54 protein-coding genes and 3 pseudogenes (2 of these 57 only partly in view) are annotated in these 54451 nt (G+C 68.0%); 32 read left to right on the top strand and 25 right to left on the bottom strand.

Annotation, left to right across the window (positions count from 1 at the left end):
- Nucleotides 1–442 carry the 5' portion of a Rossmann-fold NAD(P)-binding domain-containing protein gene (locus BMY35_RS07545; RefSeq protein WP_093196499.1) on the bottom strand. Its footprint begins 62 nt before the window's first position, so only the first 442 of its 504 coding nucleotides appear in the window; its start codon is at nt 440–442; the stop codon falls past the left edge of the window.
- Between the two features lie 235 nt (nt 443–677).
- Here BMY35_RS07545 and BMY35_RS07540 point away from each other — a divergent pair, with 235 nt between their 5' ends.
- The gene (locus tag BMY35_RS07540; protein ID WP_093196497.1) at nt 678–1448 is read left to right on the top strand and encodes a Crp/Fnr family transcriptional regulator; all 771 of its coding nucleotides are present in this window, start codon (nt 678–680) and stop codon (nt 1446–1448) included.
- Nucleotides 1449–1466: 18 nt separating this feature from the next.
- Here the strand turns inward: BMY35_RS07540 and BMY35_RS07535 are convergent, their stop codons facing one another.
- Nucleotides 1467–3590, bottom strand: coding sequence for a PAS domain S-box protein (locus BMY35_RS07535; protein ID WP_093196495.1), 2124 nt, complete (start codon nt 3588–3590; stop codon nt 1467–1469).
- Nucleotides 3583–4314, bottom strand: coding sequence for a winged helix-turn-helix domain-containing protein (locus tag BMY35_RS07530; protein WP_093196493.1), 732 nt, complete (start codon nt 4312–4314; stop codon nt 3583–3585). The genes BMY35_RS07535 and BMY35_RS07530 overlap by 8 nt, the downstream gene beginning before the upstream one ends.
- 314 nt (nt 4315–4628) lie before the next feature.
- Between BMY35_RS07530 and BMY35_RS07525 the strand changes: the two genes are divergently transcribed.
- Genes BMY35_RS07525 through BMY35_RS07515 form a run of 3 tightly spaced genes read left to right on the top strand, consistent with a single transcriptional unit; the run spans nt 4629 to nt 7212 of the window.
- A complete protein-coding gene (locus BMY35_RS07525; RefSeq protein ID WP_093196491.1) occupies nt 4629–5813 on the top strand; it encodes a DesA family fatty acid desaturase in 1185 nt (394 codons plus the stop codon).
- A gap of 25 nt (nt 5814–5838) precedes the next feature.
- Nucleotides 5839–6231, top strand: coding sequence for an RT0821/Lpp0805 family surface protein (locus tag BMY35_RS07520; RefSeq protein WP_093196489.1), 393 nt, complete (start codon nt 5839–5841; stop codon nt 6229–6231).
- A gap of 24 nt (nt 6232–6255) precedes the next feature.
- Nucleotides 6256–7212 carry a hypothetical protein gene (locus BMY35_RS07515; RefSeq protein ID WP_093196487.1) on the top strand — a complete coding sequence of 319 codons (957 nt, stop codon included), beginning with the start codon at nt 6256–6258 and terminating at the stop codon, nt 7210–7212.
- Between the two features lie 14 nt (nt 7213–7226).
- Here the strand turns inward: BMY35_RS07515 and BMY35_RS07510 are convergent, their stop codons facing one another.
- Entirely contained in the window at nt 7227–8489 is a 1263-nt protein-coding gene (locus BMY35_RS07510) for a DUF4010 domain-containing protein (protein WP_093197206.1), read from the bottom strand.
- A gap of 102 nt (nt 8490–8591) precedes the next feature.
- Between BMY35_RS07510 and BMY35_RS07505 the strand changes: the two genes are divergently transcribed.
- The 4 genes from BMY35_RS07505 (at nt 8592) to BMY35_RS07490 (ending at nt 12478) form a co-directional block, all read left to right on the top strand.
- Entirely contained in the window at nt 8592–9629 is a 1038-nt protein-coding gene (locus tag BMY35_RS07505) for a zinc-dependent alcohol dehydrogenase family protein (RefSeq protein ID WP_093196485.1), read from the top strand.
- 64 nt (nt 9630–9693) lie between these two features.
- Nucleotides 9694–9924, top strand: coding sequence for a hypothetical protein (locus BMY35_RS07500; RefSeq protein ID WP_093196483.1), 231 nt, complete (start codon nt 9694–9696; stop codon nt 9922–9924).
- A 90-nt stretch (nt 9925–10014) separates the two neighbouring features.
- Nucleotides 10015–10854, top strand: coding sequence for a universal stress protein (locus tag BMY35_RS07495; protein WP_093196481.1), 840 nt, complete (start codon nt 10015–10017; stop codon nt 10852–10854).
- Nucleotides 10855–10918: 64 nt separating this feature from the next.
- Nucleotides 10919–12478: a bifunctional aminoglycoside phosphotransferase/ATP-binding protein gene (locus BMY35_RS07490; protein ID WP_093196479.1), complete on the top strand. Its 1560-nt coding sequence runs from the start codon at nt 10919–10921 to the stop codon at nt 12476–12478.
- 7 nt (nt 12479–12485) lie between these two features.
- On the opposite strand, the gene BMY35_RS07485 is transcribed toward BMY35_RS07490, so the two are convergent.
- The gene (locus tag BMY35_RS07485; protein ID WP_093196477.1) at nt 12486–12992 is read right to left on the bottom strand and encodes a universal stress protein; all 507 of its coding nucleotides are present in this window, start codon (nt 12990–12992) and stop codon (nt 12486–12488) included.
- A 165-nt stretch (nt 12993–13157) separates the two neighbouring features.
- On the opposite strand from BMY35_RS07485, the gene BMY35_RS07480 reads away from it, so the two are divergent.
- Nucleotides 13158–13742: a hemerythrin domain-containing protein gene (locus BMY35_RS07480; RefSeq protein ID WP_093196475.1), complete on the top strand. Its 585-nt coding sequence runs from the start codon at nt 13158–13160 to the stop codon at nt 13740–13742.
- A 41-nt stretch (nt 13743–13783) separates the two neighbouring features.
- Here the strand turns inward: BMY35_RS07480 and BMY35_RS07475 are convergent, their stop codons facing one another.
- From BMY35_RS07475 to BMY35_RS07465, 3 genes are read right to left on the bottom strand one after another with little or no spacing between them, the layout of a single operon-like run.
- The gene (locus BMY35_RS07475; protein ID WP_093196473.1) at nt 13784–14158 is read right to left on the bottom strand and encodes a TraR/DksA family transcriptional regulator; all 375 of its coding nucleotides are present in this window, start codon (nt 14156–14158) and stop codon (nt 13784–13786) included.
- A gap of 56 nt (nt 14159–14214) precedes the next feature.
- Nucleotides 14215–15678 (bottom strand): trypsin-like peptidase domain-containing protein, encoded by a 1464-nt coding sequence (locus BMY35_RS07470; protein ID WP_093196471.1) that lies wholly within the window; start codon nt 15676–15678, stop codon nt 14215–14217.
- Nucleotides 15679–15730: 52 nt separating this feature from the next.
- A complete protein-coding gene (locus BMY35_RS07465; protein WP_093196469.1) occupies nt 15731–16258 on the bottom strand; it encodes a flavodoxin family protein in 528 nt (175 codons plus the stop codon).
- 190 nt (nt 16259–16448) lie between these two features.
- Here BMY35_RS07465 and BMY35_RS07460 point away from each other — a divergent pair, with 190 nt between their 5' ends.
- From BMY35_RS07460 to BMY35_RS07445, 6 genes and pseudogenes are all read left to right on the top strand, one after another.
- Nucleotides 16449–16871, top strand: a complete 423-nt coding sequence (locus BMY35_RS07460) for a universal stress protein (protein ID WP_093196468.1) — start codon at nt 16449–16451, stop codon at nt 16869–16871.
- Nucleotides 16872–17522, top strand: a pseudogene (locus BMY35_RS38715) (S1C family serine protease); the annotation flags it as partial.
- A gap of 214 nt (nt 17523–17736) precedes the next feature.
- A pseudogene (locus tag BMY35_RS38710) lies at nt 17737–17865 on the top strand (PDZ domain-containing protein); the annotation flags it as partial.
- Nucleotides 17866–17979: 114 nt separating this feature from the next.
- Entirely contained in the window at nt 17980–18312 is a 333-nt protein-coding gene (locus BMY35_RS38705) for a PDZ domain-containing protein (protein WP_256228270.1), read from the top strand.
- A gap of 10 nt (nt 18313–18322) precedes the next feature.
- Nucleotides 18323–18859: an NUDIX hydrolase gene (locus BMY35_RS07450; protein ID WP_093196466.1), complete on the top strand. Its 537-nt coding sequence runs from the start codon at nt 18323–18325 to the stop codon at nt 18857–18859.
- 190 nt (nt 18860–19049) lie between these two features.
- Nucleotides 19050–19355 carry a high-potential iron-sulfur protein gene (locus BMY35_RS07445; RefSeq protein ID WP_176947386.1) on the top strand — a complete coding sequence of 102 codons (306 nt, stop codon included), beginning with the start codon at nt 19050–19052 and terminating at the stop codon, nt 19353–19355.
- 244 nt (nt 19356–19599) lie between these two features.
- On the opposite strand, the gene BMY35_RS07440 is transcribed toward BMY35_RS07445, so the two are convergent.
- From BMY35_RS07440 to BMY35_RS07420, 5 genes and pseudogenes are all read right to left on the bottom strand, one after another.
- Nucleotides 19600–20604, bottom strand: a complete 1005-nt coding sequence (locus BMY35_RS07440) for an alpha/beta hydrolase (protein ID WP_371287142.1) — start codon at nt 20602–20604, stop codon at nt 19600–19602.
- Between the two features lie 151 nt (nt 20605–20755).
- Nucleotides 20756–21832, bottom strand: a complete 1077-nt coding sequence (locus tag BMY35_RS07435; protein ID WP_176947387.1) for an alpha/beta hydrolase — start codon at nt 21830–21832, stop codon at nt 20756–20758.
- Nucleotides 21829–23031: a (R)-mandelonitrile lyase gene (locus BMY35_RS07430; RefSeq protein ID WP_218152976.1), complete on the bottom strand. Its 1203-nt coding sequence runs from the start codon at nt 23029–23031 to the stop codon at nt 21829–21831. Before BMY35_RS07430 ends, BMY35_RS07435 begins: the two co-directional genes overlap by 4 nt.
- Nucleotides 23028–24466 (bottom strand): annotated as a pseudogene (locus BMY35_RS07425) (MFS transporter). The gene BMY35_RS07430 and the pseudogene BMY35_RS07425 overlap by 4 nt, the downstream one beginning before the upstream one ends.
- Before the next feature lie 9 nt (nt 24467–24475).
- The gene (locus BMY35_RS07420) at nt 24476–25327 is read right to left on the bottom strand and encodes an aldo/keto reductase (protein WP_093196462.1); all 852 of its coding nucleotides are present in this window, start codon (nt 25325–25327) and stop codon (nt 24476–24478) included.
- Between the two features lie 125 nt (nt 25328–25452).
- Here BMY35_RS07420 and BMY35_RS07415 point away from each other — a divergent pair, with 125 nt between their 5' ends.
- Complete coding sequence (locus BMY35_RS07415; RefSeq protein ID WP_093196460.1) at nt 25453–26415, top strand: LysR family transcriptional regulator; 963 nt, start codon at nt 25453–25455, stop codon at nt 26413–26415.
- A gap of 18 nt (nt 26416–26433) precedes the next feature.
- Here BMY35_RS07415 and BMY35_RS07410 read toward each other — a convergent pair whose 3' ends face one another.
- The gene (locus BMY35_RS07410) at nt 26434–27333 is read right to left on the bottom strand and encodes a LysR family transcriptional regulator (protein WP_093196458.1); all 900 of its coding nucleotides are present in this window, start codon (nt 27331–27333) and stop codon (nt 26434–26436) included.
- Between the two features lie 126 nt (nt 27334–27459).
- Between BMY35_RS07410 and BMY35_RS07405 the strand changes: the two genes are divergently transcribed.
- Complete coding sequence (locus BMY35_RS07405; protein WP_093196457.1) at nt 27460–28329, top strand: NmrA/HSCARG family protein; 870 nt, start codon at nt 27460–27462, stop codon at nt 28327–28329.
- On the top strand, nt 28326–28577 hold the full coding sequence (locus BMY35_RS07400; protein WP_093196455.1) for a DUF2798 domain-containing protein: 252 nt from the start codon (nt 28326–28328) through the stop codon (nt 28575–28577). The genes BMY35_RS07405 and BMY35_RS07400 overlap by 4 nt, the downstream gene beginning before the upstream one ends.
- A gap of 57 nt (nt 28578–28634) precedes the next feature.
- On the opposite strand, the gene BMY35_RS07395 is transcribed toward BMY35_RS07400, so the two are convergent.
- The 4 genes from BMY35_RS07395 to BMY35_RS07380 are packed head-to-tail and all read right to left on the bottom strand — an operon-like array spanning nt 28635 to nt 31959.
- Nucleotides 28635–29861, bottom strand: a complete 1227-nt coding sequence (locus BMY35_RS07395) for an NAD(P)/FAD-dependent oxidoreductase (protein WP_093196454.1) — start codon at nt 29859–29861, stop codon at nt 28635–28637.
- A 17-nt stretch (nt 29862–29878) separates the two neighbouring features.
- The gene (locus tag BMY35_RS07390) at nt 29879–30205 is read right to left on the bottom strand and encodes a non-heme iron oxygenase ferredoxin subunit (protein WP_093196452.1); all 327 of its coding nucleotides are present in this window, start codon (nt 30203–30205) and stop codon (nt 29879–29881) included.
- A 16-nt stretch (nt 30206–30221) separates the two neighbouring features.
- On the bottom strand, nt 30222–30692 hold the full coding sequence (locus BMY35_RS07385; RefSeq protein WP_093196450.1) for an aromatic-ring-hydroxylating dioxygenase subunit beta: 471 nt from the start codon (nt 30690–30692) through the stop codon (nt 30222–30224).
- Nucleotide 30693: 1 nt separating this feature from the next.
- Nucleotides 30694–31959: an aromatic ring-hydroxylating dioxygenase subunit alpha gene (locus BMY35_RS07380; RefSeq protein ID WP_093196448.1), complete on the bottom strand. Its 1266-nt coding sequence runs from the start codon at nt 31957–31959 to the stop codon at nt 30694–30696.
- Nucleotides 31960–32090: 131 nt separating this feature from the next.
- On the opposite strand from BMY35_RS07380, the gene BMY35_RS07375 reads away from it, so the two are divergent.
- Complete coding sequence (locus BMY35_RS07375; RefSeq protein ID WP_093196446.1) at nt 32091–33011, top strand: LysR family transcriptional regulator; 921 nt, start codon at nt 32091–32093, stop codon at nt 33009–33011.
- Nucleotides 33012–33150: 139 nt separating this feature from the next.
- On the top strand, nt 33151–33681 hold the full coding sequence (locus BMY35_RS07370; RefSeq protein WP_093196444.1) for an RBBP9/YdeN family alpha/beta hydrolase: 531 nt from the start codon (nt 33151–33153) through the stop codon (nt 33679–33681).
- Nucleotides 33682–33693: 12 nt separating this feature from the next.
- On the opposite strand, the gene BMY35_RS07365 is transcribed toward BMY35_RS07370, so the two are convergent.
- Nucleotides 33694–35295, bottom strand: a complete 1602-nt coding sequence (locus tag BMY35_RS07365; RefSeq protein ID WP_093196443.1) for a phospholipase D family protein — start codon at nt 35293–35295, stop codon at nt 33694–33696.
- A 176-nt stretch (nt 35296–35471) separates the two neighbouring features.
- Here BMY35_RS07365 and BMY35_RS07360 point away from each other — a divergent pair, with 176 nt between their 5' ends.
- The 4 genes from BMY35_RS07360 to BMY35_RS07345 all read left to right on the top strand — a co-directional run bounded on the left by BMY35_RS07360 (nt 35472) and on the right by BMY35_RS07345 (nt 41220).
- On the top strand, nt 35472–37571 hold the full coding sequence (locus BMY35_RS07360) for a TonB-dependent siderophore receptor (protein WP_093196441.1): 2100 nt from the start codon (nt 35472–35474) through the stop codon (nt 37569–37571).
- Between the two features lie 30 nt (nt 37572–37601).
- A complete protein-coding gene (locus BMY35_RS07355; protein ID WP_093196440.1) occupies nt 37602–38804 on the top strand; it encodes a PepSY-associated TM helix domain-containing protein in 1203 nt (400 codons plus the stop codon).
- Nucleotides 38801–39010: a hypothetical protein gene (locus tag BMY35_RS07350; protein ID WP_093196438.1), complete on the top strand. Its 210-nt coding sequence runs from the start codon at nt 38801–38803 to the stop codon at nt 39008–39010. The genes BMY35_RS07355 and BMY35_RS07350 overlap by 4 nt, the downstream gene beginning before the upstream one ends.
- Nucleotides 39011–39093: 83 nt before the next feature.
- The gene (locus BMY35_RS07345; protein WP_093196436.1) at nt 39094–41220 is read left to right on the top strand and encodes a TonB-dependent receptor; all 2127 of its coding nucleotides are present in this window, start codon (nt 39094–39096) and stop codon (nt 41218–41220) included.
- 25 nt (nt 41221–41245) lie between these two features.
- On the opposite strand, the gene metK is transcribed toward BMY35_RS07345, so the two are convergent.
- Nucleotides 41246–42430 carry a methionine adenosyltransferase gene (metK, locus tag BMY35_RS07340; protein ID WP_093196434.1) on the bottom strand — a complete coding sequence of 395 codons (1185 nt, stop codon included), beginning with the start codon at nt 42428–42430 and terminating at the stop codon, nt 41246–41248.
- A 220-nt stretch (nt 42431–42650) separates the two neighbouring features.
- On the opposite strand from metK, the gene BMY35_RS07335 reads away from it, so the two are divergent.
- Both BMY35_RS07335 and BMY35_RS07330 read left to right on the top strand, forming a co-directional pair.
- Nucleotides 42651–43541 carry a lysophospholipid acyltransferase family protein gene (locus tag BMY35_RS07335; RefSeq protein WP_093196432.1) on the top strand — a complete coding sequence of 297 codons (891 nt, stop codon included), beginning with the start codon at nt 42651–42653 and terminating at the stop codon, nt 43539–43541.
- On the top strand, nt 43538–44422 hold the full coding sequence (locus tag BMY35_RS07330) for an LpxL/LpxP family acyltransferase (RefSeq protein ID WP_093196430.1): 885 nt from the start codon (nt 43538–43540) through the stop codon (nt 44420–44422). The genes BMY35_RS07335 and BMY35_RS07330 overlap by 4 nt, the downstream gene beginning before the upstream one ends.
- Before the next feature lie 21 nt (nt 44423–44443).
- On the opposite strand, the gene BMY35_RS07325 is transcribed toward BMY35_RS07330, so the two are convergent.
- Together BMY35_RS07325 and yihA are read right to left on the bottom strand one after the other, a co-directional pair.
- The gene (locus tag BMY35_RS07325) at nt 44444–45358 is read right to left on the bottom strand and encodes an alpha/beta fold hydrolase (RefSeq protein ID WP_093196428.1); all 915 of its coding nucleotides are present in this window, start codon (nt 45356–45358) and stop codon (nt 44444–44446) included.
- A gap of 88 nt (nt 45359–45446) precedes the next feature.
- Nucleotides 45447–46193 carry a ribosome biogenesis GTP-binding protein YihA/YsxC gene (gene yihA / locus BMY35_RS07320; RefSeq protein ID WP_093196426.1) on the bottom strand — a complete coding sequence of 249 codons (747 nt, stop codon included), beginning with the start codon at nt 46191–46193 and terminating at the stop codon, nt 45447–45449.
- A gap of 72 nt (nt 46194–46265) precedes the next feature.
- On the opposite strand from yihA, the gene BMY35_RS07315 reads away from it, so the two are divergent.
- From BMY35_RS07315 to BMY35_RS07295, 5 genes are all read left to right on the top strand, one after another.
- A complete protein-coding gene (locus tag BMY35_RS07315) occupies nt 46266–46946 on the top strand; it encodes a c-type cytochrome (protein WP_093196424.1) in 681 nt (226 codons plus the stop codon).
- Nucleotides 46947–47069: 123 nt separating this feature from the next.
- Entirely contained in the window at nt 47070–49250 is a 2181-nt protein-coding gene (locus BMY35_RS07310; RefSeq protein ID WP_093196422.1) for a cytochrome c biogenesis protein ResB, read from the top strand.
- Nucleotides 49247–50563 carry a c-type cytochrome biogenesis protein CcsB gene (gene ccsB, locus BMY35_RS07305; RefSeq protein ID WP_093196420.1) on the top strand — a complete coding sequence of 439 codons (1317 nt, stop codon included), beginning with the start codon at nt 49247–49249 and terminating at the stop codon, nt 50561–50563. The genes BMY35_RS07310 and ccsB overlap by 4 nt, the downstream gene beginning before the upstream one ends.
- A 118-nt stretch (nt 50564–50681) precedes the next feature.
- On the top strand, nt 50682–51707 hold the full coding sequence (msrP, locus tag BMY35_RS07300; RefSeq protein WP_093196418.1) for a protein-methionine-sulfoxide reductase catalytic subunit MsrP: 1026 nt from the start codon (nt 50682–50684) through the stop codon (nt 51705–51707).
- A gap of 28 nt (nt 51708–51735) precedes the next feature.
- The gene (locus BMY35_RS07295) at nt 51736–52395 is read left to right on the top strand and encodes a protein-methionine-sulfoxide reductase heme-binding subunit MsrQ (RefSeq protein ID WP_093196416.1); all 660 of its coding nucleotides are present in this window, start codon (nt 51736–51738) and stop codon (nt 52393–52395) included.
- A 10-nt stretch (nt 52396–52405) separates the two neighbouring features.
- Here BMY35_RS07295 and lysA read toward each other — a convergent pair whose 3' ends face one another.
- Both lysA and BMY35_RS07285 read right to left on the bottom strand, forming a co-directional pair.
- Nucleotides 52406–53686 (bottom strand): diaminopimelate decarboxylase, encoded by a 1281-nt coding sequence (lysA, locus tag BMY35_RS07290; protein WP_093196415.1) that lies wholly within the window; start codon nt 53684–53686, stop codon nt 52406–52408.
- Nucleotides 53683–53985, bottom strand: coding sequence for an LPS translocon maturation chaperone LptM (locus tag BMY35_RS07285; RefSeq protein ID WP_093196413.1), 303 nt, complete (start codon nt 53983–53985; stop codon nt 53683–53685). The genes lysA and BMY35_RS07285 overlap by 4 nt, the downstream gene beginning before the upstream one ends.
- 12 nt (nt 53986–53997) lie before the next feature.
- Here BMY35_RS07285 and cyaY point away from each other — a divergent pair, with 12 nt between their 5' ends.
- Complete coding sequence (gene cyaY / locus BMY35_RS07280) at nt 53998–54330, top strand: iron donor protein CyaY (RefSeq protein WP_093196411.1); 333 nt, start codon at nt 53998–54000, stop codon at nt 54328–54330.
- A gap of 30 nt (nt 54331–54360) precedes the next feature.
- On the opposite strand, the gene BMY35_RS07275 is transcribed toward cyaY, so the two are convergent.
- A protein-coding gene (locus BMY35_RS07275; RefSeq protein ID WP_093196409.1) for a penicillin-binding protein 1A crosses the window boundary here: on the bottom strand, nt 54361–54451 show its 3' portion. 2318 nt of this gene lie beyond the right edge of the window; only the last 91 of its 2409 coding nucleotides appear in the window; its start codon lies beyond the right edge, outside the window; the stop codon is at nt 54361–54363.

Raw genomic sequence — 54451 nt, 5'->3', positions numbered from 1 at the left:
TCGCGTCCCCGAGCAGTTCCGCGAGCCGGTCGGCCGGATGGTCCTTCGTGGCGGCTCCGTCGAACACCGGGATTCCCGCATGCAGCCCGATGTGCCGCACGAGCACGGGGTCCAGGCCCTGGCATTCCACCGCCTCGTAGAGGCGGCCGAGCATGCGTGCCGTGTGCTGCACTTCCTGCGGCGTGCTCGCGCGGGACAGGCTCGAGCGCATCACGGCGACGTGGGCGCCCAGTTCCTCGGCGGCCCGGCGGAACAGTGCCTGCGCCTCGTCGGGCTGCGTCTCGCACAACAACCCCAGGTTCTTGCCGCGCAGCAACTGGCGCGTGGTCCCGTCCAGCGCCGCGCGCTGGAGGATGCGCGCGTGGCTGAGCAGGCTCGCCACGTTCAGCGGGGAGAGCTGGAGTTCGGCCTCGGGACTGCAGGCGTTGTTGGATGGGGGCATGTCAATGGTCAATGTGTGACTCGCCGAGGCTAAGCCGGCCGGAGGTCCCGGGCTTGATGCAGGTCAAGGCACGAGACGCGACTGCGTGACTTGCTGCATGTCGCACTCCGTTGATACACACCGGACACATTGCATTCACCGAGCGTTACGCGCCGATTCCGGCCGTTGTCATTGCATTGCCGATGGGTTCCTAGCATTCCTGCATCGAAACGCGAAGACCACCAAGGAGTCCCAGATGCTCAACGCCGCCATCCCCTCGACGAACGCCGCGGTCCCGACCGTGCAGGCCCAGGTCGGCATCGGCCGGGATTGCACGGGACAGCAAAGCACCGCCGACACGCTGAAGCTGCTCTGCGAACAGCTCAGGCCGCAGCGCCGCGTCGTCCACGCGGGCGACACGATCTACCAGGCGGGCGAGCGCTTCGGCAACCTCTACATCCTGAACTCCGGCTTCTTCAAGATCGTGAATCTCTCGGCCGACGGGCGCGAGCAGGTGGTGGGCCTCAAGTTCCGCGGCGACTGGCTCGGCTTCGACGGCATCGCAAGCGGGCGGTACTCGTGCGACGCCGTCGCCATGGACACCGGTGAGATCTGGGTCGTCTCGTACGAGGCCCTGCTGGCGGCCTGCGCCGCGCATCCCGCCTTGCTGCAGGTGTTGCATGCCGCCATGAGCCGCGAGATCGCGCACGACCGGGATTCGCTGATGTCGGTCTGCACGCTGCCGGCCGACGCTCGCGTGGCCGACTTCCTGCGCTACTGGGCGGAGACGCTGGCCGAGCGCGGCATGCGCACCGACGAAATCACGCTGCGCATGACGCGCGCCGAGATCGGCAACTACCTGGGCATGACGCTCGAGAGCGTCAGCCGCGCGCTGTCGCGGCTGGCCCGCGACAACGTCATCGGATTCGCAACGAAGGGGCGGCGCGACGTGCAGATTCCCGACGTGGGCGCCCTGTCGGCCTTCGTGCAGCGCTGCCTGGCGCCCGCGCCGGCCATGCTCCAGTAGAGCCTGTCTCCAGCGCGTTCAGGCGCGGCTGGCCAGCACCCTGGCCATGGCCCGCGCTAGTTCGGAGCGCGTATAGGGCTTGCGCAACAGTTCCCAGCTCTGCGGCACTTCGCGGTCGGCGTCCAGCAGTTCCGACGAGAAGCCCGACATCAGCAGCACCGCCAGTCGCGGAAGCCGCTGCTGGACTTCGTAGGCCAGCCGGGTGCCGCGCATGCCGGCGCCCAGCGCGATGTCGCTCAGCAGCAGATCGAACGGCCCGGTGCCCGCGTCGAGCGCGGACAGCGCCTGCTCGGCCGTGGCGGCAGTGAAGACCTCGCAGCCCAGCGTGGACAGGAACGTGTGCACCACCTTGCGGACTTCCGCGTCGTCTTCGACCAGCATCACGCGCAGTCCGGCCGGCACGGTCTCGTCGGTCGGTTCTTCCGCCGCGGCCGTTGGCCGTGCTTCCTCCTGCTGCGGCAGGTAGAGCGTCACAGTGGTGCCCTGGCCAGCCTTGCTGTCGATCGCGACCGCGCCGCGCGACTGGTTGACGAAGCCGTACACCGTGCTCAGGCCCAGGCCTGTGCCGCGGCCGGCCTCCTTGGTGGTGAAGAAGGGCTCGAACGCGCGCTCCTTCACTGCCTCGGACATGCCCGTGCCGCTGTCGGCAATGGAGATGGCGACGAAGCGCGTGGAGGTATCGCCCTGCGGCTCGTTGCGCTGGCCGCGCAGCGCCGTCGGCAAGGCCCCGCACGGCTCGGTGCGGAAGCGCAGCGTGCCGCCCTCGGGCATGGCGTCGCGCGCATTGATCGCGATGTTGAGCAGCGCCGACTCCAACTGCCCCGGGTCGGCCACCACGGGTGGACAGCCGGGGGCGGTGTCGATCTCGATGCGGATGCGCTGGTCGAGCGTGCGGCGCAGCATGTCGGCCAGCGAGTGCAGCAGCGCGCGGGTGTCGACTGCGCTCGGCTGCAGCATCTGGCGGCGCGAGAAGGCCAGCAGCTTGCCGGTGAGCTCCGCGCCCCTTCGCGTGGCGCGGGCCGCGGCCGCCAGCAGCTGCTGCGCATAGCCGTCCTGTGCGAGCACGGGCAGCTCTTCCAGCACCTGGAGGTTGCCCTGGATCACGGTCAGGAGGTTGTTGAAGTCGTGCGCGATGCCGCCCGTGAGCTGGCCGACGCTTTCGAGCCGCTGCGAATGATTGAGCGCTTCCTCGGTCTGCATGCGCTGCAGGCTGGTGGCGATCAGGCTGGAGAGCGAATCGAGAAAGCGCACCTCTTCGTCGCCGAAGCGCCTGGATTCCTTCGAGCGCACCGACAGCATGCCGATCACGCGCCCCCGGTCGGACAGCGGCACGGCGAGCGCGCTGACCAGCCCGGCCTCGAGATAGGCAGGGGGCACGCTGAAGCGGCTTTCCTGGGCGTAGTCCTGCACCACGACCGGCCGGCCCTGCGAGAACACGAAACCTGGTGGAGTGTCGGGCCGGTTGGCGATGCGCGCGCCGATCTCCTCGCCGGCGACCAGGCCGACGCCGCTGGCCACGCGAAACTCGGGGCGGGTGCTGTCGAGCAGCCACACCATCGCGACCTCGACCTGCAGCGCGGTGGTGATGATGGCCGGTACATGCTCCAGCACCACCTGCAGGTCGCGCGTGTCGACCGCCAGGCGTCCCAGCTGGGCCAGGTGCTCGCTGTAGCGCGCGCGCTGCAGCGCCTGCTTCACGCGCGGGTAGGCGCCGATGTCCCGGATGGCGGCCACCACGAACGGCAGGCCGTGGCTCTGCAGCGGGCTGAGCGCGATCTCGACCATGACCTCGCTGCCGTCCTTGCGCTTGGCCACCAGCTCCATGTGGGTGCCCATCGGGCGAGGGCGGGGTGCGTGTCCATACGCCTCGCGGTACGACGCGTGGCGCGGACGGATGCTGTCGGGCACAAGCACGTCGACGTTCAGGCCCACCAGTTCGTCCGCCGCGTAGCCCAGCAGCGCGGCCGCCGATGGGTTGGCCAGCATGATGCTGCCCGAGCGGTCCACGACCAGCAGCGAGTCGGGGTAGGCGACGAAGAGCGAGCGGAACACGCTGCCTTCGTCGAAGCCCTCGAAGCCTGGCGATGGGCCCTGCATGGGCGCGCCGGGCGGCAGCGACGGCCTGTCCGCGTTGTCAGCCATTGGAGACCGGCGGCACCAGGATGTAGCCTGCGCCCCGTACCGACTTGATGAGCTGCGGATCTTCCGCATCCGCCTCGATCTTCCTGCGCAGGCGGCCGACCTGCACGTCGATCGTGCGATCGAATGGCGCCGCCTCGCGGCCGCGCGTCTGTTCGAGCAGGAAGTCGCGCGAGAGCACGCGACCCGGATGGCGGGCAAAGGCCTGCAGCAGGTCGAACTCTCCGCCGGTGAGGGCCACTTCCTCTCCTTGCGGATTCCTCAGGCTGCGCGCGGCCGTATCGAGCTGCCAGCCGGCGAAGCGCAGCCTGTCGGGAGAGCCCGCCGAGGTTGCGGCGGCGGGTGCCGGCACTTCGGGCGCGATCCGCCGCAGAACTGCCTTCACGCGCGCCACCAGCTCGCGCAGGTCGAAGGGCTTGGTCACGTAGTCGTCGGCACCCACCTCGAGGCCGACCACCTTGTCCACCGCGTCGCCCCTGCCCGTGACGATGACCAGGCCGCAGCGGAAGCTCTCGCGCAGCCGGCGCGCAATCGAGAAGCCGTCTTCGCCCGGCAGGCCGAGATCGAGCAGCACGAGATCCGCAGGGTCCGAGCTCATCAGCGACATGAGCGATCGTCCATCGTGGACCTGTGTGACGCGGAAACCGTGGCTCTGGAGGTAGTTGGCCAGCAGCAGCGTGATGTCAACCTCGTCGTCGAGCACCGCAATGTGGGAGGCTTGTTTCATGCGATGGCAGGAAGGAAATGGAATTCGGATGTCGTGGGCACCCTGTATCGCCGGGAGCGTAGCACGCACGCCCTGCTGCGGCATCCCCTGCAAGAGCCGTGGAAGGCCGTGTGCCAGGCTGCGGTGTCGGCGGGACCATCGGCAGTTCCAGATCTCCGGCATGTCGCGCCCTCCTGAAACGGGGCCTGCCACCGGCTCCGGCGCGGTGGGCGGGAAGATTCTTCCGCCGCGGTCTCGCACAGGCCTTGCGCCACATCAAGGCCGGTGCCGGGCGCGCTCCGCAGAATCGCGCGCACTCTGTTCACGAGGTACCCATGCATTCATTGCTCTATTCCGGCGTTCTCCATCTTCCATGGTGGGGCACGGTGCTGGCCGCGCTGGCGCTCACGCACGTCACCATCGCTTCGGTCACCATCTTCCTGCATCGCCACCAGGCGCATCGTGCGCTCGAGCTGCATCCGGCGGCGAGCCATTTCTTCCGCTTCTGGCTGTGGCTGACCACCGGCATGGTCACCCGGGAATGGGCCGCCGTGCACCGCAAGCACCACGCGAAGTGCGAGACCCCGGAAGACCCGCACAGCCCCCAGGTGCACGGGCTCAACCGCGTGCTGTGGGGCGGCGTGTTCTTCTACATGCGCGAGGCGAGGCAGGCGCAGACCCTGGAGCGCTACGGCCACGGCACGCCCGACGACTGGCTGGAGCGCAGGCTCTATTCGAAGCACAAGATTCTCGGCATCGTGCTGATGGGCCTTGCGGACATGGCGCTCTTCGGCGTGGTGCCGGGCGGCCTGGTCCTGCTCGTGCAGATCGCTTGGATTCCCTTCTGGGCAGCGGGCGTCGTCAACGGCATCGGCCACTACTGGGGTTACCGCAACTGGCCCGCGCGCGACGCCAGCACGAACATCTTTCCGGTGGGCATCCTGATCGGCGGGGAGGAGCTGCACAACAACCACCACGCCTTTCCCGCTTCGGCCAAGCTTTCGAACAGGTGGTTCGAGTTCGACATCGGCTGGCTCTACATCCGCGTGCTGCAGGCCCTCGGCCTGGCGAAGGTGAAGCATGTGGCACCCGTGCCGCGCCTCGTCGCGCCGAAGGCGAACATCGACCTCGCAACGGTGCAGGCGGTCATCCGCTGCCACTACGACGTGCTTTCCAACTACACGCGCTCGCTGAAGAAGGCCTGCGTGGCCGAGCTCGACCGCCTGCGCCGCATGTCGCCGGAGGCCGCGCGCGCGCTGAAGACGGTGAAGCCGTGGCTCGGCAAGGACCAGGCGCTGCTCGGTCCGTCCCGCTACAGGCAGGTGGTGCAGGCGTTGAATGCATCGCAGGCGCTGGCTACGATGTATTCGATGCGCGGGGAGCTGACGGCCTTGTGGAGCCGTTCCACCTCCACCGGCGACCAGCTCGCCAGGCAACTGCAGGACTGGTGCCAGCGCGCAGAGGCGAGCGGCATCGTGCCGCTGGTCGACTTTTCGCGCCGCCTGCGTTCCTACGCCTGAGCGAGGCGGCGCCAAGGAGATGCGGATGAAGCTCGTGCCGGCTATTTGCGTTTCGTGTGCCGCGATGGCGATGGCGCTGGCCGGCTGCGCAGGCTTTTCCTCGCAGGCGCCGGCCGGCGGCACGCTCACCGGATCGCTGGCGGGTGCCGCGCCGGGCAGCGTGGCAGCCAGGGCGATGGACGACGGCGACCGCCGCCGCGCCGCGAGCGCACTGGAGACCCTGGCGAACGGCGAGTCGTCGGCCTGGCGCAATCGCGAGACCGGAGACAGCTTCGTGTTCACTCCCACGAGCAGCGTCGAGCGACGCGGCGAACGGTGCCGCGACTTCAGGCTCGAAGTGGTCGCCGGCGGGCGGCCCGACAGCATCGGCGGCAGCGCCTGCCGGCAGCCCGATGGTTCCTGGCGCATCCCGGGCTGAGGCCCGGCAGTCCGGAGTCCGGCCATGATCCGGCGGTTCGACGTCTGCAACGGCGATGCCGACGGGCTTTGCGCCGCGGTGCAATGGCGGCTGCACGATCCCGGCCAGGCCGAGCTGGTGACGGGGCTCAAGCGCGACATCACGCTGCTCGGCCGAGTTCCCGCACGGGTGGGCGACGAGGTCAACGTGTTCGACATCTCGATGCAGCGCAACCGCGCCGACCTGATGCGCCTGCTCGAAGAGGGGGCGTGCGTGCGCTACTTCGACCACCACGCGGCCGGCGAGATGCCCTCGCATCCGCGCCTGGAAGCGCACATCGACGAGGCGAGCGACGTCTGCAGCAGCCTGCTGGTCGATCGCCACCTGGGCGGCGCGCATCGCGCCTGGGCGCTGGTCGGCATCTACGGCGACAACATGGGCACCGTGGCCGATGGGCTCGCGCTCGGCAGCGGCTTCGAGCCCGGCGACTGCGCAGGGCTGCGGCGGCTGGGCGTGTTGATCAACTACAACGCCTACGGCGACCATGAACGGGACGTCTGCATCGCGCCCAGGCTGCTGTTCCCGCTGATGGCGCGCTATCGGGACCCGCGCGACATGCTGGCGCACGAGAGCATCGTCGACGAGATCGATGCGCTGCGCCGTGACGACCTGCGCAAGGCCTCCAGCGCCGCCACGCTCTGGCATGGGCCCCGTGGCAGCGTGCGCGTGCTGCCCGATTCGCCCTGGAGCCGGCGCGTGATGGGCTGCCTTGCCAACGAGCTGGCCAACGCGGAGCCCGAGCTGGCCCATGCGGTGTTGAAGGTGGAGGGCGACGGCTATGTCGCGAGCGTGCGTGCGCCGCTGGTGCTTCCGGGCGGCGCCCACGCGCTGTGCAGCCGCTTCGGCGGCGCCGGCCGTTCGCGCGCCGCCGGCATCGACCGGTTGCCACGCGGGGAGCTGTCGCGCTTCGTCGAGGCGTTCGCCAAGACGTCCTGGGGCTGACGGCGTCTCGCTGCTCAATGCAGCAACCGGAAACCGGCAGCCGCAATCCAGCCGCACGCCAGGCTCGCGGCCAGCGCGGCTGCCACGCGCAGGGCGTAGACCCGGCCACCGGTCGCCAGCGCCACGGCGCAGCGTGTGAGCGTGTTGGTTCCGACTGCCAGCAGCATGCCCCGGACGAAGTGATCCGTCGACAGCGTGCCCGCCGCATGCAGCGAGGCGAGCGAGGCCACGGGTGCATGCGCGTCGGCCAATGCGGCGAGCGCGATGCCGATCCGCAGGCCGGTGTCGCCGAAGTACCGCTGGGCCGAGCCCACCAGCAACGCGACCAGAGCCAGGGCAACGGCGATGGCCAGCGCTTCGCGGGGACGCAGCGCGCTGCGCGTGCTGGCCGGCGCTTCGAAGGGCACCGGCGGCGGAGCGGACCGCAGCGGCAGCAGGCCCACGGCCCCTGCGCCCGCCGCACCGGCAAGGGCCACGGGCAATAGCGCGAGACCGGCCCGCGGCGACAGCGCGAAAGTCATCGTCAGGGCCAGTGCCCACGTGGCCACGGCCGACAGGCCCGCGGCGCCGGCCAGCAGGCCCGCGTGCTGCGGCTGCTCGCGTGCACGGTTGCCGAACGAGGCCACGGTGGCCGTGCTCGACACGAACCCGGACGCGAAGCCCAGGCCCAGCAGGCCGCCGCGCGCGCCCAGCCAGCGCACCGCGGCCTGGCCCGCGGCCTGTATCGCCATGATCAGCAGCACCATCGCCGCCAGAGGCCGTGCCGCGATGCCACCGAGCATCTCGATGGGGTGCGCGGGAATCAGCGGCAGCGCGATCAGGGCGAGCGCCGCCAGCAGCACGCCGTCGTGCAGCTCCTGCTCGCTGAGCAGCTCCGTCGCGAAGCGGTGCAGCCGGCGCCTTGCAGCCAGCAGCAGCGCGAGGCCGGTTCCGCAGGCCGCGCCGAGCGACGGCGACATGACGCACAGCACACCGATCAGATAGGTGGCGAACAGGGAGATCTCGGTGGTCATGCCCGGGTCGGGCGAGCGGCTCTTCCAGTGCGACACGGCTGCCAGCGTGGCGACGAGCGCTGCTCCGATGGGAACGAGCGCCGCAACGGGCAAGGTCTGCGCAATCGCACCGGCCAGCGCCACGATGGCGAAAGTGCGCAGGCCGGCGGCCGCCCGGCGGTCGCCGTCGCCCTTGCGGCGCTCGCGCTCGATGCCGACCACCAGCCCGATGCCCAGTGCCACGGCCAGCCCGACAATCGCCGACGAAGGACTGAGGTTGTTCATGCAACCAGTGTCCCCGGCGGCCATGTCGCGTCAAGGCTGTCCCGGGCCGATTCCTTGCGCTAGCTCAAGGGCGGGCAACGCAGGCGCGCATAACGTGTGGGCATGAAAGCACTCGTATACCAGGGCCCCGGTCTCAAGTCGCTCGAGGACCGTCCCATGCCCGGGATCCAGGCGTCGGGCGACGCCATCGTGCGCATCCTGAAGACGACCATCTGCGGCACGGACCTGCACATCCTCAAGGGCGATGTGCCCAGCTGCGCGCCAGGCCGAATCCTGGGGCACGAGGGCGTGGGCGTGGTCGAGAGCGTCGGCGCGGCCGTGAGCGCATTCCGTCCTGGCGATCACGTGCTGATCTCGTGCATCTCCTCGTGCGGCAAGTGCGAGAGCTGCCGCCGCGGCATGTATTCGCACTGCGCGAGCGGCGGCTGGATCCTGGGCAACACCATCGACGGCACGCAGGCGGAGTACGTACGCATCCCGCATGCGGACACCAGCCTCTACCCGGTGCCGCCCGGCGCGGACGAAGAGGCGCTGGTGATGCTCAGCGACATCCTGCCGACCGGCTTCGAGTGCGGCGTGCTCAACGGCAAGGTCGCGCCCGGCAGTACCGTGGCCATCGTGGGCGCCGGGCCGATCGGCCTGGCCACGCTGCTCACGGCGCAGTTCTATTCGCCGTCGCAGGTCATCCTGATCGACCTGGACGACGGCCGGCTCGAGGTCGCGCGCCGCTTCGGCGCGACGCACACCATCAACAGCACCGACGGACGGGCGGCCGAGGCAGTGCTCGCATTGACCGGCGGCCGGGGCGTCGACGTGTCGATCGAGGCCGTGGGCATACCGGCTACCTTCGTGCTGTGCCAGGACATCGTGGCACCCGGCGGCATCATCGCGAACATCGGTGTCCATGGACACCCGGCAGACCTTCACCTGGAGCGGCTGTGGTCGCAGAACGTCGCGATCACCACGCGCCTGGTCGACACCGTCTCGACGCCCATGCTGCTGAAGACGGTGCAGTCGCGCAAGGTGGACCCGGCACGGCTGATCACGCACCGCTTCAAGCTCGACCGCGTCCTGGACGCCTACGACACCTTCGCGCGCGCGGCGCAGACGCACGCGCTCAAGGTGATCATCGAGGCGTAGTGGCGCCGATGAAGAGCACAGGAAGCACACCCCTTGTGGATCCCCGACCCTGGAGACGCTTCGCATGACCAACGATTCCTTCTCGACAATTCCGGCGACACCGGAGCCCCTGGGCGCCCGATACCTTCAGGCGGCGACGAGCTGGCAGATGGCCGTCGCCAGGAGCGTCCTGCTGGCGCAGTTGGGGCAGTGGGAAATCCTCGCAGCTTGGTGGCGCGGAACAGCCGCCGCACAGCACGAGCTGGTGGACCAATGGATCTGCCGCTTCGGCGGCGGCGTGCCGCTGGACGGCTAGGCGGGCGAGCATCCACCCGGCATTCGCCCAACATCCATCCGATCTCGATTCCTGCGCCGGGACGCGGCGCGCCACCCTGCGGGGCCATCCATGAACTTCAGAACCATCCTCGTCCACCTGGACCCATCGACCCGCTGCCCCGAGCGCGCCGCGTTGGCGGCACGGTGGGCGCGTTCGCACGAGAGCCACCTCACCGGGTTGATTCCCACGGGCCTCTACGACGGCGTGATTCCCGCCAGTGCCATCGCCACGGGCATGACCGACTACATCGCCGAGTCCGCCGACTACCTGCGCCGGCGCGCCGAGGGCATCGCGCGGGAGTTCCGGCAGGGCATCGCCGCGTCCGGGCCGCTGTCGTACGAGGTGCAACTGGTCGACGGCCTCACGGTGGACGCCGTTGTGCGTCACGGGCACGCGAGCGACCTGGTGGTGATCGGGCAGAGCGACGGCTCGAACCGTGGGGACACCACCGTGCACGGCCTCGCCGAGCAGGTGCTGATGGACGTGGGCCGGCCGGTGCTGGTCGTTCCGTCCGTGGGCGAGTTCTCCGGCGTGCCGAAGGGCGTCGTCGTGGCCTGGGACGGCTCGCGCGAGGCGGCGGTGGCGATGCATGCGGCATTGCCGGCGTTGCGCGGCGCGCGAGTCACGCTCTTGTCGCTGCGCCATCCGCGCGACGAGGAAGACGCGCAGCGGCTGCTGCTGCCCGACATGATCCAGTTCCTGCTGCGCCACGGCGCGCAGGCGCGCGCGGAGTCGGAAGTGACCGAGACAGGCATCGCCGATGCGCTGCTGTCGAGGGTCGCCGACCTGGGCGCCGAGCTGCTGGTGATGGGCGGCTACGGCCATTCGCGCCTGCGCGAGCGGATACTGGGGGGCGTGACGCAGCAGATCCTTGCGCAGATGACGGTGCCGGTCCTGATCGCGCATTGAGCCGCGCCGGGCGCGGATGGCGCCAACTCGTCCTTTCGTCCTTTCGCCACTTCCCTGTGCCCTCATGGACACCACGCTCCTCGACGCCTTGCGCAATGAACTCCAGCGAGAAACAGGGCAACCCGTGGCGCTGGTGGAGACGCACATCTCCTGGGTACTGCTGACGCATGCGCTGGCCGTCAAACTCAAGAAGCCGGTGCGCCTGCCGTTCGTGGATTTCGGCAGCGTCGAGGCCCGCAAGCACTTCTGCGAGGAGGAGCTCCGACTGAACCGGCGCTTTGCCCCATCGCTGTACATCGACGTGGCGCCGGTCTGCGGCACGCGCGAGGCGCCGCGCATCGCAGGCCAGGGAGAGCCGATCGACCATGTGGTGCGCATGCGGCGCTTTGCCGAGTCCTCGCTTCTGCGCAACCTGCTGGTCGCGGACGCGCTGCAGCCGGCACTGCTCGACGGCTTCGCGCAGCGGCTGGCGTCGCTGCACCGGGAGGCGGAGCGGGCAGCACCGCTGTCGGGCTTCGGAAGTCCCGACCTGATCGCTCGCACGGCGACCGACGTGCTGGCCGCGTTGCAGGCGCATGCGCAGGCACGCGAGGGCGACGGCTGCGTCGTCGCCCTCGCCGAGCTGGGCAGATGGATCGGCGAGCAGGGCGATGCGTTGCGCATGGCCTGGATCGCCCGCCAGCAGGGCGGCGCGGTGCGCGAATGCCACGGCGACCTGCACACGGCCAACGTGGTGCTGGTCGACGGCGCGCTCGCGCCCTTCGACTGCATCGAGTTCGATCCGGCGCTGCGCTGGATCGACGTCATGAGCGACGTCGCCTTCCTCACCATGGACCTGAAGGCCCATGGCCGCGGCGACCTCGCGGCGCGCTTCCTGGATGCATGGCTGCAGCACGTCGGCGACTATCCGGGGCTGCAGGTCTTGCGCTTCTACGAGGTCTACAGGGCCCTGGTGCGGGCCATGGCCTCGGGGTTGGGGCCGGCGGCGGCTGCCGCAGGAGGCCCCCGCCCCGACTACCTGGCGTGCGCGACACGGCTGATGGCGCAACCTGAAGGGGGAGCCCGCCTGATGATCGCGCACGGCCTCTCTGGTTCGGGAAAGTCCAGCGTCGCACTGCGGCTGCTGTGCGCCACCGGTGCCGTGCGCGTGCGCTCGGACGTGGAGCGCAAGCGCCTGTACGGCCTGGCCCCGCTGGCGCGCTCGGCCGCACACGGGCTCGATATCTACGGCAGCGATGCCACCAGGAAGACCTTCGAAAGGCTGCATGCGTGCACCCGCGACGCGCTGCTGGCGGGCTATCCGGTGATCGTGGATGCGGCCTTCCTGCGCGCTGCCGAGCGGCGCAGCTTCGAGGCCCTGGCTACGGAGTTGCGCGTGCCTTTCACGATCCTGGACTGCAGCGCCTCGCCGGCCACGCTGCGCCGCCGCGTAGCCGAAAGGGACGCGACCGGTGCGGATGCATCCGAAGCCGGGCCCGTGGTGCTGGAGCGCCAGCTGGCGTGGCACGAACCGCTGGAGGCCGACGAACGGGCGGCGGCCATCGAGGTCTCCACGGAAGAGCCGGTGGACATGGCCCTGCTCGCAGCCCGCTGGCTCGCAGCGACCGTAGAGGGGCCGCGCTGATTGCCCGTCACTGGCTGGCCAGCTCTCCGCTCGGCAGGGTGAAGCGCTCATGCTCCGTCTTCGCGCTCTCGGGTGCGCGCACCAGCAGCACCGGCACGGGCGACATGCGCAGGATGTGCTCCGCGCTGCTGCCCATGACCCAGCGGCCGATGCCCCTGCGGCCGTGGGTGCCGATGACGATCAGGTCGGCCTTCCAGGCCTGTGCCGCGGCGATGACCTGGTCGTGAACGGTGCCCTTGAGGCTGTCGAGCAGCACGATGTCGGCCTCGACGCCTTCGGCCGAAGCCTTGGAGCGCGCGTCCTCGAGGAGCTTCCCGGCGTTGCCGCGCAGCTCCTCGAGCCAGTTGCCCGCGTAGCCCGCATACGCATCCATCGCCAGGGCGAAAGACAGCTCGTCGATGACATGCGCCACTCGCAGGCACCCGCCCGTGAGCTTCGCGAGCTGGATGGCCTCGGCCAGGCCGCGGGCGGACGTGGAACTGCCGTCGATGGGAACAAGAATTCGCTGGTACATGGCACGACTCCGGTCTGTTGATTGGATCGGTCCAGTATCCGGAGAGGAAGCGCGCGCGGCTTGACATTGATCAAGCCCGCAACCCGCGGCCGGCCCGGGTTTGATCTGGAGCAAGCCCGCTCGCCATGAAAGAGCGACCCTCGGGGCATGCACAGGAAGACCTACATGCCCCACGCCACCATCCGCATCATCCGCCAGGAGCACGCCGCGCTCGCCGCCATGCTGCGCTCCATCGTCATGCTGCTCGAGCAGCACCGCAAGAAGGGCACGCTGCCCGACTTCGCGACGCTCAGGGCCATGCTCTTCTACGTGGACGAGTTTCCCGAGAAGCGCCATCACCGCAAGGAAACGGAGCTGCTGTTCCCGAAGCTGCGCGCCAGGACGCCGATCTCGCGCGACCTGCTCGACAAGCTCGACGGCGACCATGCCAAGGGCGAGCGCAGGATCCGCAACGTGGAGCACGCGCTGCTCGCGTTCGAGATGCTCGGCGAATCGAGGCGCGAGGATTTCGAGCGCACGGTGGGGGAGTACGTCGACTTCTACCTGGACCACATGGCGCAGGAGGAGCGGGAGATCCTGCCATTGGCCGAGCGCGTGCTGACCGAGGACGACTGGCGGGAACTGGACGAGGCCTTCGCGCAGAACCGCGACCCGATGACCGGGCATGTGCCGGACCTCGAGTACAACGCGCTCTTCACGCGCATCGTCAACATCGTTCCGGCACCCATCGGGCTGGGGCCGGCCCTGTAGGCCGGCGCGGCCTCGGGGGCGGCTTTCCGGCTCCGGTGGCTTCAGCGCCGGTGGTGGGCTTCCATCGCCGTCTGGCAGGCCGCGCAGCGAATGGCCGTGGGCTGGGCGAACAGCCGGGTGCGTGGAATCTCCGCGCGGCAGTCTTCGCAGACCCCGTAGCGTCCGTCCGAAAGGCGTGCGAGCGCGAGTTCGATTTCCTCCAGCCTGGTGCGGTCGATCTCGATCTCGGCCAGGTGCACGTCGGCGGCGCGTTCGGTCTCGGCTTCGTCGGCATGCGTGGTGACTTCGCGGTCGGCCCCTGCCGAGAGGAGTTCGGCCGTGGGGGCCGAGGCGCGGAGTTCTTCCAGAACCTGCCGCTTCATCAGTTCGAGCTGCTGGCCGAGTGCGCGGCGGTCTGCGGTGTCGAGGTGTCTCATGGCGTGTTGTCCTTGCGATGGGGAAACTGCTGGTGGGTGTCGTTTTCGCTTGCCGATCAGGAGCGGCCTCGGCGCGAGGCCGGAAGCCGGATTGCCACGTAGGCGAGCCGTTGGTCGCGCATCACCAGCAGCGCCACGGTGTTTCCCGCCGGCACCCGGCCCAGGGCCCGCCTGAAGTCGTCCGCGCGGTACAGCCTGGTGGTGTTCAGGGCAACGACCACGTCGCCTGCACGAATGCCTTCGCTGCGCGCGAGGCCCTCGGCCTCGCGCACCATCAGCCCGCTTTCCATGCGCAGCTGCAGTCGCTGCGCGGGGGAGATGTCGGCCAGGCTCAGGCCCAGGCCGTCCTTCCACTCGGCTGGCGCGGCCGCGAAGGTCGTCGCTGCGGAGGCCGGCTGGGCCGTCAGCGTCGCCTGCAGGATGCGCGCGGCGCCTTCACGCCACACCTCGAGCCGCAGGCGGCTGCCGGGAGGGCGTTGCGTGATCTGCCGCGGAAGATCGATGAAGCGCGCGAGCGGCTTGCGGTCCAGGGCCAGCACGGCGTCGCCCTGCGCCAGGCCGGCCGCCTCCGCCGGGCTGCCGGCCTCGACGCGCACGACCAGCGCCCCCGTGGCCGCCGGCAGGCCGAACGACTGTGCCAGCGCGGGTGTCATTTCCTGGAACTCCGCGCCGAGGTAGGACCGTCGCACCGTGCCGTGCGCCTGCAGCTCGTCGGCGATGCGCATCGACAGGTTGATCGGTACCGCGAACGAAAGGCCCATGTAGCCGCCGCTGCCGCTGTAGATCATCGAGTTGATGCCCACGACTTCGCCCCGGCTGTTGAACAGGGGGCTGCCCGAGCTGCCCGGGTTGATGGCGACATCGGTCTGGATGAACGGGATCTCGCCCGCGCCGCCCATCACGCGGTCGATGGCGCTGACCACGCCCGCCGTCACGCTGCCATGGAAGCCGAAGGGCGAGCTGATGGCGGCCACCCAGTCGCCGGGGCCGAGCGTCGAGGAATCGCCGATGACGGCCACCGGCAGGGCCGTCGCGTCGATCTTCAGCAGGCCCACGTCGGTGCGCCTGTCGACGCCCACCACGCGCGCGGTGAAGCGGCGGCCGTCGTCGAGCCGGACCTGGACCTCGTCGATGTTCGTGACCACGTGGGCGCTCGTGAGGATCAGCCCGTCGTCGCGGATGATCACGCCCGAGGCGAGGTCGCGGATCTGGCTGATTCGTGCGCTCGCCGGCAGGGGCCAGGCCAGCCGGTCGGCGAAGTCGCGCTCCGGTGCTATCTCGAGCTCGATGTCCTGCGGGTTCTCGTCGCGCCCGACGCGCAGCGTGGCGATGTCGACCACCGATGCGCCGCGGCTTGCGACCAGCGATGAAAAGCCAGGCGGTGGCGTCGGCCCTGCACTTCCGGCCGTGACCGGGGGCGCCGGAGTCGGCGTGGACCCCGGCGCGGCGCAGGCGCCGAGCAGGCAGGCGCCGGCGACGAGTGCACAGGCGAAGCGAGCGGTGAGGGCGGTGCGGTGCATCGCACCAGCCTGGAGCAGAGGAACGGTCACGTCGATCCCGGTTGCGGCGTTCTCAGATCGACTGCGGCGACAGCGTGGCCGGGCGGGCCACTGCCTGCGGGTTCCTGGCGTTTCCGACGGCCGTGCCGAAGGCCTGCAGTCGCGCGGCACAGCTGCCGTCGTCGACCTCGCGCATCGTGACGGAGGAACTCAGGATGGGAGCGCGGCCCAGGATGTCGGCGATCTCGGCCGCCGCGTTCGGTGCCCCCTGGCCTCCCATGACCGAGAGCACGGCGATGTCGGGCAGCCTGCCGCGCTGGCGGGCGACGAAGCTGCGCATGGGGCCGGCGAGCCTCAGCATCCAGATCGGCGAGACGAGCACCACTGCGTCGAAGTCGCCGGGAGGAGGGCCGTCGTAGCCGATGGCGGGCTGGCGGCGAAGGATGGAATCGAGCACGCAGCGCAGGCTGCCCATGGCGCCGCTGCGGGGACGCACCTCGGTGACGGTCGCGAGCTGCCAGTTCTGCTGGCTGCACAGGAGTTCCGCGACCCGGCGCGAAGTGCCGGTGTAGGAATAGACGATCACAAGGACGTTGTTCATGGCTGCCTCTGCTGGGTTGATGGCAACCAATGTAGGCAGCGCAGGGCGGCACGGGCTTGCGCTGCATCAAGGGCCGCCCACGGCGTGCCGGCGCGCCGCGGGCCTTCGATCCTTGATGCAGCGCAAGGCCCGGGGCCGGGGGCGCGAGGACCATCGGGGCACCGGGACATATCCCGCCGAAGGAACCATCATGAAAATCCTGCTCGCCGTGGACGGCAGCGACTACACGACCCGCATGCTCTCCTACCTGGCCAGGCACAAGGAGTGGGCGAACGCGGGCCATGCCTTCACGGTCTTCCATGTGGTGCTGCCCGTGCCGCATCGCGCCGCTGCCTTCGCGGGGCCGGAGATCGTGCACGGCTACTACGAGGACGATGCGCGCATCGTGCTCGAACCCGTGCGTGCACTGCTGGCCGGCAGCGGCATCGAGGCGCGCTTCGAGCACCGGATCGGGCACCCCGCGGAGGAGATCGCCGCGTTCGCGCAGAAGGGCCAGTTCGATCTCGTGATCATGGGCTCGCGGGGACATGGCGCCCTGACGAACCTGGTGCTGGGCTCGGTCGCCACCAAGGTGCTGGCCGCGTGCACGGTGCCCATCCTGCTGGTGCGCTGAATGAGCGCCGCGACCGTCGCGAAAGGCTTGATCGTCGCTGCCGTCGCCGCATTCGTGCTGACGGGCCAGACGAGTGCGTGGTCGCAGGCGCGATCGTGCCTGGAGCGCGGGAGGCCGCAGTCGCAGGCGGTCGATTTCGCGGCGGCCGCGGCGCGGCAGTCGCCCGCGGTGGTGAGCATCATGGTCACGGAGAACGGCGGCGAGCGGCCGGTTGCCGGCGACACGCGGCCCTCGACGCCGTGGGAAAGGGGCTGGGGGCGCGGCTTCGCGTCGGGGTTCATCGTGGACAGCGACGGATACATCCTGACCAGTGCGCATGCGGTGAGCGGCGCCCGGTCGATCTCCATCGCCACCGCCGACCAGCGCCGCTTCGATGCCGAAGTGGTGGGGACCGACCGTCTCTCCGACGTGGCCCTGCTGAAAGTTGCCGCCACGGGCCTGCCGGTCGTCGTCCTCGGCCGCGGCAGCGAACTGTGCCCGGGCGAGTGGGTCGCAGCGATGGGTGCCCCGTTCGGCTTCGAGCGCAGCGTGACCGCGGGCGTGGTGAGCGCCAATCCGCGCTACGTGCCCGGGGGAAGCGGGGTGCCGCTGATACAGACCGACGTCGCGCTGAATCCAGGCAACTCGGGTGGGCCGCTCTTCGACGAACGGGGTGAGGTGGTGGGCCTGAACTCGATGATCTATTCCCCCGGCGGCGGGTACTTCGGCGTGTCGTTCAGCCTGCCCATCGACACGGCGATGCAGGTCGCGGACCAGCTTCGCACTGCCGGGTACGTGAGGCGAGGGCACATCGGCGCGCGCACCCAGCCGCTGACCGCCGAACTGGCGCCGGCCTTCGGCCTCGGCGCCGCGCTGGGGCGCGCTGGTGGTGCGGGTCGACGCGGACAGCCCGGCCGCGGAAGCGGGGCTTCGCAGCGGCGACGTGGTGCTGGCCGTCGGGGGCGATGTCGCTATGAGCTACGCCGACATCCAGAATCGCGTGGCGGCAGCGCGCAAGGGCAGCCGGATTGCGCTGAAGATCTGGCGCCACAGGGCTGCGTTGACGGTGCAGGTGGGCGTGGCGGAAAACCAGCCGGACGTCAGGCCTCGGCCGGCCGGGCCTGCCGTCATGCAGGAAACGCGTTTCGGGCTTGAGCTCGCGCAGCGCAAGGGCGTGCTCGGCATCAGCCTGCCGCCGCCCGGGCTCTACGTGCAATCGGTGTCGGGCTCGGCCCAGCTTGCGGGGCTGCGTTATGGCGACATGCTGGTCGCGGTCAACGACGTGGAAGTGGCCGACCTCGCGGACTTCGACGCGGCGATACGGACCGTCCGCGACAGCGACACTGTCGCGCTGCTGGTCGTGCGCGGGTCGGCAAGAAGCTACGTGCCGATCCTTCCGCGCAGCTCGCCGCATGCCCCGATTGCACGGCACGCGAGCGACGGCGCAGTGTCGACCCCCTGAGGCTCTCGCGATGGAAAGATCGATCAGCTGCGGCGTTCTCGTGCTCGATCCGGCGGGCCGGCTGCTGCTCTGCCATGCGAGCGACAGCCGGTACTGGGACATCCCCAAGGGCATCCGGGAAGGGCAGGAGCAGGGCGCACAGGCTGCCGCGCGCGAGGCGTTCGAGGAGTGCGGCCTGCGGCTGTTGCCCGCGCAGCTGAGGGAGATCGGACTTCTTCCCTATCGCAGGGGCAAGGATCTCTGGCTCTTTGCGGTGCTGGTGCGTCATTTCGAGGCGAAGTCCTGCGTCTGCTCCAGCTTCTATACGGATCGCCACGGGCGACGGCGTCCCGAGGTGGACGGATTCCGCTGGGCCGCATTCGAACAGTTGCCGCAGCTTTGCGCACCCAGCCTTGTCGCGGTACTGACGCAGGCGCTTTCGCTGGCCGGCATCCACGGGCAGTTGTCGTACGAAGTCGGGCCCGTCGATGCGGCGCCCGGATCACCTCCCGGCCCTTGCGCAATTGATCTTGCGCAAGGCCGCGTACAGCCGCTCATTCAAGAATGACCGCAGGCTCCATCAATTACCTGTCACGAGGCTCCAATGAACATCACGTTGAACACAGCTCTGCAAGTTCTCGGGTTCTGCATCGCGACACTCCTGGCAACCGGTGTTCTCGTACTGGCAGGTCTGAGCGAGCGCAATGCAGCGCCGGAGAACTCGGCGCCCATCTCACACACACGATGAAAGATCCACGATGAAATCCGATCGTCGCATTTTCATGCTGACGCTTGCAGCGACGGGGGCGGTCGCTTGCGCTTCCAGTTCGTTTGCGCAGGCACTGCTAGATGAAAAGGACCCGCAGGCCGCAGCCCTCGGATATGTCGCAGACTCGGCCAAGGCCGACGCAAGGAAATACCCGAAGCACGACAACGCGCAGCTGTGCAACGGCTGCGCACTCTGGCAATCCAAGCCAACGGAGGCGCAGGGAAATTGCGCGCTGTTCGCGGGGAAACAGGTGAGTGCCAAAGGCTGGTGCAGCGCCTGGGCCAGGAAGGGCTAGCACACGAGCACTCAAGTATGGGCTGCGCACTTGAGCGGATGCTTCCCTCGGACCGTCGGACTCTCCGAAGCGTTGACTCTTGCTTTCTTCAGCACTTCAAGGCCACAGCGACGAGAAGGGCCGAGCGCCAGCCGGAGAGTTCACCCGGATAAGAAATGCGATCGAAAAGAGTCCGACGGGCCGGCGGAAAGATGGCCCCCTGAGGTGCCAGGGGAGCCATGCGGCCCTCATTCGCCGCCGGTCGTCAGAGGTTCTTGGCGTAGAACGGCGCCAGCTTGCCAACCACGGTGTCCACATACCTGGGAACCCAGTAGGTCTCGATGTGCGTGGCGCCCTCGACCTTGAACAGTTCCTTGCTCTTCGCACCCGTCGCCTTCGCAAACGCTTCCTCGGTCATGTAGAGACTGTCGGCCTTGCTGCCGGCAATCATCAGCAGCGGCTGCTCTATCAGTTCGATCTGGTCGGTCGCGTCCCAACGCATCAGGTCCAGCAGGCTGCTCGTGGTGTACCTGAAGGTGGAGCCGGGATGGGCGTGCGTCCGCCAGTAGTACTCGTAGCCCTGACGGTACATCTCGAAGGGCAGTGCAGCGATCTGCGCGTCGGTCATGTCGGCATCGCCTGAGTAAAGAGGCGTTCCCCCTGCCATTTGCCGGGCGCGCGCGTCGGAAGCCTGCCTGAGGCGCTGCTGGATCGTGGCAAGTTGCGAATCGGCGAAGCCGTTGCGACGAACGCGCCCCGAATTGAACATGCTGAGCGTCGCGACCGACTTGAATCGCTTGTCGGTCTTTGCCGCGGACAGCGAATAGCCGCCACCGCCGCAGATCCCCAGCAGGCCGAGACGTTCGGCATCGACGCCCGGATAGGCGGTGATGAAGTCCGCCATGCCATGGATGTCCTCGATGCGGTTCGCCGGCTTGTCCACCGAACGCGGCTGCCCGCCGCTTCCGCCCTGGTATGCGGCATCGGCGGCAATGGTGACGTAGCCCGACTCCGCCAGCCGCTGCGCATACAGGCCGGCCGTCTGCTCCTTCACGCCGCCGTTCGGGTGCGCGACGACGACCGCGGCGTACTTCTTCTTCGGATCGAAGTTCGCAGGCGTGTAGACGTTGGCGACGATGTCCAGGCCGTCGAGCTTGTACTTCACCGGGTGGATGTTGACCTTGCCGGGTTCGTTGGCCGTGATGGCGCCGTCGTACACCAGCGTGAAGGGATTCTTCCTGTAGTCGGCAGCGACTGCGGAAAGGGGCATGGTCATTGCGGAGACTCCAGCGGTTGCGATCGAGAGGACGAGCGCAGAGGTTCCGAGGAACTCGCGCCTCTTTTCGTCGACGGTTTCGTGATTCATTCAAACTCCAGTTCTTCATGCAGCCTCGCCGCACCGTGCGGCTGGGCAAGAGCAATCAATCCAGCTTCTTCTCGGCCAGAAACTTCGACACCAGGTCGGCAATCTCGACGTTGTTCAGATCGGACATCAGGAAGTGGGTGTTGCCGCGAACCCCGATCTCCGGGAGATGCACCAGGCGTGCATCGCCGCCGTGCCTGTTGATGGCGTCCACCCAGAGCCGTGCCATGGCCAGCCGCACGCGCCAGTTGTCTTGGCCGCGCTCCGGGGTCGGCTCCACGGGGAAGTTGTCGCCGTAGTAGATGACGATGGGAATGCGGGTGAGCTTCTCGAACTCCGCCTGCGACACCGCCTCGGGCGTCAGCGTGCCGGCAGCGCTGGGCATTGCCGGCGGCAATTCGCCCTGCGGAAAGATGAAGCCGCTGCCAGGTTCGAACGCGACGATGGCCTTGACGTTGGGGCTCCTGATCGCCGTCAGCCAGCCTGGCCCACCGCCCTGGGAGTGCGTGAACAGGATCGCCGGGCCGGTCTTCGCGAACAGTGCCGACATGGCGTCGGAAATCACGGCGGCGTCGTAGGGGCCGGTGTTGGGCGTGACCGAGCGGAAGAACTGCTCCAGGGTCTCCGGCTTGCGGTCGAACTGCGCGTTGTCGAAGTAGCTCGGCCATTTGCCGATACGGAACTGGTCGAAGAACAGCTGATCGTTGGGCGTCGGCTCGATCGTTGTCGGGATGGTGCTGTTGCCGGCGCGCCCGCGGCGCGGCTGATCGACCAGATACACCGGGAAGCCGCGGCGCAGGAACAAGGTCTGGAATCCCTCGCGGCCGTCCGAGGTGCTCTCCCAGCTGCGTGCCGACTGGAAGGCGCCGTGCAGCATCACGATGGGCAACGCCTTCGGGTTCTGCGGGACTTGATAGAAGGCGTAGAGATGATCGCCGTGGAAGCTCTGGCCCGCGGCAGCCGGCTTGTTGTTGTCGTAGCTGCCGGGAGTCTTCAGGACCGTGCCGCCGACGGCGAAGCTCCCCTGGGCCTGGATCGTCAGCGGGCCCGAGACGTTGCCGCGATGCATGGCACAACCGGTCAGCAGGCACGTCGTGGCGATGCTTGCGCTCAACAGGGTGCGGATGGCGCTCATGTTCCATCCTTCGATGCGGCAGCAAGTGCCTGCACGAGCGCTTCGTTCGCGCGACCGGCGACTTCGGGACCGACCCCGTCGGCCAGCGCTTGTGTCAGTTGCCGCAACTGCGCGGCGCTCAAGCCCACGCGCAGACTCGCCCGCATATGCGAGCGCAACTGCGCCTGCGCGCCCGGAGTTGCAGCGAGCGCGCCGACAGTGGCCAGCTCGCGGCTTTGCCAGTCGAGGTTGTCGCGCTCGAAGATGTCGCCGAACAAGTGAGCTTGCAGGAACTGGTTGATGACGGGCGCGAACTCGAACACGGCGCCCTGAACCGGCCCGCCGGAAATCTCGGTCTGGTTCGCCCGTCCCACCGAGACCAGTTCATTGCCCGCGGCAACCACCCGAGCGGCTTCCCGGCCCCACGCGTCGTGAATGCCTCGCTGCTTGCGCGCCTCCACGACCTTCAGCAGTTCGCCAAGCGCGTTGAGGCTTCTGGGGAAACCCGCGTAGGCATACAGCTGCACCAGGACTTCCTTGGCCTCGCTGATGGTCAACCCCGCATCCAGGCCGCGATTCAACGCGGCGTTGAGCCTGGGCATGTCGCTGGTTGCAGTGAACGCGGCAATCAGCGGAAGGGCTTGTTGCCTGGCGGACAGCGTTTCGGACCGGGGATATGCACGTGCCGCCGCCCGTGGCGTGTCGCCGGCGGCAGCACCAATACCGGCGCTGGCCAGGGCGGCCCGGTAGTCCTGATCGGAGACCTTGTCCTGCCAGGTCACCGAGATGCCATCTTCCTTCTCCGCGATGGCGACATGGGTCATCGCGCCGTCGGGGCCGGCACCATGCCAGTGGCGCACATTGGCGGGAATGGTGACGACGTCGCCGGGACGGATGGCCTGGGCGGCTTGCCCCTGCTGCTGCACCATGCCCAGCCCGGCCGTGACGATCAGCGTCTGTCCCAGCGGGTGGGTGTGCCATGCCGTGCGAGACCCCGCCTCGAAGCTCACCGTTGCGCCGCTGGCTCTTCCGGGCGGCAGCGCCTGGAACGGCGAGCTGATGCGCGCGATGCCGGTGAAGTTCTCCGTTGCGCCTGTGGCGACCGGCGAGGACGACGCCCTGCGCACCTCCACGACCGGCGGCGCGACGGCATCGGCGGGAGCCTGCGCTCCGGCGGCAGCTGCCGCGCCGCTGATGGCCATGCAAAGCAGTGATTTCACGAGAGCGCCTCCTGTGGCTTTGGTTGAGCGCCGCGGCGCGGCAAGACGATGAAGGCCCAGGACACGAGCAGCGCCAGCCCGAGCAGCAAGGCGCCTGTGTTCATGACCGCTGAAATCCGGTGGGCAAGAGCCGCGGCACTGTCGTGTGCGGCGGGGGGCGCCGCGCTCGCGAAGACGAGCACCAGCAAGCCCAGCCCCAGGGCCCCGCCCAGCTGATGTGCGACGTTGACCATTCCCGATGCCGCACCGGCGTCTTCTGGAGCGACCCCCGCCACGCCTGCAGCGGTCAGCGGTGCCAGCAGCAGGCCCTGGCCCAGGCCGATGAGGAGCATAGGTGGCGCAACGTGCATCCAGTAGCTCGAGTGGGCATCGGCCAGCCCCAGCCACAGCAGGCCAAGGACACCCAGCAGCAAGCCCACGAGAAGCAGCTTCTCGTTGCCGAAGCGCCGGGCCAGCCTGGGAACGGCCATGGCCGAAGCGAAGTTGGGCAGCGTGACGGGCAGGAAAGCGAGGCCTGCCTGCAGGGGCCGCAGGTGCAGCACGCCCTGCAGGAACTGCGTGGAGAAGAACCAGAAGCCGACGGCACCGCCAAGGAAGAGCATGCGGGCGAGATAGGCACCCGCGCGTGCGCGGCTCGCCAGCAGGCGCAGGGGCAGGATCGGCTGGCGGACGCGGCGCTCGATCCACACGAATGTGGCAATCATCAGGACCCCGCCGACCAGTGCTGCCTGTGCCCGGCGTCGGCCCATCCAGCGTCGGCCGCGCGCACCAGCCCGTAGACCAGCGCCGTCATTCCCAGGGTGGAGCTGACCGCTCCGCCCAGGTCGAAACGGCCTGCCTGCCTTGGCGTCTCCGAGATGTGCCGGCAGGCCGCGACGATCAGCAGCAGGCCGATGGGCAGGTTGATGAAGAAGCCGGCGCGCCACGAAACCAGGTCTGCGAACAGGCCTCCCAGCACCAGTCCCAGCGTGGCCCCCACGCCGGCCGCCGCGGCGTACATGGACAGGGCGCGGTTGCGCGCGGGGCCTTCGGCGAAATGCGTCGACAGCAGCGCCAGGGTCGAAGGGGCCAGGACGGCGGCACCGGCGCCCTGGATGGCGCGGGCCGTGAGCAGCCAGGCTGCCGACGGGGCCACGCCGATCGCCAGCGATGCCAGCGTGAACAACGAGAGCCCGACGACGAACATGCGCCGTCGGCCCATGATGTCGCCCGCGCGCGCGCCCAGCAACAGCAGGCCGCCGAAGGCCAGGGTGTAGGCATTGGTCACCCACGAAAGCTGTGCGGCACTGAAGCCGAGGCTTGCCTGGATGCGAGGCAGGCCCGTGATGACGATGGAGATGTCCACCACGATCATCAGGTAGCTGGCCACGATGATCGCCAGCACGGTGCCGGCCTTCCGGCCCGGCAGAGGGGTGGGGGTGTCGACGACGTTCATGGCCCTTGCTCAGATGTCCAGCTTGCGTTCGGACATCCACTTGACGATGGCCGGATCGCGGTGCGAGAAGAAGCTGCTCGTGTCGGTGTCGAGCGCCTCGATGCGAGCCATGTCCGTGTCGTCGAGCGCGAAGTCGAAGATGGCGATGTTCTCGGCCATGCGTTCCTTGCGCACCGACTTCGCCAGGGCGACGACACCTCTTTGCACCAGCCACCGCAGCACGACCTGCCCGACCGACTTGCCGTACCGCTCGGCAATGGCCAGCAGCGCCTCGTTCTGGAAGAGGCCGTTGCGCCCTTCGGCGAACGGAGCCCAGGCTTCGGCCTGAACGCCGATGTCGTTCATGAAGGGGATGCTTTCCAGCTGCTGCTGGAAAGGGTTCACTTCGATCTGGTTGACTGCCGGCGCGATCTCGTTGAACGCCTTGATGTCCATCAGGCGGTCCGGGTGGAAGTTGCTGACGCCGATGGCGCGCAGCTTGCCGGCACGGCAGGCCTCTTCCATGGCGCGCCATGAACCGTGGACGTCACCGAAGGGCTGGTGGATCAGGTAGAGGTCCAGGTAGTCGAGTTGCAACCGGCGCAGGGACTTCTCGATGGCCTGCCGGGTGCGTTCGTAGCCGGTCTCCTGGACCCAGAGCTTGCTGGTGACGAAGAGCTGTTCGCGCGCGATGCCGCTGGAGCGCAACCCTTTGCCTACCGCCTCTTCGTTCATGTAGGAGGCGGCGGTGTCGATCAGCCGGTAGCCTGCTTCGATGGCGTCGACGACGCTGCGCTGGCACTCGTCGGCGTCCGCAATCTGGAAGACGCCGTAGCCGACGATGGGCATCCGGAGTCCGTTGTTCAGGGTGACGTGTTGCATGAGTGGCTGCCTTCGATAGTTCGCTGGGTCGAACTTTAGGTAGGCCACTGGCATCTGAATAGTGACATCCAGGTTGATTGATTGGCATCCGAATGATGACAATGCCGCGGAAGAGGAACCCCTTCATGGCAATCAACGAACTTCGGTCCATCACGACCTTCATCAAGGCGGCGGAGCTGGGCAGCCTGCGCAAGGCGGCGCTCGCGCTGGGCATCAGCCCCCAGGCGGCGAGCAAGGCGCTGGCCCAGCTGGAGGCGCATCTGGATGCGCGCCTGTTCCATCGCACGACGCGCGTGATGTCGCTGACCGATGCGGGGCAACGTCTGTTCGAAGACGTGCAGCCTTCGGTGCTGGGGATGCAGCGGGCGCTGCAGACGGCCAGGACCGCGAAGGACGAGTTCGCCGGCCCCCTCCGGATCACGGGGCCGCGCACGACGTTCCAGCCGATTCTCTGGCGTCTGGTGGAGGAGTTCTGCGACCTGCATCCGGGCATACAGCCCGACGTGCTGCTGGAGGACCGGATCGGCAACTGGGTGGAGGACCGTGTCGACGTGGGTTTCCGGCTCGGGCCGTCACCCCATGAAGGGGTCATCGCGCGGCGGCTGTTTCCCGTGCAGTTGCCGATCTGCGGGGCACCGTCGTACTTCCAGCGGCACGGCGTGCCGGACTCCCTGGCTGACCTCGCCTCGCACCGCTGCAGCGCCTATCGGCATCCGAGCACGGGGAAGGTTCTTCCATGGCGCGTGAGGATCGGCGACCAGGCTGCCGACCAGCCCGTCGTGCCGGCGATCTGCAGCAACGACGAGTTGTTCGAACTGCAGGCCGTCCTGGCGGGCAAGGTGCTCGGCCAGCTCGCAGGCGTTACGGCCGCGCCCTATATCCGCTCGGGCCAGCTGGTTCCTGTACTCGTCGACCACATGCCCAACTACGCCAACTACTTCGTGTACTTCGGCAGCAGGTCTTCGCAGCCGATGCGCGCACGCGCGTTCATCGACCTTGCGGTCCAGCGACTCGGCGATCGCTCGGAGTACGTGCTCACCGAGAGGGAGCTGCAGGCCGGCCGGCGGCGAGCGCGCACCGGCAGGTGATGCGCGAGTCGCATTGCCCTAGGCCGCGAGTCCCAGCGACGGCAGGTTCTCGGCCGCGAAATCCGCGAACAGTTTCGCGCGGGCGAAGCTGCCCCGGGCCGAGGGCCACACCGCGTGAACCGGAGTCTTCGGTGACTCGAACTCCGTCAGCACCAGCTCGACACCGCCGCCGTCGAGCAGATGGCGGATCTGCCACAGCGGCGTGAAGCAGAGTCCCAGGCCGCCGGTGGCCGCCGCATAGAGCGCGGCCGTGTTGTCGGACCTGAAGCGCCCAGACACCTTCACACGCCGCAGCCGGCCTTCGATGGTGAACGGCCAGTTGGCATCGTTGCCGTGCGTCGTGCGCACCAGGCACTGGTGTTCGGCCAGGTCCTCGGGTCGTTGCGGGCGGCCGTGTCGCTCGAAGTAGCCGGTCGCACCGAACACCACGAGCCGCAGTTCGCCGAGCCGCCGAGCCGCCAGTTCGGAGTCGGGCAGTTCGCCGATGCGGATCGCGAGATCGATGTCGCCCTCGATCAGGTCGACGAAGCGGTCGGAGGCGGTGAGCTCCACCTCCATGCCCGGATAGCGCTGCATGAACGCGCCGATCAGCGGCACCACGAAGGCCGGCGCGAACTGCACGGGCGCGGCCACGCGCAGCAGGCCGCGGGGCGCGCTCGACTGGCTGCTCGCGTCCTCCGCGGCCGCGTCGAATTCCGCCAGCGCGGCCTGTACGCGCCGGTGGTAGGCCAGGCCTACCTCGGTGGTGGACGACTGCCGCGTGGTCCGCCGGATCAGCTGCACGCCGAGGCTTCGCTCGAGCTCGTTCAGCGAGCGGTTGATGGACTGCACCGAGCGCCCCAGCTGGCGCGCCGCCGCGCTCTGGCTGCCGAGCTCGACGATGGCGACGAAGGCGCGGATGTCCTGAATCTGGTCCATGGATTCTTCCGATCTGGATGAAGGTCTTTGGCGGCGGCCGCGCATTCACGCGCGCCGGGTCCGTTCGTATCTTTGGGACACCGCGGCCCGGTGCCGCTCACTCACTGATTGATCGAGGAATCATCCATGGAAGAACATAGACCCACGGTGCTGGTGGTCGGCGCCACCGGCCGCGTTGCCGGGCTCGTGGTGCCCGAGCTGGCCAGGCGCGGCGCCACGGTGCGCGCACTGGTGCGCGACGAGCGAGGCCGGCAAAAGGCGATCGACAACGGCGCGGCCGAGGCCGTCGTCGCGGACCTGCGCGATCCGGCGAGCCTGCGTCGCGCGGCTGAAGGCGCGGACGGCGTATTCCACATCGGCCCCGCCTTCCAGCCGGACGAGGCACGGATGGGCTGCAACCTCGTCGCCGCAGCGCAGGAGGCGGGCGTGCGCAAGTTCGTGTTCTCGTCGGTGATCCAGCCGACGCACGGCACGCTCGCGAACCATGCGAGCAAGGTGCCGGTGGAGACCGCGCTGTTCGAGTCCGAGCTCGAATACACGCTGCTGCATCCGGCCAACTTCTTCCAGAACCTGCGCGGAGCGTGGCCTGGCATCGTGCGTGACGGCGTCTTCGCCGAGCCCTATCCGGTCGACACGCGGATCGCGCGCGTGGACTACCGCGACGTCGCCGAGGTCGCGGCCATTGCGCTGACCGAAGACCGGCTCGCCTACGGCTCGTTCGAGCTGTGCGCGCCCGGGCGTTTCAACCGCCGGGAGATCGTCGCGATGGCGGGCGAGGTGCTCGGCCGGCCAGTGGCGGCGCGGGAGATCGATTTCGACGACTGGGTCGAGCTGACGCGCCCGCCCTACGACGCGCGCCAGCTGCAGCTGCTGTCCAAGGTGCACGCGCACTATGCGACGCACGGGCTGGGCGGCAACGCCCTCGTGCTGGAGGCCATCCTCGGCCGGACGCCGCGCACGCTGGCGCAATACATCGGCGAGCTGGCCGCATCATGAGCCGCAACATCGGAAAGCTGCCCGCGCGCTACGCGGCCATCGTCATGCCGCTGCTGCTGTCGATCTTCATGTCGTGCATCGTGGCCGGCATCGCCACGCTCAGGAGCATGGGCTTCGCCGAGGGGCTGCTGCGGATGTGGATGTCGGCCTGGGGCGTTTCGTGGCTGGTCGCGTTTCCGTCGCTGCTGGTGGTGCTGCCGGTCGTGCGCCGCATCGTCGCGGCGACGGTGCAGAGCCCGCCGCGTTGAGGAGACGCCGCGAGCCGTGGCGCGTCTTTCGTGCGATCGGCCCGGTCCTTCGACCGTTCAAAGTCTGGAAAGCGGAAGCTCGACGTCGGCGAGCTGCAGCGGATCGACGCCGGTGCCGCGCTCGATCAGCCGCCGCGCGAAGCGCAGGTCGCGCGCCGAGTTCGGCCCGAGCGCGGCGGCCACCTTGTCGCCGTCGAGGAAGAACATGACGAAGCTGTCGCTCTCCGGGTTGCCGCGCACCACTGTCTGGTGCCGCGGCGCCGGCATGCCGAATATCTGGAGGTTGATGCCGTACTGGTCGGACCAGAACCACGGAAGCGGCTGGTGGTTCACCTCGATGCCGAGGGCGGAGCGCGCGGCCGCGATGCCTTGCTCCTGGGCGTTCTGCCACGATTCCAGCCGCATCCGGCGCCCGGCGCGCTCGCAATGCCAGACAGCCACGTCGCCTGCTGCAAGGATGTCGGGGTCGGAAGACCGGCATCGCGAATCGACCACGATGCCGCTCTCGCACGCGAGGCCCGCTTCTCGTGCCAGCTCGTCGTTGGCGACCAGGCCGATGCCGGCGAGAACCACGTCGCAGGCAAGCGTCCGCCCATCGTTCAGCGTCGCCTTCAGGCTCTCGCCATCCGCTCCTTGCTCCAGCCGCTCGATGCCCGTGCCCAGCTCGAGGCGAACGCCGTGCGAGGCATGGAGCCGCAGCAGGTAGCCGGAGATTTCCGGCGGCACGGTGCGCTCGCACAGCCGGTCCATGGCCTCCGCAACCGTGACGTCGAGTCCTTTCCCGCGGGCGGTCGCCGCGACTTCCAGGCCGATCCACCCTCCGCCGATGACCAGCAGCCGCTTGCCGGCGACGAGCGCCGCACCCAGCGCGGCGGCATCGTCGATGCTTCGCAGCGTGAACACGCCGGGCAGGTCCGCGCCCGGAATGGCCAGCCGCCGTGCCCGGCCACCGGTGCACAGGATCAGCTTGTCGTAGCGGACGGGCTCGCCGTGGCTCAGGTGCAGCTGCTTCGTTGTCCGGTCGATGCGCGTCGCGCTCACGTCGGGGCGCCAGTCGACGTTCAGCGCATCGAAGGCTTCGGGCTTCTGCAGGCGCGTGGTCTCGGCAGGGGCCTCTCCGGCGAGCACCGACTTCGACAGAGGAGGGCGTTCGTACGGGCGATGGCTTTCGTCGCCGATCAGCACGATCCTGCCGCCGAAGCCCTCGGCGCGCAGCGTCTGCGCCGCCCATCCGCCGGCCTGGCCGGCGCCGACGATCGCGATCGTGCCGTCTTGCTTGCTCATGGCTTCTCCGCGGCAGCTCAGCCCAGCGAGAGAAACACCCGCCCGCCCTCGATCTTCACGGGGTAGGAGCGGATCGCCTCGGTCACCGGCGCGCAGGTGGACGCGCCGTTGCGCACGTCGAACCTGCCCTGGTGCAGCGGGCACTCGATCTCGTGGCCTTCGAGAAAGCCTTCGCACAGGCGGGCGTGGCCGTGCGTGCAGATGTTGTCGGTCGCGTAGATGCTGCCGTCCACGTTGTAGAGGGCCAGGTCGCGGCCTTCGACGACCAGGCCGATGACGTCGTCGGCGGGCACGTCGTCGAAATTCGCGGCATTCGTCCAGCCGGTGTTGGATCCATCGCTCATGGTTTTTCTCTTCGCTTCACAGGGGGTAGATGACGGAGTTGGGGATCATCTCGCTGTCGTAGATGACCTGGCGCGAGGCGAACTTCAGGCCCTGTTCGGTGCGCACGACGACGTCGATGTAGCGGCCCACGCTGAACACCGTCGAGAGTTCAGAGAGCTTGGTGCGGAAGACGGCGTAGTTGGCCTCCGACTCGATGCGGCCCGCCTCGACCTTCCGCACCACCGGCGAGCCCACAACGTGGCGCTGGTAGTAGGGGTCGTGGAACAGGGTCTCGCGGATGCCGTAGACGCGGTCCTTCAGCATGCCCTTGCTCTCGAACGAAAGCGTGGCGAGCGGAAAGCCTCGCTCGTGGTTCTCGCGCGGCTGCAGGCGGTAGCTGCAATCCTCGGTGAAGAACTCGGGCCAGAGCTCCCACTGGCTGGAGCTCACCGCATGGGCGTAGCTGGCGTAGAGCTGCGAGAGCTCGAAGTAGTCCTGGAAGTCCATCTCAAGCCTCCATCACCTTGCGCCAGTACTCGTACATGCCGCGGATCAGCGTCTCGGTGACCATGTGGTCCGTGTCGCCGACCTCGCGGCCGCCGAGCTCGGCCAGCGTGCGGTGGAAGGGCTTCTGCTCGAAGCCCTTCTGCGAGAGCTCGATCACCTCGCCGTCGTCGGCCGAGACGAAGCCCGCGGGGCCGAAGAGATTGGCCTGCCGCAGGCGGCGCTGCGTCATGGCCTCGGTGTCGTCCTCGAAGCCGAAGTGCGTCCACACGAAATCGAAGGCGCCGGGGCCGCTGGGCTGGATGTGGCGCGTCGAGACGCTGTTGACCTGCTGCTGCAGGATCACGCTGGGAAAGAGCGTCATCATCACCGCCGTCGGGCCGCCCCACCAGGGCTCGGGCACGATGTCGAGGAAGCGGTCGTCGTTGAGCTTCATGCTCTCCTTGAAGCTCGACACCTGGGTCACCTGGTCGGCCTTGCCGCTCGCGCCGCGCGTGGAGATCATGGCGGCGTGCCGGTGGTGTCGGTCCATCTTCAGCTCCGACTTGTTGTCCGCGCGCCAGAGCCCGAAGGTCACGAACCAGGTGTGCAGCAGGCCCGGGTGGTACGGGTCCTTGATGTTCTCCTGCATGAGCTTCCAGTTGCCCGGAATGCGCTGGCGGTTGTAGCCGAGGATGGTGAGCTTGCGACCGTTGAAGAGCCGGTCGAAGTAACCGAGGATTTCCGGCCCCATGAAGTCCTCGAGCGATTCGACCTCGGGGTCGAAAGAAGCGAAGACCACGCCGCCGCGCCTGGCCACCTTGAGCTTGTTGAGGCCATGGTCGGCGGTCTTGAAGTCGGCGGGCATGCCGCCATTGACCTTGCCGTCCTGCTTCACGCCGCGGCGGAAGGGCACGCCCTGCAGGTCGCCCGTGAGCGTGTAGTTCCACTGGTGATAGGGGCAGGTGAAGCCGCCTTCCTTGCGGTTGCCGTGCCGCTCTCGGCAGAACTGCATGCCGCGATGGGCGCACACGTTCTCGACGACGCTGATGGAGTCTTCCGCGTCGCGCACCATGATCACCGAGCGCTCGCCGACCGCGGTCCGCTTGAAGTCGCCGACCTGCGGGATCTCGGCCTCGAGACCGACGTAGCTCCAGTGGCCGCGATAGAAGAAGCGCTCCAGCTCCTGGCGGTGCTGGTCGGCCTCGGTGTAGGCCATGAAGGGAATGCGGCTGGTGCCCTGGCTTTCCCAATGGATCTTCCGGGGGAAGACCGCCGATGTGTCGTCCATGTTCTTGTCTCCTGTGCCGCCCGTGGAGGGCTGCGTCTCGTGGGTGCATCGATGATCCCCATTCGAACGCCATCGCTCAATAGAATGTGATCAATAGTTCATATTGATTTCAAGAATGTGAGACGACGCGCATGGAGCTCAAGGACATCGATCTCAACCTGCTGGTCGTCTTCCAGCAGCTGCTCGTCGACCGCAGGGTGTCCAAGGTGGCGAGCAGCCTCGGCCTTTCGCAGCCGGGCGTGAGCAACGCGCTGGCGCGCCTGCGCAAGCTCACCGACGATCCGCTCTTCCTGCGCACGCCCAACGGCATGGAGCCCACGCCCTACGCGCAGCAGCTCGCCGAGCCCACGGCGCGCGCGCTGCAGGTGATCCACGCGGCGATCAACAGCAAGGCCTCGTTCGACCCGGCCACATCGAAGCGCGCATTCACCGTCGGCATGACGGACATCGGCGAGATCTACTTCCTGCCCAGGCTGATGAAGGAGATCGCGAGGGTCGCGCCCAACGTCTCGCTGAGCACCGTGCGCAACACCGCGGTCAACCTGCAGGACGAGATGGAGGCGGGCCACGTCAACCTGGCGATCGGGCTGCTGCCGCAGCTGAAGGCGGGGTACTTCCAGCGCAGGCTGTTCAAGCAGGACTATGTGTGCGTGTTCAGACGAGGCCATCCGCTCGACAGGAAGAGGGGGCGGGTCTCGCTCGAGGAGTTCTCGGCCGCCGAGCATGTGGTGGTGATCTCGGCGGGCACCGGCCACGGCAACGCGGACGAGTTCCTCGACCGCAAGAAGATCGTGCGCAAGGTGGTGCTGACGGTGCCGCATTACGTGGCGGTCGGTCACATCCTGCACGACTCGGACCTCGTCGCGACCGTACCCGAGAAGCTCGCGCAGGCATTGGCCGGGCCCTTCGATCTTTCCTACGTCCGCCATCCCGCGAAGCTGCCCGAGATCGCGATCAACCTGTTCTGGCACGGGCGCTTCCACAAGGATCCGGCGATCAGCTGGCTGCGCTCGCTGATCGTGGGGCTGCACGGCGAAGGCGCCTCGGGCTAGGCAGGGCCGCCAGCTCGGGGGCGTTCGCCCGGCCGATGAGTTGAAGGTTTTCACAGGCGTCTTCGAATGCCTTGCCATTCCGCCCAGGCAGCCCTGCTTCATAGACTGGCTCGCATCGTTCAGAGAGAAAGTCCAGCGAATGGGAAATCCAGTCTTCATCGTGCCGGGGCACGGCAACTCGGGCGCTGCGCACTGGCAGAGCATCTGGCAGTCGACCCGTCCTGAATGGCGCCGGCTGCAGGTCGACGACTGGGAGCTTGCGGTCTGCGACGAATGGGTCTCGGCGCTGGACCGGCAGGCAGGCGCGATGGGCAGCGACCTGGTGGTCGTTGCGCACAGCCTGGGCTGCCTGGCCGTCGCGCACTGGGCCGTGCGGTGTTCGCCGCGGATCCGCGGCGCCTTGCTCGTCGCCGTTCCCGACCCTCGGGCCGCTGCCTATCCCGCGGAGACTTCGCTGGGGTTCGAGCCGCTGCCGTCCGCACGGCTGCCGTTTCCGAGCATCGTGGTCGCCAGCAGCGACGACCCGTACGGCAGCGCGGCCTACGCCAGGGAGCGCGCAAACGCTTGGGGCAGCGAATTCGTCGAGGTGGGTGCGCGCGGGCACATCAACGGCGCGAGCGGACTTGGCGACTGGCCGGAGGGCTACAGGCTCTTGCTGCGGTTGCTCTGAGCCGCCGGCCGGCTAGAGCTGGTCCGTCGGCACGAACCACGAGAACAGCAGCAACTGCAGCCGCGTCAGCATGCTCGAATCGGGTTCGCTGTCTAGCACTTCGTTGTTGACGTCACCGGTGCCCACCCATTGCACGTTCTGGCCGTCGGGCTTGAGCGTGACGCGGTAGACGCCTTCGATGTCGTCGAGCTGGTAGGCGAAGAGCAGCGCCTGCGTCAGGTCGAAGCTGCGCACCTGCACGCCGAACTCGGTGTTCAGCCGCGCGGAGCGCGGGTCGAGGTTCATCGAGCCGAGCAGCACCCATTGCCGGTCGACCAGCGCCAGCTTGGCGTGCAGGCGGCCGCGCGCCTTCTTGAGCAGGGTGCGGAACTGGTCGCTGCGCTTGAGCTGCTGCGTGCTCACTTCGTACAGGTTCACGCCCAGCTTGAGCATGTCGACGCGGTAGCGGTTGTAGTTGATGTTGACCAGCGGCTCGTCGCTGTCGGCCAGCGAGTTGGTGATGACGGTGATGTTCACGCCGTGCTCGCGGCCCATCCGGATGCGCTCCATGCCTTCGTCGCCGGGAATGAAGTAGGGCGAGATCACCACCACGTTCGACTGCGCGGTGGCCAGCATCTGGTGGAAGCGCTGCGCCAGCGACGGGACGGGGTGCGTCATCACGCCCAATGCCTTGTTGGGGCTGTCGGCGGAGGCATGGGCCTCGGCGCGCATCCACTTGGCTTCGTCGATGTCGGCGAGCTGGGTGGCCAGGGGCGGGTCGCCGAGCAGGTCGGTGACGGGCAGCGGGTCGGGCGCGGGCGCGTGGGCGGGGGAGGTCGCTTCCTCGAAGTCGTCCTTCAGCGCCTGCGGCGAGCGGCTGGTGCTGGCCACCCGCTGCAGGGGGTAGACCACGTCGCTGTTCCAGTAGGTGTCGAAGATGGCGGCGGACTCGGGCACCACCGGGCCGGCCAGCAGCAGCTCGAAGTCGATGAAGTTCGCGCTTTCGCTGCGCAGGAAGTATTCGTCCGCGAGGTTGCGGCCGCCCGCAATGGCCATGGCGCCGTCGGCCACGAACAGCTTGTTGTGCATGCGGTGGTTGAGGCGCCGGAAGTCGGAGAAGAACTCCAGCCATCGGCCCGAGGAGTGGTCGCGCGCATTCACGAAGGGGTTGAAGAGCCGCACCTCGGCGTTGGGCTCTGCGGCCAGGCCGAGCAGCAGGCGGTCCATGCCGGCCGTGTAGAAGTCGTCGAGCAGCAGCCGCACGCGCACGCCGCGGCGGGCGGCGTTGCGCATCTCGCGCAGTAGCAGGCGGCCGGTCTTGTCGTTGCCCAGCTGGTAGGTCTGGATGTCCAGCGACGACCTGGCGCGCCGCATCAGCTCCAGCCGGGCGTCGAGCGCGAAGGAGGCCTCGATCAGCGGCCGCATGCTGGTCAGGCCATCGGGCGGGGAGTTGAGGCTGATGGCCGCACGGCCGAGCTCGGTGGCCGGCGAGCCCGCGATGGCCAGGGTGGGCGGTTCGGGCGTTCGCGGCGGAAGGCCGGCGCAGCCGGTGAGCGCAGCGGCAGCCAGGAGGGCCATCAGCCGCAGAGCCGGACCGCGCAGCGCGGGAAACAGGAAGGCAATGAGCTTGAGCATGAGGGCTGCCAACGCAGGGGGAGCGTGCGGGCGGCATCGTAGCCGGTTCACCTCGGGCGCGAAGACGCAATTTCGCAACGCAACGCCCTTCGGCGAGGGCGGTGATTCGCGGAAGCGGAAATTTGTCACGCCTAAAATGCGAATCGTTCTTATTAATTTCAATGGAGTGGAGCGGGATGAAGAGTTTGGTGGCGCGGCGCAAGGCTGCATCGGTACTGGCGGGATGCCTGGCGATCTACACGCAGCATCAGGTGCTGGCCCAGACGACGAATGCAGTCTCGCTGCCGGAAGTGCGGGTCGACGCGAATGCCGAGGCCGAGACGGCCACCACGCCGGTGATCGGCTACCGCGCGAAGAACGCGGTCACTGCCACCAAGACCGACACGCCGCTGTCCGAGACGCCCCAGGCCGTGACCGTCATCACGCGCGACCAGATGGTCGACCAGGGCGCCACCAATCTGCAGGACGCGCTCAACTACGCGGCCGGCGTGCGCTCCGATGCTTACGGGCTCGACTCCCGCACCGACTCCGTGCGGATACGAGGCGCCACCCCCGACGTCTACCTCGACGGCCTGCGCCAGGCCTATGGCTACTACACCAGCACCACCCGCACCGAGCCCTACACGCTCGAGCGCCTCGAGGTGCTGCGCGGCCCCTCGGGCATGCTGTTCGGTGCCGGCACTGCCGCCGGCGTGGTCAACATGGTCAGCAAGCGGCCGCTGCAGGAGGCCCAGCGCGAGGTGGGCGTGCAGTTCGGCAGCTTCGGCCGCAAGCAGATCCAGGCCGACCTCACCGGCCCGCTCAATGCCGATGGTTCCCTGTCGTACCGACTGATCGCCTTGCAGCGCAAGTCCGACACGCAGGTCGACTACGTCCCCGACGACCGCAGCGTGATCGCGCCTTCGCTGACCTGGCGACCCAACGCCATGACCTCGCTGACGCTTCAGGGTCTGTGGCAGAAGGACAAGAGCGGCAGCAGCTCGCAGTTCCTGCCGTGGCAGGGCACCCTGCTGCCGAACCCGAACGGGCGCCTGCCGAGCAGCCGCTTCATCGGCGAGCCGGGTGACTACTACGACAGCGAGCGCAAGACCTTCGGCTGGCAGTTCGAGCACAAGTTCAACGACAGCTGGACCTTCCGCCAGAACTTCCGCTACGCGCGCAACGAAAACGACAACCGCTATCACTATGGCGCCGCGTTCTCGGGGGCCGAGAGCTGGGACGCCACCGACCCGATCTTCAAGCGCGTGCTGGGCCGCTACTACGACAGCTCGCTCACGCGCAACCGCACGCAGACGCTCGACAACCACGTCGAGGGTCACTTCCAGACCGGAGCCCTCAAGCACACGCTGCTCGTGGGGGCGGATTTCGCGCGCCAGCGCGAGAACGTCTGGGTCGGCACCACCTACGACACCATCGACGTCTACGCGCCGGTCTACGGCCATCTCGACGAGCCGGTGCGCGACGCGCGGCCGCGCACTCGCCAACGCCAGACGGGCGTGTATCTGCAGGACCAGATCAAGCTCTACAACTGGATCTTCGTGGCGGGCCTGCGGCACGACAGGGCCGTCTCCAGCGCCGCGGGCAGCGAGTCGGACACGAGCAGCGCCACCACCAAGCGGTTCGGCGTGATGTACGCCTCGCCTTCGGGCTGGTCGCCGTACGTGAGCTACAGCGAGTCGTTCACGCCGCAGTCCGCGCGTGAAGGCCGCATCTTCAAGCCGCTGCGCGGCGAGCAATGGGAAGTGGGCGTGAAGTACGAGCCCAAGGACCGTGCCGTGGCATTCAGCGCCGCCGTGTACGACCTGCGCGAGAAGAACCAGATCGCCGAACCGCAGCCCAAGGTGTTCACGCAGCTCGGCCAGACCAAGACCCGCGGCGTCGAGCTGGAGGCCAAGGGCTCGATCGGCCCGAACCTCGACCTCGTCGCCCACTACAACTACACCGACGCCGACGCGCTGATCGAGGGGCTGCCCAAGCATCAGGCGAGCGTCTGGGCCAAGTACAAGTTCTCGATCGGCGGCGTGAACGGCTTCTCGGCCGGGGCCGGCGTGCGCATGATGAGTTCGTTCCGCGACATGCAGTCGGGCGTGGGCCCGCGCATTCCGGGCGTCGCGCTGGCCGACCTCGTGTTCGCCTACGAGACCGCCGCCTGGCGCTATGCGCTCAACATCAACAACGTGACGGACAAGGTCTACTTCAGCACCTGCCTGTCGCGCGGCGACTGCTGGTACGGCGCGCGCCGCAACATCGTCGCCAGCGCGACCTACCGTTTCTAGAATCTTTTCCTTCGATAGAGCAGCCACGACATGAACAGCCGAAAGATCAAGACCTGGGCCTGGGTGCACAAGTGGAGCAGCCTAGTGTGCACGGTGTTCATGCTGCTGCTGTGCATCACCGGCCTGCCGCTGATCTTCCATCACGAGATCGGCCATCTGCTGGGCACCGAGGTCGAGGCGCCGAAGATGCCGGCGGACACGCCGCGCGTCAGCCTCGACCGCGTGCTGGAAGTGGCGAAGGCCAAGCATCCCGACCGGGTTGTGCAGTTCGCCTCGCAGCCCGAGGACGACGACGGCCTCTGGTTCGTCACGCTCACGCCCACGCCGGAGCCCACGGACGACTTCAAGTCGGTCGCGGTCGACGCGCGCACGGGCGCGGTGCTCGCGCAGCCGAAGTTCGACGAGGGCTTCATGTACGTGATGTTCAAGCTCCACGTCGATCTCTTCGCGGGGCTGCCGGGCAAGCTCTTCCTCGGCTTCATGGGCCTGCTGCTGCTGGTGGCCGTCGTTTCGGGCGTGGTGCTGTATTCGCCCTTCATGCGCAAGCTCGACTTCGGCACGGTGCGGCGCGAGAAGCGGCCACGCCTGAAGTGGCTCGACCTGCACAACCTGCTGGGCATCGTCACGCTGGTGTGGGTGTTCGTGGTGGGGGCCACCGGCATGATCAACACGTGGGCCGACCTGGTCATCAAGTACTGGCAATACGATCAGCTCAGTGCGCTGCTGACGCCGTACAAGAACGAGCCCGTCGTCGCGGTGAACGAGCGCGCCTCCGTGCAGCGTTCGATGGATGTTGCGCTGCAGGCCGCGCCCGGCATGAAGCTGTCTTTCATCGCGTTCCCGGGCACCTCGTTCTCGAGTCCGCACCACACCACCTTCTTCCTGCGCGGCAACGAGCCCTTCACGTCGAAGCTCCTGCAGCCGGTGCTGGTCGACGCCAAGACGGCCGAGGTGACCGCTTCGCCCAAGCTGCCCTGGTACCTCTGGGCGCTGCTGGTGTCGCAGCCGCTGCACTTCGGCGACTACGGCGGCATGCCGATGCAGATCATCTGGGCGCTGCTCGACATTGCGACCATCATCGTGCTGGGCAGCGGCCTGTATCTCTGGCTCAAGCGGGGCAACACCGTGCCGGCTGCCTCGAAGAAGACAGAGGAGCATGAGGTGCCGAAGCACGCCCCCGTCGGCGGCACCGCCCAACCTGAGCCGGCACCGGCCATGAAGGTGCAGGCATGAAGCAGCACCAGCATCACCATCAAGGCTTCTGGCGCATGTGGGGCTGGCCGATCGTGCTGGGCGTGCTCACGACCTTCGGCCTGATCTCCGCGCTCTTCAGCGACGGCGGGCTGGGCGACATCCTGGCCTGGATCGCGCTCGGCATTCCGTGCGTGGTGTGCGTCTGGTACGGCTGGTGGAGGAAGCCGGCCGACAGCAAGGCCTAGCGAGCTCCGGCGAATCGTAGTTTTCCCTGAGAGTCGCGCCACCGCGACACGCCCGGCCGGAGTGCCGAAGCAGAATCTGCGCGATGAACCTCGCGCCTGCTGCTTCCGCCGCCGTCGGCTTCCTGTCGCTGTTCGTCGCTCCGATGGCTGCACGAGCCCAGCAGGAGCCGGCCGGCAGCCTGCGCGAGATCACCGTTTCCACGCCGCGAGGAGAGGTGACGCCTTTCAACGTACCCGGCTCGGTGGATCGTGTGGACGGCAACGAAATGCGCGACAGCCGCCTGCAGGTCAATCTCTCGGAAGGCCTCGGCGCGGTGCCGGGGCTGCAGGTGCAGAACCGGCTGAACTACGCGCAGGACCTGCAGCTGTCCATTCGCGGCTTCGGTGCGCGCTCCACCTTCGGCGTGCGCGGCGTGCGGCTCTACGTCGACGGCATTCCCGCGACATTGCCCGACGGGCAGGGCCAGACCTCCAACATCGACATCGGCTCGCTCGACCGCATCGAGGTGCTGCGCGGACCGTTCTCCGCGCTCTACGGCAATTCATCCGGCGGCGTGGTGCAGGCCTTCACCGCCTCGGGCGAAGGCCCGCCCCGGCTGTCGTATTCGCTCGCGGGCGGCAGCTTCGGAACCTGGCGGCAGTCGCTGCAGGTCAGCGGATCGCAGGGGGCTGTCGACTACCTGCTCGACGCGAGCCGTTTCCATACCGACGGCTGGCGCGAGCACAGCGCCGCGAAGCGCGACATCGCCAACGGCAAGCTCGGCATCGCGCTGGACAACGGCGACAGGCTCACGCTGGTCTTCAACAGCGTGCGCATCGACGCGCAGGACCCGCTGGGCCTCACCGCCGACCAGTACGCGCTGGCGCCGCGCAATGCGCCGCTGGCCACGCAGTACGACACCCGCAAGACGGTCGAGCAGACGCAGGTCGGCCTGCTCTATGAACACCGCATCGATGCCACGCAGGGGCTGCGCCTCATGGTCTACGGCGGCCAGCGCAAGACCACGCAGTTCCAGTCGATTCCGCCCTCGGCGCAGCAGAACCCGCTGCACGCGGGTGGGGTGATCGACCTGTCGAGGCAGTACGGCGGCGTGGACCTGCGCTGGAACGGCGCGTTCACGCTGGCCGGCAGGCCCCTCGAGGTGGTGGCGGGCCTGGGCTACGACAGCCTGCGAGAAAAACGCCGCGGCTACGAGAACTACCTGGGCCCGGTCTCCGCCCCGGTGCTCGGCGTGCAGGGGCGGCTGCGGCGCAACGAGCTCAACGAGGCCTGGAACCTCGACCCCTACGCGCAGGCCACCTGGCGCCTTGCCGAGCGCTGGACGCTGGAGGCCGGCGTGCGCCGCAGCAGCGTGCACTTCAATTCGCAGGACCGCTACATCGTCGGGACCAACCGCGACGACAGCGGCAGCGCGCGTTACAGCAAGACCCTGCCGGTAGCCTCGCTGCGCTACCAGGCCACGCCGGACCTGGCGCTGTACGGCTCCATCGGGCGCGGTTTCGAGACGCCGACGCTGAACGAGCTCTCCTACCGGGCCAATGGCGCGAGCGGACTCAACTTCGCGCTGCGGCCTTCGGTGAACGACAGTGTCGAGGTCGGTGCCAAGGCGCGGCTCGCCGGCGGCCTGCTCACGGCGGCGCTGTTCCAGACCCGCACGCGCGACGAGATCGTCACCGACACCAACGTGGGCGGCCGCGCCACGTTCCAGAACGCCGGCCGCACGAAGCGCAACGGCTTCGAGCTGGGCTGGCAGCACGAAACCGCGAACCACTGGCGCACCCAGCTGGCCTACACCTGGCTGGACGCGACCTACCGCGATGCCTTCTGCTCGCCGTCCCCGTGCGCGGCGGCGAACAGGGTGGCCGCGGGCAACCGCATTCCGGGCATCGCGCGGCAATCGCTGTTCGCGTCGTTGGGGTGGGTGCCGCCCGAGGGCTGGCGTGCCGGCATCGAGATGCGCGCGCTGGGCCGCATCCAGGCCAACGACGTCAACACCGCGAGCGCGCCGGGCTATGCCGTCGCGGCGGTGTATGCGGGCTACCTGAAGAAATGGGAGCGCTGGGAGTTCAATGCCTTCGCGCGTGTCGACAACCTGTTCGACCGGCGCTACGTGGGCTCGGTGATCGTCAACGAAGGCAATGCGCGCTATTACGAGCCCGCGCCGGGCCGCAACTGGACGGTGGGGCTGAGCGGCACTTACCGCTTCTGAAGCCCCACCATCTTTTCCTGCTTGCTTACTTGAGGCCGGCTGCTGCGCGCAGTGCGGGAGCCTGCGTGGTCGCTTCCCAGGTGAACTCGGGCTCCTCGCGGCCGAAGTGGCCGTAGGCGGCGGTCTTCTGGTAGATCGGGCGCAGCAGGTCGAGCATCTGGATGATGCCCTTCGGACGCAGGTCGAAGTGCTCGCGCACCAGTTCGGCGATCTTCTCGTCGGGGATCACGCCGGTGCCTTCCGTGTACACCGTGATGTTCATCGGCTGGGCCACGCCGATGGCGTACGCCACTTGGATCTGGCACTGGCGCGCCAGGCCGGCGGCCACGATGTTCTTGGCCACGTAGCGCGCGGCGTAGGCTGCCGAGCGGTCGACCTTCGACGGGTCCTTGCCCGAGAACGCGCCGCCGCCGTGCGGGCAGGCGCCGCCGTAGGTGTCGACGATGATCTTGCGGCCGGTGAGGCCGCAGTCGCCCTGCGGGCCGCCGATGACGAAGCGGCCGGTCGGGTTGATCAGGTAGCGCGTTTCCTTGAGCCACTCCTTGGGCAGCACCGGCTTGATGATCTCCTCGATGATGGCTTCGTTGAACGAAGCCTTCATCTTGGTGGGCGTCTCGCTCTGGTCGGGGCTGTGCTGGGTGGAGAGCACCACGGTGTCGATGCTGTGGGGCTTGCCGTCCACGTAGCGCATCGTGACCTGGCTCTTGGCGTCGGGGCGCAGGAAGGGCAGGCGGCCGTCCTTGCGCAGCTGCGCCTGGCGCTCGACGAGGCGGTGCGCGTAGTAGATCGGCGCGGGCATCAGCTCGGGCGTTTCGTCGCAGGCGTAGCCGAACATCAGGCCCTGGTCGCCGGCGCCGGTGTTCAGGTGGTCGTCCGATGCGTGGTCGACGCCCTGGGCGATGTCGTTGGACTGCTTGTCGTAGCAGACCATCACGGCGCAACCCTTGTAGTCGATGCCGTACTCGGTGTTGTCGTAGCCGATGCGCTTGATGGTGTCGCGCGCGACCTGGATGTAGTCGACGTGCGCGTTGGTGGTGATTTCGCCGGCCAGCACCACGAGGCCGGTGTTGGTCAGCGTCTCGGCGGCCACGCGGCTACGGGGGTCCTGCTCGAAGATCGCGTCCAGGATGGCGTCCGAGATCTGGTCTGCGACCTTGTCGGGATGGCCTTCGGAGACGGATTCGGACGTGAAGAGGAAGTCGTTCGCCATTTGTTCAAAACTCCTTGATTTGACTTGGCGCGTTGCCAACTCTGCGGAGCTCTGGCGAACGCTTTAGCAGATGTCGATTTCTCGACCCGGCACAATCGCACTGCTGCGCTTGTGTTTGTCGCCCTGCAAGTTGTTCCGTAACTCGGCGACAATTTGCATTCTATTCGAGCCGCGCAATACCATGCGCGCGCGTCCGTTTTTTGACCCCCTCCCGTATTCGATGATCACCCTGTTCCGCCTGCTCGCCCGCGTGCCGATGCCGCTGATGCATCGGCTCGGTGCATTGCTGGGCTGGCTGGTCTGGTGGAGCGCGCCCGGCTATCGCCGCCGCTTCAAGGCCAACGCCGAGAGCGCGGGCTTCGGCCCCGACCAATACCGTCCCGCCATCGCCGCCGCCGGCAAGATGGCTTCCGAGCTCCCCTGGCTCTGGCTGCGCCCGCAGGGCCAGACCGTGCTGAACCGCGTGGTGCGCTGGGAGGGCGTCGAGGCCTTCGAGGCGGCCATGCAGGCGAAGAAGGGCGTGATCCTGGTCGCGCCGCACCTCGGCAGCTGGGAGATGTGCGGCCAGGCCATCGGCGAGCGCTTTCTGTCCACCTACGGGCCCATCACCGCGCTGTTCCGTCCGGCGCGCAAGAAATGGATGGCCGACCTGATCGCCGCCGGTTCGCGCGACCGGCCCGGCCTGCAGACGCTGCCTACCAACAACACCGGCGTGCGCGGCCTGATCCGCACGCTGCGCAACGGCGGCTACACCGGCATCCTGCCCGACCAGGTGCCGCCGCTGGGGCAGGGCGTTTGGGCGCCTTTCCTGGGCCGCCCGGCCTACACCATGACCCTGCTTCCCCGCCTTGCGCAACAGACCGGCGCGGCCTGCTTTCTCAGCGTGTGCGAACGCTTGCCGAATGCGGCCGGCTACGTGATCCGCTTCGAGCCCATCGTCGGTACGGCGCTGACCGACCCTTCCGCGTCCATCGAGGACGCCGCCGCCGCCATGAACGACGGCATCGGCCGGCTGATCCACAGCCTGCCGGGCCAGTACGTGTGGGACTACGCCCGCTACAAGGAGCCGCGCGCCGAGCGCGTGGTCGCCGCGGCAGGGGAAGCCGCATGAGCCTCGGATCCCGACTCGGCATCGGCTTCATGCGAGTGATCGCGCCGCTGCCGCTGCCAGTGGTGCGCGGTTTCGGTGCGTTCCTCGGCCGCATCCTGCACACCATCGCAGTGCCGCGGCGGCGCGTGGTCGACACCAATCTGGCAGTCTGCTTTCCGGAGAAATCGGAAGCCGAGCGCCGTGCGATCGCGCGCGAGAGCTTCGTCTACGTGGCGCAATCGTGGCTGGACCGTGGCTGGCTCTGGCACGCGCCCGAGAAGACGGTGGCTAGCCGGCTCAAGATCGTCGGCGCGGCTGCGGAGATCGACGAGATCGCCCACGGCGACGAGCCCATGATTCTTTTCGCGCCGCATTTCTACGGCCTCGATGCGGCTGCGACTGCGCTCACGATGCACACCGCGCGCCCCTCGGCCACCATCTACACGACCCAGCGCGACCCGATGATCGACGCCTGGATCCGCGAGGGCCGCACCCGCTTCGGCGACGTGGCGGCGCTCAACCGGGTGGACGGCATCAAGCCGGTGCTGCAGGGCCTGCGCAAGGGCGGCCTGCTGTACCTGCTGCCCGACATGGACTTCGGCCGCGACCAGACCATCTTCGTGCCGTTCTACGGCGTGCAGGCGGCCACGGTGCCATCGCTGTCGCGCTTCGCACGGCTGGGCAAGGCCAAGGTGGTGCCGGTGGTGGCGAAGCTCACGAGCGAAGGCTACGAGATCGAAATCCTGCCGACCTGGCAGAACTTTCCGACCGACGACGTCGAGGCCGACACGGCGCTCATGAACGAGCGGCTGCAGGGCTACATCGACACGATGCCGTCCCAGTACTACTGGGTGCATCGCCGCTTCAAGACTCGCCCCGAGGGCGAGCCGCCCATCTACTGATTCGATTTCGGCAGCGTGCCCTCAGGGGTTGCGCTGCAGGAAACCCTCGATCTCGCGCGCGACCAGCTGCGGCTGCTCGTGCACGATCCAGTGGGTCGCGTTCGGGACCTTCTTCAGCTCGAGCTTCGGCACATAGTCTTCCAGTCCCTCGAGCAGGCCCGGCAGCAGGGCCGCGTCGTCGAGCGCCCAGAAAACGAAGGTCGGCACTTCCACCACCAGCCGTTCGCGCGGCAGCACGGGAATGCCGTCGATGGTCTGGCCCGGCAGCGGCGGCTTCATCGGCGTCACGCGGTAGAGATTGCAGGCGCCGGTGAGGCCCGCGCTCCAGACCTCGCGGTACTTCTGCTTCACTTCCTCGGTGAGCCAGCCGAAGCCGTCGGGGCCGGCCTTCATCAGCAGGAAGAAGGGCCACATGCGCTTGAAGTCGTCGGCCGCGAGCAGCGCTTCCGCGTCGGGGCGCGCGAGGAAGTTCATGTAGGCGCTGGCCTGCTGCTGCGCCGGACTGTTGCGCAGTTCCCGGGTGAAGGTGCCCGGGTGCGGCGAATTGATGATGACCAGCCTGCCGACCTGCTGCGGGAAGGCATTCGCATAGCCCCAGCCGAAGGCGCCGCCCCAGTCGTGGGCGACCAGCGCGGCCATGGTGCCGTCGGCGCTCTCGGTGGCGGCGAGCTGCTGGATGTCCTGGATCAGCAGGTGCGCCTTGTAGGCCGCCACGTCGGTCGGCGAGCTGGATTTCTCGAAGCCGCGCAGGTTGGGCGCCACGCAGCGGTAGCCGCCGTGGGCCGGGTCGGAGAAGTACTCGAGCAGTTCGTCCCAGATGAACGCGGCCTCGGGGAACCCGTGGAGGAACACCATCAGCGGCCGGCCCGGCTGGCCGGCGGCGCGGCAACTCAGGGTGGTGCCGTTGGGCAGGCTGCGTTGGAATGTCTCGATCATGCTTCTTGTCTCCTTCGGGTTGACTGTGTCGCTATTGTTTTGATAGTGAACTTCGCAGATGGGACGGTCGGTACAGCCTGCTCCTGTGTCAGGCGTCTTCCTGTGGCGGTGGCTCGGGTTCGGCGGCTGGCGCGTCGGCGCCTTCGGGGTGCACCCAGCGCCACAGCAGCTCCGCGGCCTCTCCCACGCCCTGCTTCTTGAGGGCCGAGAACAGTTTCACCTCGCCGCCGCCGGCCTGCAGTCGCGTAATGGACAGCACCTTGGCGCCCTCGCTGCGGGTGAGCTTGTCGGCCTTGGTCAGCAGCACGAGGAATTTCAGGCCCTGTTGCACGCGCGGACGGATCACGTCGAGCAGGATCTCGTCGAGCTCGGTCATTCCGTGGCGCGGATCACACATGAGGACCACGCCGCGCAGGTTTTCGCGCGTCATCAGGTAGTTGCCCATCACCCGCTGCCAGCGCAGCTTGGCCTCGCGCGGCACGGCCGCATAGCCGTAGCCGGGCAGGTCGGCGAGCACCGCGTCATCGACCTTCTGCTTGCCGACGCCGAACAGGTTGATGTGCTGCGTGCGGCCCGGCGTCTTGGAGGCGAAGGCCAGGCGCGTCTGTTGCGTCAGGGTGTTGATGGCGGTCGACTTGCCCGCGTTGGAGCGGCCGACGAATGCGATCTCGGGCAGGCCCAGGGGAGGCAGGTGCTCCAGCTGGGGGGCGCTGGTGAGGAAGTGGGCGGTGTGCAGCCAGCCCAGCGCCGCGCGTTCGCGCTCGGCGACCTGGGGGGCCGCGGCGGGAGCCGCGCGGGGAGGATAGGCTGCGGGCTTGGCGCGCGGGGAGGGCATCTACGGACTTTCGAAACAGGGCCCACATTGTAGAATCGTGAGGTTTTGCGCCATAAATTCGAAGCCCCCGATATGAAGTTGTTTGCCAATATTGTGCTTGCGGCCCTCGTGGGCATCGCATCCAGCGTGAGTTTTGCAGCCGATGAACACGCGGCCAATCCGAGTGCGGCGGCCGCCGCAGCGGCAAAACCGGCCAAGCCGGACCCCGCCAAGGGGGACACGCTGTTCAACGCAACGCCGGCAAACAGCCAGAGCTGCGCTTCCTGCCACAACGCCGACGGCAACTCCGCCATCGCCGCCAACCCGAAGCTGGCGCAGCAACATCCCGAATACATCCTCAAGCAGCTGCAGGACTTCAAGTCCGGCGCGCGCAAGAGCGCGATCATGAAGCCGCTGGCCTCGGCGCTGTCGGAAGAAGACATGCGCAACATCGCCTGGTTCGTGGGTTCGAAGAAGGTCAAGCCGGGCTTCTCGAAGGACAAGGACACCATCGCGCTGGGCGAGAAGATCTACCGCGGCGGCATCGGCGATCGCCAGATCCCGGCCTGCGCCGGCTGCCACAGCCCCAACGGTGCCGGCATCCCGGCCCAGTACCCGCGCCTGGGCGGCCAGAACGCCGACTACACGGTGGCCCAGCTCACCGCCTTCCGCGACAACGTCCGCCTGAACAGCCTGCCCATGACCGGCGTCGCCGCCAAGCTCAACGACAGGGAAATCAAGGCGGTCGCCGACTACATTGCCGGTTTGCGTTGATGATGGCGCTCCCTGGAGCGTGACCAGCCGCCGATAACAACCCAGACAAAGGGCGGGCCGATCCAGCAGGATGGCCCGCCCTTTTTTGTTTTTCTCCTTCTCTTCCTTTTCTACTTTCGCCCGATGTCCGTCTCCACCCATGGCCTTCGCGTTCATCGCGGCCCGCAGGTGCTTCGCGCCGCGGTGGAGCTGCTGTCGTCGATGCGTTTCGCGATCGCGCTGCTCACCATCATCTGCATCGCGTCGATCATCGGCACGGTGCTCAAGCAGCACGAGCCGATCAACAACTACATCAACCAGTTCGGGCCGTTCTGGGCCGAACTGTTCCGCGCGGCGCGGCTCGACTCGATCTACAGCGCCTGGTGGTTCCTGCTGATCCTGCTGTTCCTGGTGGTCAGCACCACGCTGTGCATCGTGCGCAACACGCCGCGCATCGTGGTCGACCTCAAGACCTTCAAGGAAAACATCCGCGTCCAGAGCCTGAAGGCCTTCGGCCAGCGTGCGGAAAACACGCTCGGCGAAGCGCCCGAGGCCGCGGCAAACCGCATCGGGCAGCTGCTCGTGAGCGGCGGGTGGAAGGTCAAGCTGCAGCGGCGCGAGGCCGGCGCCGACGGCAAGAGTGCCGAGGGCTGGATGGTCGCGGCGCGCGCCGGCGGCGCCCACAAGCTGGGCTACATCGCGGCTCACGGCGCCATCGTGCTGGTGTGCCTCGGCGGCCTGCTCGACGGCGACCTCGTGGTGCGCGCCCAGACCTGGTTCAACGGCAAGAGCGTATTCACCGGCGGCGGCATGATCGCCGACGTGCCGCCGCAGCACCGCCTGTCGGCCAGCAACCCGACCTTCCGCGGCAACATCCTCGTGCCCGAGGGCGGGCAGGGCAGCGTGGCCATCCTCAACCAGTCCGACGGCGTGCTGCTGCAGGAACTGCCGTTCTCCATCGAGCTGAAGAAGTTCATCGTCGACTACTACTCGACCGGCATGCCCAAGCTGTTCGCGAGCGAGGTGGTGCTGCACGACCGCGAGACCGGCGAGCAGGTGCCCGCGCGCATTGAGGTCAACCACCCGGCCAGCTACAAGGGCGTGGAAATCTACCAGTCGAGCTTCGACGACGGCGGCTCCAGGGTGAAGCTCAAGGCGGTGCCGATGACTGCCGCGGCCAAGTCTTTCGAGGTGGAAGGCGTCATCGGCGGCCCGAGCACCGAGATCACCAACGGCAAGGACAAGCTCACGCTCGAGTACGCCGCGCTGCGCGTGATCAACGTCGAGAACTTCGCCGACGCGAACGCCATGGGCAGCGGTGCCGACGTGCGCAAGGTCGACCTGCGCCACGGTATCGAATCGCGCCTGGGTGCCGCCAACAAGACCAACAAGCCGAAGGTGCTGCGCAACATCGGCCCGAGCATCGGCTACAAGCTGCGCGACGCCGCTGGCCAGGCGCGCGAATACCAGAACTACATGGTGCCGGTCGACACCGGCGACGGCCAGCCGGTGTTCCTGCTGGGCATGCGCGAGAAGCCCGACGAGCCGTTCCGCTACCTGCGCGTGCCGGCCGACGAGCAGGGCTCCATGGACGGCTTCGTGCGCATGCGCGCGGCGCTTGCCGACCCGGCCACGCGCGAGCGCGCCGTCGAGCGCTACATCGCCAAGGCCACCGATCCCAAGCGCCCCGAGATGGCGGAGCAGCTGCGCGTGTCCGCCACGCGCGCGCTGGCCCTGTTCGCCGGCACCGAGCGCGCCAAGGCCGATGCCACCACCGTGGGCGGCTGGCAGGCCATTGCCGAGTTCATGGAAGTCAACGTGCCCGAGGCGGAGCGCGAGCGCGCCGGCGGGGTGCTGGTGCGCATCCTCAACGACGTGCTGTTCGAGGTGTTCAACCTGAGCCGCGAGGGCGCCGGCCTTGCCGCGCTGGCCAACGACGAGAAATCGCAGGCCTATCTGACGCAGGCCGTGCTGGCCATCAGCGACGCCCATTTCTACCCGGCCCCGGTCGCGATGATGATGACCGACTTCACCCAGGTGCAGGCCAGCGTGTTCCAGGTGGCGCGTGCCCCTGGCAAGAACATCGTCTACCTGGGCTGCCTGTTGCTGATCGTCGGCATTTTTGCCATGCTGTACGTGCGCGAGCGCCGCCTGTGGGTGTGGCTGACGCCCGGCGGCACGGCTGCTTCTGAAGGCGATGCAGCCGGTACGGCCGCCACGATGGCGTTCTCGGTCAATCGCAAGACCATCGACAGCGACCGCGAATTCGAGCATCTCAAACGCAAGCTGCTCGCCCTGAACAAAGAAGACCACGGGACAACATGAACACCACGACCCTCACGCTCAATGAAAGCTGGCTCTCGCGCCGCAACCTGTTCGACTGGGTGTTTGCGGCGCTGGTGGTGGCCGGCGGCCTGTTCGCCTTCGCGCGCCACGCGGGGTCGATGGACTATTACGAGAAGCCGATCCTCGTGGCCGCGATGGTCTCGCTGATCGGCATCTGCTGGTTCTGGCGGCCGCTGCGCGTGCTGGCCATCGTGGTTGCTGCCGCCTCGCTGCTGGCCATCGCGTCGTACCAGGGCGACCTGGCTCGCGCCGACAGCGTGTTCTGGCTCAAGTACTTCCTCTCGAGCCAGTCGGCCATCCTCTGGATGAGCGTGCTGTTCTTCATGAGCACGCTGTTCTACTGGCTCGGCTTCTTCGGCGGCAGGCAGTCGGATACTTTCGACACCATCGGTTCCCGCCTCGCGTGGGCGGCGGTGACGATGGCGCTGATCGGCACCATGGTGCGCTGGTACGAAAGCCACCAGCTCGGCCCGGACATCGGCCACATCCCGGTGAGCAACCTGTACGAAGTGTTCGTGCTGTTCTGCTGGCTGACGGCGGCCTTCTATCTGTACTTCGAGGAGCGCTACAACACGCGCGCGCTCGGCGCCTTCGTGATGCTGGTGGTCAGCGCGGCGGTGGGCTTTTTGCTCTGGTACACGATCGTGCGCGAGGCGCACGAGATCCAGCCGCTGGTTCCTGCGCTGCAGAGCTGGTGGATGAAGCTGCACGTGCCCGCCAACTTCATCGGCTACGGCACCTTCGCGCTGGCGGCCATGGTCGCCTTCGCCTACCTCATCAAGGAGCAGGCCAACGAGACGCGCTGGTACAAGCTCACCCCGATCTGGCTGCTGGGCGTGGCGCTGTGCTTCGTGCCGGTGGCGTTCCGCCAGCGCGTGCAGGAAGCCGGCGGCAGCTACTGGGTGATCTACGCGGGCATTTCCGCGCTGATCGCCGCGGGCATCCTGCTCGGGCGCAAGCGCATCGCGGCGCGCCTGCCGGCCAACGAAGTGCTCGACGACGTCATGTACAAGTCGATCACCGTCGGCTTCGCCTTCTTCACCATCGCCACCGTGCTGGGCGCCCTGTGGGCGGCCGACGCCTGGGGCGGCTACTGGAGCTGGGACCCGAAGGAAACCTGGGCGCTGATCGTCTGGCTCAACTACGCGGCCTGGCTGCACATGCGGCTGGTGAAGGGGCTGCGCGGCACCGTGGCGGCCTGGTGGGCGCTGGGCGGGCTGGCTGTCACCACTTTCGCCTTCCTCGGCGTGAACATGTTCCTGAGCGGGTTGCACAGCTACGGCACCCTGTAACTGCAAGCCTGCGGGCTTTCGCGAAGAATTATTGAAACCGCGCGCTTCGGCGGCGCGTAACCAGATCAGGGTCGGCCACGAACTACCCTGAGCACAACGATTCCGCGAAAGGTCCGTCATGTCGTTCCATTCCCGTCCGATCCGCCGCAGCAACAACAGCGGCGGCAACGGTTTCATCCATCCGCTGTCGAGCGAGATCACGTCCCGGGAGGTCTACGAAGGCCGCCGGGACATGCTGAAGCTCATGGCCGGCGGTGCCGCGGGAGCCGCGCTGGCGGCATTCGCCTCGCGCGAAGCCCTGGCGCAGACCGAGCGCCCCAACAAGCTGGCGGCGCTGCCCGGCGTGAAGTCGGCGGTTCCGGGCGCCATCTCGATGGAGAAGGTCACCGACTACAAGGACGCTTCCACCTACAACAACTTCTACGAGTTCGGCACCGACAAGGCTGATCCGGCGAAGAACGCCGGCACGCTGAAGACGCGGCCCTGGACCGTGGAGGTGGAAGGACTGGTCAAGAAGCCGGGCAAGTACGGCATCGAAGACCTGCTGAAGCTCAGCGCGCAGGAAGAGCGCATCTACCGCCTGCGCTGCGTCGAGGGCTGGTCGATGGTGATTCCGTGGGTGGGCTATTCGCTGGCCGAGCTCATCAAGAAGGTCGAGCCGCAGGGCAACGCCAAGTTCGTCGAGTTCGTGACGCTGGCCGATCCCAAGACCATGCCCTTCGTGGGCTCGCGCGTGCTCGACTGGCCCTACACCGAGGGCCTGCGCATGGACGAGGCGATGCATCCGCTCACGCTGCTTGCCTTCGGCATGTACGGCGAGGTGCTGCCCAACCAGAACGGCGCACCGGTGCGGCTGGTGGTGCCATGGAAGTACGGCTTCAAGTCGGCCAAGTCGATCGTGAAGATCCGCTTCGTCGAGAAGGAGCCGAGCACCGCCTGGAACAAGGCTGCGGCCAACGAGTACGGCTTCTATTCGAACGTGAACCCCAACGTCGACCATCCGCGCTGGAGCCAGGCCACCGAGCGCCGCATCGGCGACGGTGGTGGCCTGTTCGCCAAGCGGCGCAAGACCGAGCTGTTCAACGGCTACGAAGCGCAGGTCGGCCAGCTTTACGCGGGCATGGACCTCAAGAAGAATTACTGAGCCGGCTTCTGCGCGCGGTCATCGCCCCATGAACAAGCTGCTCATGCATCCGGCGACCAAGCCGGTCGTCTTCCTGCTGTGCCTGCTGCCGTTCGCGCTGCTGGCCTATGGCGCGTTCACGGACGGGCTGGGCGCCAACCCCGCCGAGTTCCTGATCCGCGCCACCGGCGACTGGACGCTGCGCTTCATCTGCATCGTGCTGGCGGTGACGCCGCTGCGCGTGATGAGCAAGTGGAACGCGCTGGCACGCTACCGCCGCATGCTGGGCCTGTTCGCGTACTTCTACGTGGTGCTGCACCTGCTGTGCTACAGCTGGTTCGACATGGGCTTCGAGTGGAGCGACATCGCGAAGGACATCGCCAAGCGGCCGTTCATCCTGGTGGGCTTCTCGGCCTTCGTGCTGCTGACGCCGCTGGCGGCCACCTCGTTCAACCGTGCGATCAAGGCGATGGGTGCGAAGCGCTGGCAGCTGCTGCACCGGCTGGTCTACCTGATCGCGGGGCTGGGCCTGCTGCATTTCTTCTGGATGCGCGCGGGCAAGAACAACTTCGCGGAAGTGTTCGTCTACGCCGCGATCATCGGCGTGCTGCTTGCGTGGCGCGTGTGGAATTTCGCCAGCAAGCGCGGCAAGGCGAAGCCGGCGGCAGGCGCAGTACGCAACGGCGAGAAGCCGCTGCGTACCGGCTGAAGGACTGCAGTCAGCCGTCGATCTCGCTGCGCAGCTGGTCTTCCATCGTCTCGCGACGGCGGATCAGCCTAGCGCTCGCGCCGCTCACCAGCACTTCGGCGGCGCGGCCGCGCGTGTTGTAGTTGCTGGACATGCTCATGCAGTACGCACCCGCCGACAGCACGGCCAGGAAATCTCCGGCCAGCACGTTGAGTGCGCGGTCGCGGCCGAGCCAGTCGCCGCTTTCGCAGACCGGGCCGACCACGTCGTAGGTCGTGGCATTGCCGGCGCGGGCGCGCACCGGCACGATGCGCTGGAAGGCCTGGTACATCGCGGGACGCGGCAGGTCGTTCATGGCCGCGTCGACGATGCAGAAGTTCTTGTCTTCGCCGGGCTTGGTGTAGAGCACTTCGGTCAGGCACACGCCGGCGTTGCCGACCAGCGAACGGCCGGGTTCGATCACCAGCTTGCGCTTGCCGAAGCCGCGCGCGTCGAGCTTGGCGAGCAGCTGCTGCCACAGCGCATCGGCCTTGGGCGGCACTTCGCCGTTGTAGTCGATGCCCAGGCCGCCGCCGAAGTCCAGGTGATGGATCGGTACGCCGGCAGCCTCGATGGCTTCCACCAGGTCGAGCACGCGGTCGCATGCGTCGAGATAGGGCGAGGCTTCGGTGATCTGGGAGCCGATGTGGCAGTCGATGCCCACCACCTCCAGGCCCGGCAGTCGCGCGGCGTGCTTGTAGGCCTCGACAGCGCGGTCGTGCGCGATGCCGAACTTGTTGCCCTTCAGGCCGGTGGAAATGTACGGATGCGTCTTCGGATCGACGTTCGGATTGATGCGGATGCTGATCGGCGCACGCTTGCCTTCGGCAACCGCCACTTCGTTGAGCACGTCGAGCTCGGCTTCGCTCTCGACGTTGAAGCAGGCGATGCCGGCCGCGAGGGCCTGGCGCATCTCGGCGCGGGTCTTGCCCACGCCCGAGAAGATGATCTTCTTCGGATCGGCGCCGACGGCCAGCACGCGCGCCAGTTCGCCACCCGAGACGATGTCGAAGCCGCAGCCGGCTTCCGCGAACACGCGCAGCACGCCGAGCGAGGAATTCGCCTTCATCGCGTAGCAGATGAGGGCGTCGCGTCCCTCGAAGCCGCGCTGGTACGCCGCCAGGGCGTCCAGCATCCATTGCTGCGAGTAGACGAAGAGGGGAGTGCCGTGCTCGCGGGCCAGCGCATCGAGCGCGACGCCTTCGACGTGCAGCGCGCCGTCGCGTTCCGCGATGTGCGGTTGGCCGGGCAGGGAGTTGGCGGTTGCGCTCACTTGCGTTGCTCCGTGCCGGTGTTGTTGCTGTTGCTGCCCGCCGGTGCGCTGGCGGCTGCGGCCGGCGCGGGGGCAGCCTGACTGGAAGACGTAGAGGAAGTGGAGGGCGACGACCTCAGGCTATCGGGCGTCATGAGCTCCGGCAGCGTGGCGCGCCCGGCGGCGGCCGGATCGGTCGGCAGGTACAGCGGACCGCGCTGCCCGCAGGCCGCGACAAGCCCGGCGGCGCCCACGGCGAGGCAGACCATGAGCGCAGCGCGGACGCGGGTGCTCACTAGAATTTGGTGAACGTTCAACATGGCGAAATTGTAATGACCGACACCGAGTACATGGATCGCGCCGAGGCTGCCCTTGCAGCCATCGAGCTGGGCTGCGACCGCATCAACGAAGCGACCGACGCGGACATCGACAACCAGAGGGTGGGCGGGATGATCACGATTTCATTCCGCAACGGCAGCCAGCTGATCGTGAACCTGCAGAAGCCCCTCCAGGAAATCTGGCTTGCCGCGCGTTCCGGCGGCTATCACTACCGCCACGACGGCAAGGCCTGGCTCGACACCAAGACCGGCGAGGAGTTCTTCGGCAATCTGTCGCGCGAAGCGACTCTTCAGGCCGGGCAGCCGCTGAGCTTCGCGGCTGCCTGATCTTTCGCGGCCCTTTCGCGTCCGCCGCCTTCAGTTGCGGAACAGGTCGAGGATGCGGTTGCGCTCTTCGGGCGGGGCCGGCGGGCTCACCGGGGCACCGGTCAGAGCCTCCACTGGCGCC

The organism is Variovorax sp. YR750, from assembly GCF_900109805.1.
Classification (GTDB): Bacteria; Pseudomonadota; Gammaproteobacteria; order Burkholderiales; family Burkholderiaceae_C; genus Variovorax; species Variovorax gossypii.
Note: the sequence above shows the minus strand (reverse complement) of the source record. Positions and strands in the feature narration are given on the sequence as shown.

Coding starts and splice junctions, on each gene's coding strand:
- BMY35_RS07540 (WP_093196497.1), top strand. CDS start 678: ATGCTCAACGCCGCCATCCCCTCGACGAACGCCGCGGTCCCGACCGTG.
- BMY35_RS07535 (WP_093196495.1), bottom strand. CDS start 3,590: ATGGCTGACAACGCGGACAGGCCGTCGCTGCCGCCCGGCGCGCCCATG.
- BMY35_RS07530 (WP_093196493.1), bottom strand. CDS start 4,314: ATGAAACAAGCCTCCCACATTGCGGTGCTCGACGACGAGGTTGACATC.
- BMY35_RS07525 (WP_093196491.1), top strand. CDS start 4,629: ATGCATTCATTGCTCTATTCCGGCGTTCTCCATCTTCCATGGTGGGGC.
- BMY35_RS07520 (WP_093196489.1), top strand. CDS start 5,839: ATGAAGCTCGTGCCGGCTATTTGCGTTTCGTGTGCCGCGATGGCGATG.
- BMY35_RS07515 (WP_093196487.1), top strand. CDS start 6,256: ATGATCCGGCGGTTCGACGTCTGCAACGGCGATGCCGACGGGCTTTGC.
- BMY35_RS07510 (WP_093197206.1), bottom strand. CDS start 8,489: ATGAACAACCTCAGTCCTTCGTCGGCGATTGTCGGGCTGGCCGTGGCA.
- BMY35_RS07505 (WP_093196485.1), top strand. CDS start 8,592: ATGAAAGCACTCGTATACCAGGGCCCCGGTCTCAAGTCGCTCGAGGAC.
- BMY35_RS07500 (WP_093196483.1), top strand. CDS start 9,694: ATGACCAACGATTCCTTCTCGACAATTCCGGCGACACCGGAGCCCCTG.
- BMY35_RS07495 (WP_093196481.1), top strand. CDS start 10,015: ATGAACTTCAGAACCATCCTCGTCCACCTGGACCCATCGACCCGCTGC.
- BMY35_RS07490 (WP_093196479.1), top strand. CDS start 10,919: ATGGACACCACGCTCCTCGACGCCTTGCGCAATGAACTCCAGCGAGAA.
- BMY35_RS07485 (WP_093196477.1), bottom strand. CDS start 12,992: ATGTACCAGCGAATTCTTGTTCCCATCGACGGCAGTTCCACGTCCGCC.
- BMY35_RS07480 (WP_093196475.1), top strand. CDS start 13,158: ATGCCCCACGCCACCATCCGCATCATCCGCCAGGAGCACGCCGCGCTC.
- BMY35_RS07475 (WP_093196473.1), bottom strand. CDS start 14,158: ATGAGACACCTCGACACCGCAGACCGCCGCGCACTCGGCCAGCAGCTC.
- BMY35_RS07470 (WP_093196471.1), bottom strand. CDS start 15,678: ATGCACCGCACCGCCCTCACCGCTCGCTTCGCCTGTGCACTCGTCGCC.
- BMY35_RS07465 (WP_093196469.1), bottom strand. CDS start 16,258: ATGAACAACGTCCTTGTGATCGTCTATTCCTACACCGGCACTTCGCGC.
- BMY35_RS07460 (WP_093196468.1), top strand. CDS start 16,449: ATGAAAATCCTGCTCGCCGTGGACGGCAGCGACTACACGACCCGCATG.
- BMY35_RS38705 (WP_256228270.1), top strand. CDS start 17,980: ATGCAGGAAACGCGTTTCGGGCTTGAGCTCGCGCAGCGCAAGGGCGTG.
- BMY35_RS07450 (WP_093196466.1), top strand. CDS start 18,323: ATGGAAAGATCGATCAGCTGCGGCGTTCTCGTGCTCGATCCGGCGGGC.
- BMY35_RS07445 (WP_176947386.1), top strand. CDS start 19,050: ATGAAATCCGATCGTCGCATTTTCATGCTGACGCTTGCAGCGACGGGG.
- BMY35_RS07440 (WP_371287142.1), bottom strand. CDS start 20,604: ATGCCCCTTTCCGCAGTCGCTGCCGACTACAGGAAGAATCCCTTCACG.
- BMY35_RS07435 (WP_176947387.1), bottom strand. CDS start 21,832: ATGAGCGCCATCCGCACCCTGTTGAGCGCAAGCATCGCCACGACGTGC.
- BMY35_RS07420 (WP_093196462.1), bottom strand. CDS start 25,327: ATGCAACACGTCACCCTGAACAACGGACTCCGGATGCCCATCGTCGGC.
- BMY35_RS07415 (WP_093196460.1), top strand. CDS start 25,453: ATGGCAATCAACGAACTTCGGTCCATCACGACCTTCATCAAGGCGGCG.
- BMY35_RS07410 (WP_093196458.1), bottom strand. CDS start 27,333: ATGGACCAGATTCAGGACATCCGCGCCTTCGTCGCCATCGTCGAGCTC.
- BMY35_RS07405 (WP_093196457.1), top strand. CDS start 27,460: ATGGAAGAACATAGACCCACGGTGCTGGTGGTCGGCGCCACCGGCCGC.
- BMY35_RS07400 (WP_093196455.1), top strand. CDS start 28,326: ATGAGCCGCAACATCGGAAAGCTGCCCGCGCGCTACGCGGCCATCGTC.
- BMY35_RS07395 (WP_093196454.1), bottom strand. CDS start 29,861: ATGAGCAAGCAAGACGGCACGATCGCGATCGTCGGCGCCGGCCAGGCC.
- BMY35_RS07390 (WP_093196452.1), bottom strand. CDS start 30,205: ATGAGCGATGGATCCAACACCGGCTGGACGAATGCCGCGAATTTCGAC.
- BMY35_RS07385 (WP_093196450.1), bottom strand. CDS start 30,692: ATGGACTTCCAGGACTACTTCGAGCTCTCGCAGCTCTACGCCAGCTAC.
- BMY35_RS07380 (WP_093196448.1), bottom strand. CDS start 31,959: ATGGACGACACATCGGCGGTCTTCCCCCGGAAGATCCATTGGGAAAGC.
- BMY35_RS07375 (WP_093196446.1), top strand. CDS start 32,091: ATGGAGCTCAAGGACATCGATCTCAACCTGCTGGTCGTCTTCCAGCAG.
- BMY35_RS07370 (WP_093196444.1), top strand. CDS start 33,151: ATGGGAAATCCAGTCTTCATCGTGCCGGGGCACGGCAACTCGGGCGCT.
- BMY35_RS07365 (WP_093196443.1), bottom strand. CDS start 35,295: ATGCTCAAGCTCATTGCCTTCCTGTTTCCCGCGCTGCGCGGTCCGGCT.
- BMY35_RS07360 (WP_093196441.1), top strand. CDS start 35,472: ATGAAGAGTTTGGTGGCGCGGCGCAAGGCTGCATCGGTACTGGCGGGA.
- BMY35_RS07355 (WP_093196440.1), top strand. CDS start 37,602: ATGAACAGCCGAAAGATCAAGACCTGGGCCTGGGTGCACAAGTGGAGC.
- BMY35_RS07350 (WP_093196438.1), top strand. CDS start 38,801: ATGAAGCAGCACCAGCATCACCATCAAGGCTTCTGGCGCATGTGGGGC.
- BMY35_RS07345 (WP_093196436.1), top strand. CDS start 39,094: ATGAACCTCGCGCCTGCTGCTTCCGCCGCCGTCGGCTTCCTGTCGCTG.
- metK (WP_093196434.1), bottom strand. CDS start 42,430: ATGGCGAACGACTTCCTCTTCACGTCCGAATCCGTCTCCGAAGGCCAT.
- BMY35_RS07335 (WP_093196432.1), top strand. CDS start 42,651: ATGATCACCCTGTTCCGCCTGCTCGCCCGCGTGCCGATGCCGCTGATG.
- BMY35_RS07330 (WP_093196430.1), top strand. CDS start 43,538: ATGAGCCTCGGATCCCGACTCGGCATCGGCTTCATGCGAGTGATCGCG.
- BMY35_RS07325 (WP_093196428.1), bottom strand. CDS start 45,358: ATGATCGAGACATTCCAACGCAGCCTGCCCAACGGCACCACCCTGAGT.
- yihA (WP_093196426.1), bottom strand. CDS start 46,193: ATGCCCTCCCCGCGCGCCAAGCCCGCAGCCTATCCTCCCCGCGCGGCT.
- BMY35_RS07315 (WP_093196424.1), top strand. CDS start 46,266: ATGAAGTTGTTTGCCAATATTGTGCTTGCGGCCCTCGTGGGCATCGCA.
- BMY35_RS07310 (WP_093196422.1), top strand. CDS start 47,070: ATGTCCGTCTCCACCCATGGCCTTCGCGTTCATCGCGGCCCGCAGGTG.
- ccsB (WP_093196420.1), top strand. CDS start 49,247: ATGAACACCACGACCCTCACGCTCAATGAAAGCTGGCTCTCGCGCCGC.
- msrP (WP_093196418.1), top strand. CDS start 50,682: ATGTCGTTCCATTCCCGTCCGATCCGCCGCAGCAACAACAGCGGCGGC.
- BMY35_RS07295 (WP_093196416.1), top strand. CDS start 51,736: ATGAACAAGCTGCTCATGCATCCGGCGACCAAGCCGGTCGTCTTCCTG.
- BMY35_RS07285 (WP_093196413.1), bottom strand. CDS start 53,985: ATGTTGAACGTTCACCAAATTCTAGTGAGCACCCGCGTCCGCGCTGCG.
- cyaY (WP_093196411.1), top strand. CDS start 53,998: ATGACCGACACCGAGTACATGGATCGCGCCGAGGCTGCCCTTGCAGCC.